The sequence below is a fragment of the Pseudomonas sp. MWU12-2319 genome (genome assembly GCF_023242525.1).
Classification (GTDB): Bacteria; Pseudomonadota; Gammaproteobacteria; order Pseudomonadales; family Pseudomonadaceae; genus Aquipseudomonas; species Aquipseudomonas gingeri_D.
Genome location: NZ_JALJES010000031.1, coordinates 1 through 57,671, shown reverse-complemented (window position 1 = coordinate 57,671; position 57,671 = coordinate 1). Strand labels below are relative to the sequence as shown.

47 protein-coding genes (2 of these 47 only partly in view) are annotated in these 57,671 nt (G+C 60.3%); 29 read left to right on the top strand and 18 right to left on the bottom strand.

The features are described from left to right. Positions 1–3, bottom strand: partial view of a HAMP domain-containing sensor histidine kinase gene (locus M5C01_RS31710; RefSeq protein ID WP_152742282.1) — the beginning only. Its footprint begins 1,332 nt before the window's first position; 3 of the gene's 1,335 nt are visible here — the first part of the coding sequence; it begins with the start codon at positions 1–3; its stop codon lies beyond the left edge, outside the window. Continuing rightward, on the bottom strand, positions 1–740 hold the 5' portion of the coding sequence (locus tag M5C01_RS31705) for a response regulator (protein WP_103499170.1). Its footprint begins 1 nt before the window's first position; 740 of the gene's 741 nt are visible here — the first part of the coding sequence; it begins with the start codon at positions 738–740; its stop codon straddles the left edge of the window (only 2 of its three bases are visible, at positions 1–2). The genes M5C01_RS31710 and M5C01_RS31705 overlap by 4 nt, the downstream gene beginning before the upstream one ends. A gap of 110 nt (positions 741–850) precedes the next feature. Between M5C01_RS31705 and M5C01_RS31700 the strand changes: the two genes are divergently transcribed. Next, a complete protein-coding gene (locus tag M5C01_RS31700) occupies positions 851–1,027 on the top strand; it encodes a hypothetical protein (protein WP_177098878.1) in 177 nt (58 codons plus the stop codon). A 307-nt stretch (positions 1,028–1,334) separates the two neighbouring features. Here M5C01_RS31700 and M5C01_RS31695 read toward each other — a convergent pair whose 3' ends face one another. Continuing rightward, complete coding sequence (locus M5C01_RS31695; RefSeq protein WP_103499169.1) at positions 1,335–2,279, bottom strand: sensor domain-containing diguanylate cyclase; 945 nt, start codon at positions 2,277–2,279, stop codon at positions 1,335–1,337. 217 nt (positions 2,280–2,496) lie between these two features. Here M5C01_RS31695 and fabV point away from each other — a divergent pair, with 217 nt between their 5' ends. After that, a complete protein-coding gene (gene fabV / locus M5C01_RS31690) occupies positions 2,497–3,693 on the top strand; it encodes an enoyl-ACP reductase FabV (RefSeq protein WP_152742281.1) in 1,197 nt (398 codons plus the stop codon). Positions 3,694–3,816: 123 nt separating this feature from the next. On the opposite strand, the gene M5C01_RS31685 is transcribed toward fabV, so the two are convergent. After that, positions 3,817–4,641: an aspartyl/asparaginyl beta-hydroxylase domain-containing protein gene (locus M5C01_RS31685; protein ID WP_152742280.1), complete on the bottom strand. Its 825-nt coding sequence runs from the start codon at positions 4,639–4,641 to the stop codon at positions 3,817–3,819. A gap of 193 nt (positions 4,642–4,834) precedes the next feature. On the opposite strand from M5C01_RS31685, the gene M5C01_RS31680 reads away from it, so the two are divergent. The 3 genes from M5C01_RS31680 (at position 4,835) to M5C01_RS31670 (ending at position 6,632) form a co-directional block, all read left to right on the top strand. Continuing rightward, positions 4,835–5,491: a ribonuclease T2 gene (locus tag M5C01_RS31680; protein WP_152742279.1), complete on the top strand. Its 657-nt coding sequence runs from the start codon at positions 4,835–4,837 to the stop codon at positions 5,489–5,491. A 128-nt stretch (positions 5,492–5,619) separates the two neighbouring features. Then, positions 5,620–6,318, top strand: a complete 699-nt coding sequence (locus M5C01_RS31675; protein ID WP_152742278.1) for an AzlC family ABC transporter permease — start codon at positions 5,620–5,622, stop codon at positions 6,316–6,318. After that, positions 6,318–6,632 (top strand): AzlD domain-containing protein, encoded by a 315-nt coding sequence (locus M5C01_RS31670; RefSeq protein ID WP_177097668.1) that lies wholly within the window; start codon positions 6,318–6,320, stop codon positions 6,630–6,632. The genes M5C01_RS31675 and M5C01_RS31670 overlap by 1 nt, the downstream gene beginning before the upstream one ends. A gap of 27 nt (positions 6,633–6,659) precedes the next feature. Here M5C01_RS31670 and M5C01_RS31665 read toward each other — a convergent pair whose 3' ends face one another. Further along, the gene (locus M5C01_RS31665) at positions 6,660–7,748 is read right to left on the bottom strand and encodes a GlxA family transcriptional regulator (protein WP_103499163.1); all 1,089 of its coding nucleotides are present in this window, start codon (positions 7,746–7,748) and stop codon (positions 6,660–6,662) included. Positions 7,749–7,847: 99 nt separating this feature from the next. Here M5C01_RS31665 and M5C01_RS31660 point away from each other — a divergent pair, with 99 nt between their 5' ends. The 10 genes from M5C01_RS31660 to M5C01_RS31615 all read left to right on the top strand — a co-directional run bounded on the left by M5C01_RS31660 (position 7,848) and on the right by M5C01_RS31615 (position 17,153). Beyond that, positions 7,848–8,717, top strand: coding sequence for an ABC transporter substrate-binding protein (locus tag M5C01_RS31660; protein WP_103499162.1), 870 nt, complete (start codon positions 7,848–7,850; stop codon positions 8,715–8,717). A gap of 66 nt (positions 8,718–8,783) precedes the next feature. Beyond that, a complete protein-coding gene (locus M5C01_RS31655; RefSeq protein ID WP_152742277.1) occupies positions 8,784–9,572 on the top strand; it encodes an amino acid ABC transporter ATP-binding protein in 789 nt (262 codons plus the stop codon). Continuing rightward, the gene (locus tag M5C01_RS31650) at positions 9,573–10,229 is read left to right on the top strand and encodes an amino acid ABC transporter permease (protein WP_103499161.1); all 657 of its coding nucleotides are present in this window, start codon (positions 9,573–9,575) and stop codon (positions 10,227–10,229) included. After that, entirely contained in the window at positions 10,226–10,909 is a 684-nt protein-coding gene (locus M5C01_RS31645; protein ID WP_152742276.1) for an amino acid ABC transporter permease, read from the top strand. The genes M5C01_RS31650 and M5C01_RS31645 overlap by 4 nt, the downstream gene beginning before the upstream one ends. A gap of 4 nt (positions 10,910–10,913) precedes the next feature. After that, complete coding sequence (locus M5C01_RS31640; protein WP_152742275.1) at positions 10,914–12,338, top strand: amidase; 1,425 nt, start codon at positions 10,914–10,916, stop codon at positions 12,336–12,338. After that, positions 12,338–13,567 carry a D-amino acid dehydrogenase gene (locus M5C01_RS31635; protein WP_152742274.1) on the top strand — a complete coding sequence of 410 codons (1,230 nt, stop codon included), beginning with the start codon at positions 12,338–12,340 and terminating at the stop codon, positions 13,565–13,567. Before M5C01_RS31640 ends, M5C01_RS31635 begins: the two co-directional genes overlap by 1 nt. 23 nt (positions 13,568–13,590) lie before the next feature. Next, the gene (locus tag M5C01_RS31630; RefSeq protein ID WP_152742273.1) at positions 13,591–13,944 is read left to right on the top strand and encodes a RidA family protein; all 354 of its coding nucleotides are present in this window, start codon (positions 13,591–13,593) and stop codon (positions 13,942–13,944) included. Positions 13,945–14,205: 261 nt separating this feature from the next. Next, the gene (locus tag M5C01_RS31625) at positions 14,206–16,530 is read left to right on the top strand and encodes an S-type pyocin domain-containing protein (RefSeq protein WP_248764457.1); all 2,325 of its coding nucleotides are present in this window, start codon (positions 14,206–14,208) and stop codon (positions 16,528–16,530) included. Continuing rightward, positions 16,527–16,817 carry a hypothetical protein gene (locus tag M5C01_RS31620; protein WP_152742272.1) on the top strand — a complete coding sequence of 97 codons (291 nt, stop codon included), beginning with the start codon at positions 16,527–16,529 and terminating at the stop codon, positions 16,815–16,817. The genes M5C01_RS31625 and M5C01_RS31620 overlap by 4 nt, the downstream gene beginning before the upstream one ends. Positions 16,818–16,886: 69 nt before the next feature. Then, complete coding sequence (locus M5C01_RS31615; RefSeq protein WP_152742271.1) at positions 16,887–17,153, top strand: colicin immunity domain-containing protein; 267 nt, start codon at positions 16,887–16,889, stop codon at positions 17,151–17,153. A 100-nt stretch (positions 17,154–17,253) separates the two neighbouring features. Here M5C01_RS31615 and M5C01_RS31610 read toward each other — a convergent pair whose 3' ends face one another. From M5C01_RS31610 to M5C01_RS31600, 3 genes are read right to left on the bottom strand one after another with little or no spacing between them, the layout of a single operon-like run. Further along, positions 17,254–18,555, bottom strand: a complete 1,302-nt coding sequence (locus tag M5C01_RS31610) for an FAD-binding oxidoreductase (RefSeq protein ID WP_152742270.1) — start codon at positions 18,553–18,555, stop codon at positions 17,254–17,256. Further along, entirely contained in the window at positions 18,552–19,640 is a 1,089-nt protein-coding gene (locus tag M5C01_RS31605) for a polyamine ABC transporter substrate-binding protein (protein ID WP_152742269.1), read from the bottom strand. The genes M5C01_RS31610 and M5C01_RS31605 overlap by 4 nt, the downstream gene beginning before the upstream one ends. Before the next feature lie 49 nt (positions 19,641–19,689). Further along, positions 19,690–21,048, bottom strand: a complete 1,359-nt coding sequence (locus M5C01_RS31600; RefSeq protein ID WP_103495212.1) for a glutamine synthetase family protein — start codon at positions 21,046–21,048, stop codon at positions 19,690–19,692. A gap of 174 nt (positions 21,049–21,222) precedes the next feature. On the opposite strand from M5C01_RS31600, the gene M5C01_RS31595 reads away from it, so the two are divergent. After that, positions 21,223–22,131, top strand: a complete 909-nt coding sequence (locus M5C01_RS31595) for a helix-turn-helix domain-containing protein (RefSeq protein WP_152742268.1) — start codon at positions 21,223–21,225, stop codon at positions 22,129–22,131. Between the two features lie 9 nt (positions 22,132–22,140). On the opposite strand, the gene M5C01_RS31590 is transcribed toward M5C01_RS31595, so the two are convergent. Beyond that, the gene (locus M5C01_RS31590; RefSeq protein ID WP_152742267.1) at positions 22,141–22,542 is read right to left on the bottom strand and encodes a hypothetical protein; all 402 of its coding nucleotides are present in this window, start codon (positions 22,540–22,542) and stop codon (positions 22,141–22,143) included. A 43-nt stretch (positions 22,543–22,585) separates the two neighbouring features. After that, a complete protein-coding gene (gene ampC, locus M5C01_RS31585; RefSeq protein ID WP_152742266.1) occupies positions 22,586–23,761 on the bottom strand; it encodes a class C beta-lactamase in 1,176 nt (391 codons plus the stop codon). Between the two features lie 246 nt (positions 23,762–24,007). Here ampC and M5C01_RS31580 point away from each other — a divergent pair, with 246 nt between their 5' ends. Continuing rightward, complete coding sequence (locus tag M5C01_RS31580; RefSeq protein WP_152742265.1) at positions 24,008–24,886, top strand: LysR family transcriptional regulator; 879 nt, start codon at positions 24,008–24,010, stop codon at positions 24,884–24,886. Positions 24,887–25,076: 190 nt separating this feature from the next. Here the strand turns inward: M5C01_RS31580 and M5C01_RS31575 are convergent, their stop codons facing one another. Next, the gene (locus tag M5C01_RS31575; protein ID WP_248764456.1) at positions 25,077–25,889 is read right to left on the bottom strand and encodes a glycosyltransferase; all 813 of its coding nucleotides are present in this window, start codon (positions 25,887–25,889) and stop codon (positions 25,077–25,079) included. Positions 25,890–26,125: 236 nt separating this feature from the next. Here M5C01_RS31575 and M5C01_RS31570 point away from each other — a divergent pair, with 236 nt between their 5' ends. Both M5C01_RS31570 and M5C01_RS31565 read left to right on the top strand, forming a co-directional pair. Continuing rightward, positions 26,126–27,160, top strand: a complete 1,035-nt coding sequence (locus M5C01_RS31570; protein ID WP_152742264.1) for a hypothetical protein — start codon at positions 26,126–26,128, stop codon at positions 27,158–27,160. A gap of 87 nt (positions 27,161–27,247) precedes the next feature. Next, positions 27,248–28,603 (top strand): MATE family efflux transporter, encoded by a 1,356-nt coding sequence (locus M5C01_RS31565; RefSeq protein WP_152742263.1) that lies wholly within the window; start codon positions 27,248–27,250, stop codon positions 28,601–28,603. Positions 28,604–28,624: 21 nt separating this feature from the next. Here M5C01_RS31565 and M5C01_RS31560 read toward each other — a convergent pair whose 3' ends face one another. Further along, positions 28,625–29,659 (bottom strand): D-cysteine desulfhydrase family protein, encoded by a 1,035-nt coding sequence (locus tag M5C01_RS31560; protein ID WP_152742262.1) that lies wholly within the window; start codon positions 29,657–29,659, stop codon positions 28,625–28,627. 179 nt (positions 29,660–29,838) lie between these two features. Between M5C01_RS31560 and M5C01_RS31555 the strand changes: the two genes are divergently transcribed. Next, positions 29,839–30,726, top strand: a complete 888-nt coding sequence (locus tag M5C01_RS31555) for a LysR family transcriptional regulator (RefSeq protein WP_152742261.1) — start codon at positions 29,839–29,841, stop codon at positions 30,724–30,726. A 171-nt stretch (positions 30,727–30,897) separates the two neighbouring features. Next, the gene (ggt, locus tag M5C01_RS31550) at positions 30,898–32,625 is read left to right on the top strand and encodes a gamma-glutamyltransferase (RefSeq protein WP_152742260.1); all 1,728 of its coding nucleotides are present in this window, start codon (positions 30,898–30,900) and stop codon (positions 32,623–32,625) included. Between the two features lie 44 nt (positions 32,626–32,669). On the opposite strand, the gene M5C01_RS31545 is transcribed toward ggt, so the two are convergent. From M5C01_RS31545 to rtcR, 5 genes are all read right to left on the bottom strand, one after another. Next, positions 32,670–34,211, bottom strand: a complete 1,542-nt coding sequence (locus M5C01_RS31545) for a glycosyltransferase family 39 protein (protein WP_103495199.1) — start codon at positions 34,209–34,211, stop codon at positions 32,670–32,672. Beyond that, positions 34,208–35,899 carry a lipid IV(A) 4-amino-4-deoxy-L-arabinosyltransferase gene (arnT, locus tag M5C01_RS31540; RefSeq protein ID WP_152742259.1) on the bottom strand — a complete coding sequence of 564 codons (1,692 nt, stop codon included), beginning with the start codon at positions 35,897–35,899 and terminating at the stop codon, positions 34,208–34,210. The genes M5C01_RS31545 and arnT overlap by 4 nt, the downstream gene beginning before the upstream one ends. Before the next feature lie 320 nt (positions 35,900–36,219). After that, entirely contained in the window at positions 36,220–36,660 is a 441-nt protein-coding gene (locus M5C01_RS31535) for a CBS domain-containing protein (RefSeq protein ID WP_103495197.1), read from the bottom strand. Between the two features lie 183 nt (positions 36,661–36,843). Beyond that, the gene (locus M5C01_RS31530) at positions 36,844–37,599 is read right to left on the bottom strand and encodes a YkgJ family cysteine cluster protein (protein ID WP_178130047.1); all 756 of its coding nucleotides are present in this window, start codon (positions 37,597–37,599) and stop codon (positions 36,844–36,846) included. A gap of 123 nt (positions 37,600–37,722) precedes the next feature. Continuing rightward, positions 37,723–39,324, bottom strand: a complete 1,602-nt coding sequence (gene rtcR / locus M5C01_RS31525) for an RNA repair transcriptional activator RtcR (RefSeq protein WP_178130046.1) — start codon at positions 39,322–39,324, stop codon at positions 37,723–37,725. A gap of 208 nt (positions 39,325–39,532) precedes the next feature. On the opposite strand from rtcR, the gene M5C01_RS31520 reads away from it, so the two are divergent. The 4 genes from M5C01_RS31520 (at position 39,533) to rtcA (ending at position 44,339) form a co-directional block, all read left to right on the top strand. Then, a complete protein-coding gene (locus M5C01_RS31520) occupies positions 39,533–41,080 on the top strand; it encodes a TROVE domain-containing protein (protein ID WP_103495195.1) in 1,548 nt (515 codons plus the stop codon). Positions 41,081–41,260: 180 nt separating this feature from the next. Further along, positions 41,261–42,496: an RtcB family protein gene (locus tag M5C01_RS31515; protein WP_178130043.1), complete on the top strand. Its 1,236-nt coding sequence runs from the start codon at positions 41,261–41,263 to the stop codon at positions 42,494–42,496. 22 nt (positions 42,497–42,518) lie between these two features. Beyond that, entirely contained in the window at positions 42,519–43,307 is a 789-nt protein-coding gene (locus M5C01_RS31510; protein ID WP_152742256.1) for a nucleotidyltransferase domain-containing protein, read from the top strand. A gap of 9 nt (positions 43,308–43,316) precedes the next feature. After that, positions 43,317–44,339 carry an RNA 3'-terminal phosphate cyclase gene (gene rtcA, locus M5C01_RS31505; protein WP_152742255.1) on the top strand — a complete coding sequence of 341 codons (1,023 nt, stop codon included), beginning with the start codon at positions 43,317–43,319 and terminating at the stop codon, positions 44,337–44,339. Position 44,340: 1 nt separating this feature from the next. Here rtcA and M5C01_RS31500 read toward each other — a convergent pair whose 3' ends face one another. Further along, complete coding sequence (locus M5C01_RS31500; protein WP_152742254.1) at positions 44,341–45,246, bottom strand: AraC family transcriptional regulator; 906 nt, start codon at positions 45,244–45,246, stop codon at positions 44,341–44,343. A gap of 306 nt (positions 45,247–45,552) precedes the next feature. On the opposite strand from M5C01_RS31500, the gene M5C01_RS31495 reads away from it, so the two are divergent. The 4 genes from M5C01_RS31495 (at position 45,553) to M5C01_RS31480 (ending at position 57,403) form a co-directional block, all read left to right on the top strand. Next, positions 45,553–47,253, top strand: a complete 1,701-nt coding sequence (locus M5C01_RS31495) for a ShlB/FhaC/HecB family hemolysin secretion/activation protein (protein ID WP_248764455.1) — start codon at positions 45,553–45,555, stop codon at positions 47,251–47,253. Between the two features lie 11 nt (positions 47,254–47,264). Continuing rightward, positions 47,265–47,774 (top strand): toxin-activating lysine-acyltransferase, encoded by a 510-nt coding sequence (locus tag M5C01_RS31490; RefSeq protein ID WP_152742253.1) that lies wholly within the window; start codon positions 47,265–47,267, stop codon positions 47,772–47,774. A 207-nt stretch (positions 47,775–47,981) separates the two neighbouring features. Then, positions 47,982–56,552, top strand: a complete 8,571-nt coding sequence (locus M5C01_RS31485) for a hemagglutinin repeat-containing protein (protein ID WP_248764454.1) — start codon at positions 47,982–47,984, stop codon at positions 56,550–56,552. Further along, positions 56,549–57,403, top strand: a complete 855-nt coding sequence (locus M5C01_RS31480) for a PoNe immunity protein domain-containing protein (protein ID WP_152742251.1) — start codon at positions 56,549–56,551, stop codon at positions 57,401–57,403. The genes M5C01_RS31485 and M5C01_RS31480 overlap by 4 nt, the downstream gene beginning before the upstream one ends. The last annotated feature ends 268 nt before the right edge of the window (positions 57,404–57,671 follow it).

Sequence of the window (57,671 nt, the reverse complement as noted above, 5' to 3'; positions counted from 1 at the left end):
CATTGGGTTGCACCGAGGATTTCCACCGGCAGTGAGAACACATAACCCTCACTGCGCACGGTCTTGATATAGGCCGGCTCGCGGGCATCGTCCAGCAACCGTTGGCGCAGGCGGCTCACCAGCAGGTCGATGGAGCGGTCGAACAGATCGGCGTCGCGGCCCTGGGTTAGGTTGAGCAACTGGTCGCGGTTCAGGACCCGTTGCGGATGGTCGAGAAACACCCGCAACAGGCGATATTCGGCGCCGCTGAGGGCCACCAGGGTGCCGTTTTCATCCAGCAGGTGGCGGGCGCTGGTGTCGAGCTTCCAGCGGCCGAACCCCAGCAGTCGACCACTTTCGGTGACGATCAGGTTGGGTGGCAGCATCCGTGTGCGGCGCAGCACCGAGTTGATCCGGGCCAGCAGCTCGCGGGCGGCGAAGGGTTTGACCAGGTAATCGTCGGCGCCCATTTCGAGGCCGATGATGCGGTCGGTTTCGTCGCTGCGGGCGGTCAGCATCAGCACCGGCGTGGCCTTGTGCTTGCCGGCGCGCAGTTCACGGCACAGCAGCAGGCCGTCGTCGCCGGGCATCATGATGTCCAGCACGATCAGGTCCACCGGCGTGGTTTCGAGGAAGGTACGCATCTGCCGGCCATCGGCGACCACCGTGGTACGCAGGCCGTTCTTCTTGAGGTAGTTGCCCACCAGCTCTCTGATCTCGCGGTCATCGTCCACGATCAGGATGTGATCGACATGATCCATGGGGCCGGGCTCCGTCAATGTTGGTTTAGGGCACAGTCTAGCGAGGGCTGTGGCGGCTGGCATCGGGCCTTTGTATTGCAGTGTATCTGGCGGGCTACGGATACACAGGCATGCAAAAACGCCTGGCGTCGGCGGGACAAGACTGGCCATTGGCCGAGGGATTTGTATTGATCTTTCCGACCACTGCAATGAAGGCAGCTGAGTTGCCGTGGTTTTTTTCGCCCCTTGCCAGGCACTGTTTACCGCGCCATGAAAAAGTAGCGCCCACGACAAGTGCCTTGGATTAATCAAGTTCGGATATTTGAATGACCTAAAAAAAGCCACCGCACAAAGTGCAGGGCACTCGGCGCAGTAGCTAAAACTTACCAAAGGGATGATGAAGTCGAGATGACTCAATAACTGTTCCGCGCAAGTGCCCGGAGAATAGTTGAGGCATAACGTTGCCATCGGCGCGAACTCTACCATCGTGGCTTGATGATCGCTTATCAGCTGCATCGATAGTCATTATTGATACAAATCCGCGCGATTGTATCGGCGGCGACGTCGGAGCGTCCGACGCCGAGCTTCGATCTCGATATCCAGTGAATCCATCGGTCAGTCGCTGAAGTTGGCGTACTCGGCCCCCATGCGGCCGTTGCGTTTGACCTTGTAGAGCAACTCATCGACTTTCTCGACAAAACCCAGTGCCGCTTCATCGACGGCGGGGCGTATGGTGCCGACTCCGAGGCTGAGACTCAGCAGCCCGGAAATCGCCGACTTCTCATGTTCGATCTGCTGCTGGCGAATCAGTTGCAGGCATTTATCCGCCACTTGCCGAGCCTTGTCCGCCGGTGTTTCGGGCAATAGCCAGATGAACTCTTCACCGCCGATCCGGGCAATAAAGTCCCGTGGCCGATTGGTCGCCTGGGACAGGGTCTGGGCCACTTGTCGCAGGGCCTCGTCACCCCTGATATGCCCGTAGTGGTCGTTGTACTGCTTGAAAAAGTCGATATCCAGGATAATCAGCGACAGCGGCAGTTGATTGCGCTGGGCATGTTCCCACTCCCGGGCGAGCACGGTGTCGAACATACGACGATTGGCAATACCGGTCAGGCCATCCTGGAACGAGTACTCCTCCAACTGCTTTTGCAGGCGGATCAGGTGTTCCTCGGTTTTCTTGCGTTCGCTGATATCGAACATAAAGCCGATCAGCGCCTCGACTTCGCCGTCCTTGCGCACCACATGCACCACATCGCGGATCCAGACGTATTCGCCGTCGCGGGTCAGTGCCCGGTAGTCGGCCTCGTGGTCGACGCCAGCCTTGGACTGCGACACACAGAAGTTCACCACATACTCCCGATCATCCGGGTGCATGCGTGACACCCAGTCATCGATCCCGACCCAACTGTCCGGTGTCCAGCCGAGCAGGGTCTCGATCTGTGGGCCGATGTAGCTGAAGGTCATGGTTTGCCAGTCGATTCGCCAGGGAATGGCCTTGGTCGATTCGAGCAGGGTCTTGTAGACGTCACTATCGGTTTCGGTAGAAGGCGTGGCGCTCATGATCGATCAGGCTTCGCTGGTGGAGGTGGGCGCTAGAATGTTGCGCGCACGAGGGCTAATCAAGGTCCAGGCGATACATGGCAAGGGAATTTGCTTTCCCCGCGCGGGCCTGTGTTGTAAAAGCAGTGACGCATCGGCTTTTTGAACGTCTATGACTAGAATCCGCGACGCTGCTTACCGTCAGTGTCGATATCGGCCTATGAAAAAAGGGAACCTTATGATCATCAAACCACGCGTTCGTGGCTTTATCTGTGTGACCACCCACCCAGTGGGTTGTGAAGCCAACGTCAAGCAACAGATTGACTACGTCACCCAGCAAGGCCCGGTCAGCGACGGACCGAAGAACGTCCTGGTGCTCGGTGCATCCACCGGTTACGGCCTGGCGGCGCGCATCACCGCGGCTTTCGGCTGCGGTGCCAACACCCTGGGGGTGTTCTTCGAGCGTGAAGGCGACGAAGGCAAGCTCGGCACCGCCGGTTGGTACAATAGCGCCGCGTTCCACAAGTTTGCCGAAGAGAAAGGCCTGTACGCCATGAGCATCAATGGCGACGCCTTCTCCGATGAAGTCAAGCGCCTGACCATCGAGACCATCAAGCGCGACATGGGCAAGATCGACCTGGTGGTCTACAGCCTGGCGGCCCCGCGTCGTACCGATCCGAAAACCGGTGAAGTCTACAGCTCGACGCTCAAGCCGATCGGCAAGTCGGTCACCCAGCGCGGACTGAACACCGACAAGGAAGAGGTCAACGTCACCACGCTGGCCGAGGCGACCCAGGAAGAGATCGACGGTACCGTCAAGGTCATGGGTGGCGAAGACTGGCAGCTGTGGATCGATGCCCTGGACGAGGCCGGTGTGCTGGCTGACGGCGCGAAAACCACCGCCTTCACCTACCTGGGCGAAAAACTGACCCACGACATCTACTGGAACGGTTCCATTGGCGCGGCCAAGAAGGACCTGGACCAGAAGGTCCTGAAGATTCGTGAGCGTCTGGCGGCCAAAGGCGGCGACGCGCGGGTTTCGGTGTTGAAAGCCGTGGTCACCCAGGCGAGCTCGGCGATCCCGATCATGCCGCTGTACCTGTCGCTGCTGTTCAAGGTGATGAAGGAGCAGGGCTCCCACGAAGGTTGCATCGAGCAGGTCTACGGCCTGTACAAGGACAGCCTGTACTCGCCGACCCCGATCCTCGACGAAGACGGCCGCCTGCGTGCCGACTACAAGGAGCTGCAGCCTGAGGTCCAGGCGCAGGTGGCGAAGCTGTGGGATGCGGTCACCACCGAAAACCTCAACGAACTGACGGATTTTGCCGGCTACAAGGCCGAGTTCCTGCGTCTGTTCGGTTTCGGGGTCGAAGGGGTGGATTACGAGGCCGACGTCAGCCCGGACGTGGCGATTGCCAAGCTGATCCAGGCCTGAATCAGCGCCCGCGTCCCGCGGGGTTGAGGCGGGCACTTGAGGGGCTGGTCAACCCAGCGCCTCAAGGCTATTGCCGGGTTTGGCCGCGCAGCTTCGAAGGCGCGGCGCAACCTCCAGCCGTTATTACTTGATGACCTTCCAGTTCTTGTAGAAGCCCTGGCGCAGGGTGAACGCCGCGCTGGCGAACGCAGCGATCGCACCGCTGATAATGCGCGGGGCGTAGGACGGGCGGACGATATCGATGAACAGGCAGTAACGTTTGGCGTCGTTCTTGTTGAACGAGGCGTGCAGCAGCGTGTCATCGAAAATGAACAGCGGGTCATCATGCCAGTAATGCTTTTGCTTGCGGCACTGGATGTAGACGCCGTCGTGGTGCGGCGCCGGGGCCATGTTGTAGAGCACGCGGAACATCATGCGCAACGGGCCGAAGTGGAAGGACGTCGAGCGGTTTTCATTGAAGACCGACACGCCAACGGTCTTGACGTAGGGGAACTTCTGCTGAAGTTCCGAGATATCCAGTTCGGTGTCGATCTTGCGTCCGTACCACTGGAAGAACAACATGCCGCGCTTGTTTTCCGCCATCCGTGAGTCGAGGTACTGGATGATCTCGTCCTTGTGGCTCATCGCCTTGTCGATGACTTGCTGCAGGTCGCGCTGGCAGTCTTCTGGCAGGTCCTGCATCTTGTAGATGCCGCGATTGGGCTTGCTGATCAGGTCGAACAGCGAGTTGAAGGGCGACAGTACCCAGGTGTTGCGGCCGTTGCCGATAAAATACTTCTTCGCCAGCTCGGCGGTGTAGATGCCGTTGCGCAGGAAGTCATAGACACCGCAAACCGCGACCAGGAGCAGAAAACCGAGAATGGTTTTCGGAAAGCAGTAGATCAGCAAGAGTACGGCCAGGGTCCAGAGGGCGGAGACGACTTTCTTGCGGATGTTGCGAATACTCATGAAACCTGCTCCTAGAGCGACTACGTCAAGTGCGGCGTGCGCCGGGACGGCGCGGCAAAGCCTGGAAAAAAGTGCTGAATGTTACTGTTTTGCAGTGACATTTAACAGTTATTGTTCAAGGCAGACCTTGATCTGACGCTATGGTTACGATGTTTTGAGCGCCATGATGGCGCCCGATGGGATAGGAAAACCAATGAAATTATCTTCTGTAGTCGTCTTGTTCATCGCCCTGACGATGGGCCATGCAAGTCTCAGCGAAGCCCGGCAATCGAGGCAGCAGACGGAGTCGGTGGCGGGGGTCTTCGATTACTACCTGCTGACCTTGTCCTGGTCGCCGACCTTCTGCCTGACTCATGCCAAGGATCAGCAGTGCAGCGGCAAGGGTTATGGTTTTGTGCTCCATGGCTTGTGGCCGCAGTATGCCAAGGGCGGCTGGCCACAATCCTGCCCGCCACTGACACCCTTGACGCAGCAGGAGCGGCAAAAGGGCCTCACCCTGTTTCCCTCGGGCAAACTGCTGGAGCATGAGTGGGACAAGCACGGTACCTGCAGTGGCCTGGGCGCCTCTGGCTACCTGAATGCGGCCGACAAGGCGCTGGGGACAGTGGTGGTTCCACCCGCCCTGCAACCTTCGACGACGCCGCGGGAATACTCCGCCGACCAGATCCTCCAACTGTTCCGCCAGAGCAATCCGGGGATGCCGGAGGGTGGGGTGACGGTGCGTTGCAGCGGACCGGAACTGGCCGAGGTGCGTGTGTGCCTGACCAGGGACCTGGGCTTCGGCGAGTGCGGCAAGGGCGTCAGGAATCAATGCCGACAAGGGCCGGTGCGCGTGCCGCCGATTCGCTGATTGCTCCGGGATACCTGGGCGGCGCTTGATTCGACGCGCGGCTCAAGTGCCCGTTTGTGCACAAATGTTCAAGACAGGCGTGCGGCGGGCTGGCAAAGTCGGCGTCTTTTTCTGTGTGCCCGAGTCTTATGTCCGATCATCTGTTACCTCGCACCGCTTTCCTGCGCGGTGCCGTGGCCATCATGCCGCTGTCCCTGGCGACCGCGCCCTGGGGATTGCTGGCCGGTTCCATGGCCATCGAGGCCAACCTGACGCCGCTGCAAGGCCAGGGCTTGTCCAGCATCGTATTTGCCGGTGCCGCGCAACTGGTGGCGATCGGCATGCTCAAGGGCGGCGCGGGGATTTTCTCGATCCTGCTCACCACCGCGCTGCTGACCTCGCAACACCTGTTGTATGGCATGAGCATGCGCTCGGTGATTTCCCCGTTGTCCGGCCGCTGGCGGGTCGGCCTGGGCTTCCTGCTGACCGACGAGCTCTTTGCCTTGACCAGCCAGCACGACAAGCAACAGTTCAACCGCTGGTATGCGCTGGGCGTGGGGTTGACGTTCTATATCGCCTGGAACCTGTTCACCCTGGCGGGGATCGTGCTGGGCCGCAGCATTCCCGGTCTTGAGCATCTGGGGCTGGATTTCTCCATCGCGGCGACCTTTATCGCCTTGATCACCCCGGTGGTACGCAATGTGCCGACCGTGGTCTGTGTGGCGGTGTCGTTGTTCTGTTCGGTGCTGTTCAGCTACTGGCAGTTGGGTTCGGCCCTGGTGTTGTCGGGGCTGGCGGGAATGACGGCAGGATTTCTCTGCAACAAGCTGTATCGGGGGCACGAATGATCGTCTGGGCAGTGATTTTCGGGATGGGGCTGCTGGTGTTCCTCAACCGTTACGTGTTTCTCGAACCCCGCTTGCCGGTGCGCCTGAGCAGCAATGCCCGGCAGTTCCTCGGTTTTGCCGTGCCGGGCATGCTCACGGCGATCTGCGGGCCGATCGTGTTCATGCCCGATCACCAGTTGAACCTGCAGTATGACAATCCGTACCTGCTCAGTTCGCTGGTGGCCATCGGCCTGGTGCTCTACACCCGCAATACCTTGCTCAGCATGTTGCTGAGCATGGCGTTCTTTTTTCTGCTGCGCTGGTGGTTGGCGTGATATTCAACTGAGCGGTCTTCACACCGATCACGGACCGGCGTGCTTCAGCAACTCCTTGCGCAATTTGCCCGGTGACAGGCCGAACAGGCTCTGGAAATGCCGGATGAAATGCGGCGCGTCGGCAAAGCCGCATTCAAAGGCGATTTCGCCGATCTGTCGATCCGAGCTGACCAGCAGCCAGCGCCCGAAGCGGAGCCGCACCTGGCGATAGAACTGCGCCGGGCTGGTATCGGTTTCCGCCATGAACAACCGTTCCAGCTGGCGCTTGCTGGTGCCGACCCAATGGGCGATGGCCTCGATTTCCAGCGGTTCGGCCATGTGTTTTTCCATCAGCATCACCGCCTCGTGCAAACGCCGGTTGGACGAGCTGGCATAACCCAGGGCCTTGCGTCGGTCGAGAAAGCTGCCGGTGCCGCTCTTGGCCACGGTCATCTGGTGCACCACCTTGCCGGCGCGGTCCGGGCCGCAGTGCATGCCGATCAGATGCACCGCCAGCTCGATCACCGACACACCGCCGGCACAGGTGATGCGGTCCTTGTCGATCAGGAAGTCGTTGTGGGTGATAAACCGCAGGGTCGGGAACAGGCGTTTCCAGTCATCGGCATGGTAGGCGTGCACGCAGGCGGTGTGGCCATCCATCAGCCCGTGACGGGCCAGGACGAAGCTGCCGGTGCACAAGCCGATCAAGGGCACGCCGGCCGCCGCCGCCTGGTGCAGGAACGCCGGGTAGCTTTTCGGCACATCGGCCAACGAGTCCAGCAGGCCGCCGATCACCACGATGTAGTCGAAGCGTTGCGGGTCGCCCATTTCGCTATCGATCGGCACGTCCAGTCCACCGCTTGAGGCCACGCGTTGCCCCGGTGTGCCCAGCACCTTCCATTCGCAACGGATCGGCCGGCTCTGGTCGCCGGTGTCGGCGGCGTGGCGCAGGGCATCGGTCAGCCCGGACAAGGACAGCAACGGAAAACGCGGCCAGAGCACGATGCCCACCGACAGTTCCGCCGTTCCGCGGCGCTTGTGTGGGGCGGGTGCCGGTTGCTGGTCGAGGCGCGCCACCAGGCTCGGCTCGCCGGCCTCGTTCGCGGTTTCATGCAGATGTCGCAAATATTCAATCATTCGTGCAAAGCATCCAACTGATTTATGTGCCCTCGGCCCTAGGATGGAGGCCTGCCCAACATCCTGTCGTTCAATAAGAAAACCAACGAGGTGCACACGATGAACAAGCCTGACATGCAACGTTTTGCCGGCCTTTGCGCCGGATTGATACTGTCCCTGCTGGCCGCGGGACCGGTGTTCGCGCTGGATACCGTGGAGCCGGGCAGCCTGACCATCGCCTTCAGCGGTGACATGCCGGGGACTGGTTATCAAGATAGCAAGATGGTCGGTTATGACGGTGAAATCCTTCAACAAATTTCCGAGAAACTCGGGATGAAGGTCAAGCCGGCGCTGATGGAGTGGTCGGGAACCATTGCCTCGGTGCAGGCCCGCCGCGTCGATGTTATGGCCGGGACCATGGGCTGGACCGAGCAACGCTCGAAAATCATGGCCCTGAGCGATCCGATCCACTATTTCAAGAACGGCATCACCCAGACCGACAAGACCGATTGGAAAACCCTCAAGGACCTGCAAGGCAAGAAGGTCGGGACCATCACCGGGTTCTCCTTCATTCCTGAAATGCGCAAGATCCCGGGGCTGCAAGTGACGCTCTACGATACCTCGGACGCCGCCGTGCGTGACCTGCTGGCCGGGCGTATCGACGCGGTGATCGGTGATCCGCCGGTCATGCAGTACGCCATTTCGCGCAATGCCCAGTGGCACCTGCATTTCAATGCCTTCACCGACAACGACCCGGATTTTCCCTTGCTGACCGGGCTGGGGCAGGTGGTGTTCGGGTTCAACAAGGACAATCCGCAGTTGCTGGCGGCGGTCAATGCGCAGATCGAGGCGCTCTGGAAAACCTGCGAGATGCGCAAGATCGGCGCTCGCTACGGCCTGACCCAGGATGTCTGGTTCATGCCCCAGGGCAAGGACCTGCGCCTGAGCGTCGACCGTCCGGCGGATTGGAAACTGCCTGGCTGCCAATAATAAAGCGTGGTGCGCAGGGTCAGGTAGTCGACCCTGCGCCGGACCGAGAAAAAGCGGGTGAGCAAGATGTCCAACCTGGTAGAACCTGCGCTGTTGCGCGTGTGTGATCTGTACAAGAGTTATGGCGACCTGGAGGTGCTCAAGGGCATCAGCCTGGAGCTCAAGGCCGGGGAAACCCTGTCGCTGATTGGCCCGAGCGGTTCCGGCAAGTCGACCTGCCTGCGCTGCATCAATTACCTGGAGAAGCCCAGTCGGGGCGAAATCTGGCTCGGCGATGAACTGATCGGGCAAGCCCGGGACGGTTCGCGCCTGCGTTTGCTGAGTGACCGGGAAATGGCCCCGCAGCGGCTGGAGATCGCCATGGTCTTCCAGCTGTTCTACCTCTGGCCGCACTTGAACGTACGCGACAATGTCGCGCTGGGCTCGATCAAGGCCCGAGGCATGCCGCGCAAGCAGGCTTACGAGCTGGCCGAAGCCATGCTGGAGAAGGTCCATCTGCGGCACAAGGCCGATGCCTATCCCGAGCAGTTGTCCGGCGGGCAGCAGCAGCGGGTAGCGATTGCCCGGGCCCTGGCGCAGCAACCCAAGGTGATCCTGTTCGATGAGCCGACCTCGGCCCTCGACCCCGAACTGGTGGGCGAAGTCCTGGCGGTGATCCGCGAACTGGCCGAAGAGGGCCGGACCATGATCATGGTCACCCACGAAGTCCGCTTTGCCCGCGATGTGGCCGACCGGGTGATCTTTATGGACGGCGGCCATATCGTCGAGCAGGGGCCTTCCGCCCAGGTGATCGACACGCCCAGCCACGAGCGCACCCGCAGCTTCCTCGGGCGCATGGCCATGGAGCAGGCTTGAATGAGCAGCCTCCAGACCTTTTTCGGCTTGTTGCCCCTGCTGTTGAGCGGTGCCCTGACGGCACTGGAAATCGCCCTCTGCACTCTGGTGCTGGCCAGTATCGGCGGCCTGGCGCTGGCGGTGTGGCTGACCTTCAGCCGTTCGCGACTGGTGCAGGCGGGCATTGCCTGTTTTATCGAATGGATGCGCAACGTGCCGGCCCTGGCGCATTTGTTCCTGATCTACTTCGGCCTGTCGTACCTGGGGATCAATCTGCCCGCGTGGCTGGCGGCCATCGTCGGCCTGAGCCTGGTGGGCAGTGCCGTGCTCTGCGATATCTTTCGCGCCGGCCTGCAGTCGTTGCATGTCGGGCAATACGAGGCCGGTCTGGCGGTCGGGCTGACCCGGATGCAGATACTGGCCAACATTCTTCTGCCGCAGTCGCTGCGCCGTTCGTTGCCGGCCTTCGCCAACTATGTCACGCAGTTGATCAAGGACACCTCCATCGCCTCGGCCATCGCCGTGCCGGAAATCATGTTCCTGGCACGCAACCTGGTGACTTCGACCTTCCAGACCTCGCTGATCTACTTCGCGGTGATGTGCATCTACGCCGCGATGATTCTGCCCATCGGCCTGGGTTTTATCCGTCTTGAACGGCATTGGGGGAGCGCACGATGATCAGTTTCCTTGCGCAATACCCCGAGTACTGGAGCGACTGGAGCGCGCGCCTGCTGCAAGGCGGGGTGGTCACCGCGAAGTTGTCCCTGGGCGGTTTTGCCCTGGCGGCGCTGCTCGGCAGCTTGCTGACCTGGGCCTTGCGCGGCCCGTTTGCCTGGCTGCGGCGTTCGGCGGTGTATTTCATCCAGGGCATGCGCGCACTGCCTTTATTGGCTTTGTTGCTGGCGCTGTATTTCTCCCTGCCGAGCCTGGGCCTGACCTTGTCCGGCTTCGAGGCCGGCATCCTCGGGCTGGGGTTGCAGGGCAGTGCCTATATCGCCGAGATCCTGCGCGGCGGCCTTGATGCCCTGCACCGGGGGCAGCGGGAGTCGGCGATTGCCGTCGGCCTGACGCCGTTCCAGGCGTTCACCGCGGTGATCCTGCCCCAGGCGATTCGCGGGATGTTGCCGCCATTGCTCAACGCCTATGTGTCGATCCTCAAGGACAGTTCGCTCTGTGCCCTGATCGCCACCGATGAGTTGATGCTGGCTGCCCGGGCGATTGCCTCGGAGAGCTTTCTGCCGATGCACATCTTCCTGTTGGTCGGCCTGTTCTATTTCGTGATCGCGTTCCCGCTTTCCCTGCTGTCGCGAGTGCTTGAGAAGCGCTTTTCCCGTGGCCGCAAAAGCCTGAGAGGTTGACTGGATGAATTCCCTGGATCACAGCACTTTCCACAGTATCGGCCAATTGCAGCAGGCGCTGCGCAGCGGCCGACTGACCAGCGAGGCCCTGGTGCGCGGCCAACTGGCCCGTATCGAACGCTTCAACGGCCAGCTCAATGCCTATGTCGAGGCGTACACCCAGCGTGCGCTGGGGGCGGCGATCGCTGCTGACCAGCAGCGTGCCGCCGGGGTCGATCTCGGGCCGTTGCACGGCATTCCGGTGGCGATCAAGGATCTGTTTGAAATCGCCGGGCAGGCCATCACCGGTGGCTCGTTGGCGCAGCGTCCGCGCATCTCCCGCTTCACGGCAACCGCCGTGCAGCGCCTGGAGCGGGCCGGCGCGATTATCCTGGGCAAGACCCACACGGTGGAGTTCGCCTTCGGCGGCTGGGGCACCAATGCGGTGATGGGCACGCCCTGGAATCCCTGGGACCGCGAAGTCCATCGGGCGCCGGGCGGTTCCAGCAGCGGCTCGGCGGTAGCGGTGGCCAGCGGCCTGGCCAGTGCGGCCCTGGGCACCGATACCGGCGGATCGGTGCGGATTCCCGCCGGTATGTGCGGCTTGGTGGGATTGAAGACTACCCGTGGGCTGATCAGTCGTCATGGGCTGATCGAACTGTGTCCGTCGCTGGACTCGGTAGGCCCGATCACCCACACCGTTGAGGATGCGGCCTGGATGCTCGATGCCTTGCTTGGCCCCGACCCACTGGACCCGGTCTCGGCGCGGGCGCCGATCTTCAGCGCTGCGGCGGGCCTCAATCAACCGGTGGCCGGTATGAGAATCTGGGTGTTGCCTCAAGCCGAACGCGCGGCCATTGCCCCCGATATCCTGGCGGCCTACGATCGTGGGCTGGAGCAACTGGTCGCCTTGGGCATGCATCTGGTGGAACAGCCGCTGCCACGCTCGCTGGAACTGTGCATGCGGGTGGCCGGCGGACTGATGAGCGCCGAAGGTTATGCCAGTCTCGGTGCGCTGTTCGAACAGAGCGACCTGCGCTTCGACCCCCACGTTCAGCGTCGCGTATTGAGCGGCAAGGCCATCGATTCGGCGGCCTATATCGATCTGCACAATCAGCGCCGCGCCGCGCGCAAGGCTATGCAGGAGGCGATGCTGAATATCGACGCCTGTGTGTTCCCGACCAATGCCGTCGGCAGCGTGCCGCTGGATCAAGTGGATGAGTACGGCACGCCGCTGGCCCTGCTGGGGCGTTTCGCCAACCTGCTCAATCTGTGTTCGGTGGCATTGCCGGTGGGTTTTGACGGCCAGGGCATGCCGGTGTCGATGCAGATCGTCGGCAAGGCGTTCGCCGAGCCGCTGATCCTGCGCATCGGTCATGCCTATCAGCAGCAGACCGACTGGCATCAACTGACGCCGAGCGGCTGGGCCCTGGACAAGGAGGCGGTGTAATGGAGATTTGCGTGGTGGGCGCGGGGATCGTCGGGCTGAGCAGTGCCTGGTGCCTGCACCGGGCCGGGCATCGCGTCACGGTGATCGACCAGGCGTCCGGCCCCGGTATGGGCGCCGTGGGCGGCAACGGCGCGCAGTTGAGCTACAGCTATGTGCAGCCGCTGGCCGATCCGTCGCTGTTGCCGGGGATCCCCAAGCTGTTGCTCGACCGTAGCGGGCCGTTGCGCTTCACCCCGCAGTGGAGCCCGGAACAATGGCGCTGGTGCATGGCGTTCCTGGCGGCCTGCCGGACTTCGGTCTCGCGCCAGACCACGGTGGAGTTGTTGGCGCTGGCGGCCGAGAGCCGTCAGGCCCTGGACGGGTTTATGCAAGAGCAGCGTCTGGACTGCGATTTCACCCGCACCGGGAAGCTGGTGCTGTACCCGGACGCCGAAGGGCTGGACAAGGCGCAGCGCCAGGTGCGGTTCCAGGCGGGGCTGGGCTCGCGACAACAGGTGGTCAGCGCCAGTGAGGCGGTGGCGATAGAGCCGGCGCTGGCCGGTTATCAGTCGGCGTTTCATGGCGCGATTCACACCGACAGCGAATGCGCGGTGGACGGTCTCAAGCTGTGTCGCGAAATGGCCCGGTTACTGGCAGGCGAGGGCGTACAACTGTTGTTCGACCGCAAGCTCGAAGGTTTCCAGCGCCGTGGTGAGCGAATCACCGCGCTGAACCTGAGACATGCCCATAAAGGAACCGAAGTGTTGCACAGCGAGGCGGTGGTCCTGGCGGCAGGCGCCTACAGCACCGGCTTGCTGGCGCAATTGGGCAGCCGTCTGCCGGTCTATCCGCTCAAGGGCTACAGCATTACCCTGCCGATTACCGAGCACACCCGGGCACCGACGGTCAGCATCACCGATATGCGCCGCAAGACCGTGTTCGCCCGGATCGGCGACCGCCTGCGGGTGGCGGGGATGGTGGAGTTGTGTGGTATGGATGCGTCGATTCCGGCGGCGCGGATCGAGCAGTTGCGGGCCTCGACCGAGGCGCTCTTTGGTGAAGGCTGGAACGTCGACGATTGTCAGCCCTGGAGCGGCTGGCGGCCGGCGACGCCCACCGGTAGGCCTGTGCTTGAACACCGTGCAGGCAGTAACCTGTATCTAAACACCGGGCATGGCGCACTGGGCATGACCCTGGCCTTTGGCAGCGCGCAGCGCCTGGTGCGGTTGGTCGAACACGCGGCCGGCTGAAGTTTATCCAAGGAGAAAGACCGATGACGATTCAACGCTTCCAGAGCAATGCGCGGATGTCCGGTGTGGTCAGCCATGGCGATGTGCTGTACCTCGCCGGTCAGGTACCGGGCGATCTGCAAGGCGATATCGAGTCCCAGACCCGCCAGGTGCTGGAGAAGATCGACGGGCTGCTGGCCCTGGCCGGCAGCGACAAGAACCGTTTGCTCAGCGCGCAGATCTGGCTCAAGCATATCGACCGCGACTTCGCGGCGATGAACGCGGTCTGGGATGCCTGGTTACCGGAGGGCGGTGCCCCGGCACGGGCCACGGTCGAAGCCAACCTGGCGCGGCCTGAAGTGTTGGTGGAAATCATGGTGATTGCGGCCAAGGCCTGAATCCAACCCCTGTAGGAGCCGGCTTGCTGGCGATGGGATCGACGCGGTGTCCTGTCAGACCGCGTCGCCTGGATCGCCAGCAAGCCGGCTCCTACAGGGGCTAACGACATCCGCTACTCGTCAGTCGGATGGTCAACCTGTAGCCCATGCCTTACGCGATAAAGAGTTATTCCCCTCAAAAGACAAGTTCTCTTCTTGCATCGCCTTCTGTCGGAGTAAACGACAGTAAACACTCTTGAGTGGATCAAGCGGAGACTTGATATGGCGGACGAGCGATATGTAGTCGGACAGGCTTTTGAAATCAGGCCCTTGCACATCGTTGCGGGAAGACCACAAACCTTCGGTTCCGGTGTGGGTGGGGCTTACAGTGGAAATGGCGATGGTTGGGGACTTCAGGAAGGGCCGAGACGGGGAGAGGGAGGGCCGGGTAGATTTCGTGACACGACCACGCCAAATGTCCTGTCTGACTTGATGGGGGGAGAAACGGACTTTCAATTTATTGCGGACGAATATGAGCCACGTCTCAAAGCGCTCCTGGTTAATATGGAACAGGAACTAGCGCAGAAAAAGCAGGCTGCCACAGGTGAAAGTGTCCTGTCTCCCGAAGAGGCGGCAAGGCTCGATCAAAGGGTTACGCTGGATCTGATTGATGTAAAGAAATCACAGTATATTTCCACGGCACCCGCCATTTATGGCCTTTATGGTCATAACCCGTTTTTCATGATGGAGGTTTTGCCGCGTCAGAAAATGCGTGAGCTTTGGCTCTCGGGAGCTGCTACTGCCGAATCCGTGAGCGGCTTGCATGCTCTTTTTGATACTGTCTACAGAGCGGCGCTGGAACTCAAGGTGCTGTCGCTTTCGATGGATGTCCTGGCTGCAAAGCTTGCGGAGCTGGACACCAAAAGGCGTCAGGCAGAGTCGGCTGTTTCCGTAAATGACGCTGCCTGGCAGGCGTTGTTGGAACAACGTCTTGGCGTCATCGGCGTGGAACGGGATATTCACGTCCAACGCCTGCCGGAGTTTCTTCAAACAGAACTTTCTATCGCCGCGGGCTCCGTGGCGGGGCTGGCACCGGCTCAGGCACTGATTCACTACAAAACCGTGCTGGACGATATGATCGCCGGCAAGCTTGCCGCGATCCGGCCCATCCAGGCGCCGCCGCCCTGGACAAGTGGTGGGGTCACCCTCACTTATCCCGCGACAAATCCCAAGATTGTTTCCCCCTTGAGCAAGCCGGAACTGGAAGCCCTGGCCAATCTGGTTCACTTGCAGGCGACCGGGCAGCTAGGTCAAAAATGGGCGAGCCATCACGATGCCCTGCTGAAATCAGAGTCCGCCAGATATCTGGGTATCGCCTCGAACGCCTTTGGTGCTTTGGCAGCTCGCGCAAGGGCGGTCGCCGACGAGCAAGCTCGATTGTTCGCAAAGACTGAAGCGAAACGCAAGGCGGCTGAAGCACATACTTTCAGGCTTGCTCCGACAGGCGCAACCCAACTCAGTGCGGCAGCGGGTTTCATCGCGATCACGACGGGCACCGGTTTGACGCTGGAAGCCGCCATTCAGTCGGGCATCCAGGCTCTGAAAACCCTTGGCAGCGCTGTGCTTGATCGCGCCACGGGTGTTGGAATTGGCCTGCTGCTGTATTCCCCCTCGTTAGGTAATAGCGATCTTTATCCGCCGACCACCTTGAGCCTGCCGGCCAGGGACTTGATCCCCGACCTGCCGGACAACCTGTCGGAGATAGCGGTGGCGGGTGGCACGGTGGATCTGCCGTATCGGGTGTACGGTGACCGTTCGAAGTACTCGTTGATTGCCACGCAAGCCAATGGTGGGTTATCGCCGAAGGTGCCGGTCAGGGCCTTGACGCTGGACCCGGCGGCGAATGCCTATACCTTCACCACGGCTGATACGCCGGCGATCACCCTGACCTTTCCGATTGCGGCCCCTGACGGCAGTTCGACGACATCGCCGGTACAGCCTGTAGAAATTCCGATCTACACGGGGATCACGCTGACACCCATCGAGGTAAAGGCCGAACCCTTGCCGGGGATGGATCAGTGGGATATTCGGGATGGTATCTATACTTTTCCTGCTGACTCAGGTTTGCCGCCCATTTATGTAGTGTTTAGCTCTCCGTATGAGGGGGCTACTACAAGGGGTGAACACAGCGGTCGGATGTACAATCCTGACAAGGCTGGAGGCGCAATCCAAAATCTCGACTGGACAACGGCGTCGGTTACTCAGGATGGTATTGATCTTGTTAAGTTGCATACAGGGCGATTTGCACCGTCAGATGCAAATGCAATAATGGTTGACCGATTAGAGAAAGTCTTGCGCGGTGAACTATCAATTGCTGACGTCGATAAACGATTTTATACACACGAAATCAGAGAACTTGAGCGTTACAGGGCACTAGGGATTGCGGATGGTGTCGTACCGAAGGGCAAAGACGCCGCCTCTGAGGTTTGGAACAATGCTCACACGGCAACCTTGGAGGATTACAAATTAAAAGATGAGGAAAATTTATTTTATACGTTCGATGCTATAAAGGCCGCTGATGAGCAGGTGTGGAGGGAGTTTAAATGATTGATTTTAAGTCGTTGGTGGAGGGCGAGTCTGTAAAAGATATTATTTCTTTTTTGGCTGGTAGTGAAAAAGGTATCGATTACCGCAGCCTAGATAGATTTTTTGTTCGCTATCGTTTTGATGTTGTCGAAAAAGGCGAACTTTTGTCTACTGTCAGAGAAATGGGGGCGTCAGGTGTTATACAACAAGGTGAGCATCCCATGACTTATATAAAGGGTCCTAACTGGAAAGAGCCCGCTTTTGTCGCGGAAAATAAATACTTTAAGGTCGTCAAGCTTGGTCGCTAGGTGATTTTCAGTAGGTGAGTTTTTAAGGTGGTGTGGCTATGTGGTCGAATTTACTTGGGGTGATGGCTTATGAATACTATGAAATTAATCGAGCTGGGCAGGGGCTTTTTAAATGGGAAAGTTAGCGCTCATAAATTCTCTGAAGATATATGTGTTGAAAGAAGGGGGCTGCGTGGTGTAAAAAATCGAAGCGAGGATGTTTTAAATTGTGGAGGGGAGTTATTTATGCTGGCCGAAATTTACAATCCTGATGAAGATAGGGCTGACTATGAGCTCGATGAAAATCAGCTCCGCGAGAAAGTCAAAGAGACCTTAGTAAAATTCCAGCTCCTCTGAGTATTTCCTTCAGCTCCGGGCCAACCAGGAAAGAACTCGGTTATCCTGTAAAAGCGGTAAAGAGTGTTCTTTCCTGGCCTTTGTTACTGTCAGTGCTGACTCAGCCCAGCGCTTCACGCAACCGATGCCACAGCATCCCCAGCGCCAGCAACGGCGAGCGCAAGGCCTTGCCCCCCGGGAAGGTCATATGCGGCACCGCGCTGAAGATATCCATGCCTTTGCTTTGCCCTGCATGGATAGCCTCGGCCAACAACCGCGCGGTCCAGTGGGTCACGTTGACGCCATGCCCCGAATAACCCTGGGCATAGAACACATTCGGATGCTGTTGCAGGCGCCCGACCTGGGGGAAACGATTGGCAGTGATGCCGATCATGCCGCCCCATTGATAGTCGATGCGCGCATCCGCCAGTTGCGGGAACACCTTGAGCATCTTCGGTCGCATATAGGCGGCGATATCCGCCGGGTCGCGTCCGGAGTAATGGCAGGCACCGCCGAACAACAGGCGCTTGTCGGCAGAAAGACGGTAGTAATCCAGCCCGACCTTCTGGTCGCACAGCGACAGGTTCTGCGGAATCAACTCGGCCGCCACCTCGGCGGCCAATGGTTCGGTGGCGATGATATAGCTGCCGGCGGGCAGCACCTTGCCGCTCAAACGTGGTTCCAGATCTTCCAGGTGCGCGTTGCAGGCCAGCACCAGGCTGTTGGCACGCACGCTACCGGCGGCACAACGCACCTCCACCGTACTGCCATGGATCAGCTCCAGCACCGGGCTATGTTCGAAGATCTGAACCCCCAGCGCCTTCGCCACCCGCGCTTCACCGAGCACCAGGTTGAGCGGGTGCAAATGCCCCGAACCCTTGTCGATCAGACCGCCCGCATACGCCGTGCTGGCCACCACCTGGGCCATGTCCTGGGGCCCGACAATCCGGGTTTCATGGGCATAACCCAGTTCCGCCAGATGCGCCTGCTCGGCCCGGAACGCCGCGAACTGCGCCGGGGTGTTGGCCAGTTCGCAGAAGCCCCAGCGCAGATCGCAGTCGATGGCGTGCTCGCGGATGCGATTGCTCACCACCTCGACCGACTCGATACCGGCACGCTCCAGATAACGCACGCCTTCCGTGCCGACATACTTGGCAAAACCGCTGACATCATGGCCGATGCCCCGAATCAACTGCCCGCCATTGCGCCCGCTGGCGCCCCAGCCGATCCGCCGGCCTTCCAGCAGCACCACCGACAGCCCACGCTGCGCCAGTTCGATGGCGGTGTTGACGCCGGTAAAACCGCCGCCGATCACGCACACATCGGCAGTCACCTGGGAGTCGAGCCGGGGATAATCCGGCATCGAACCGGCGGTTGCCGCGTAATAGGAGCGAGCGTGTTCCATTGGGCTGGCTTGACTCATTTGTTGGACTTCACTTTGCTCCAGGAGCGGGTCATCAGGCGCATGATCTCAGGTGTCGGTGTGGTGGAGATGTAGAGCTTATCGAGGACTTCCTGGGACGGATAGACCTCGGGGTTGTTCACCAGCGCTTCATCCATGTACTGCTTGGCCGCCGGGTTGGGGTTGGCGTAGCCGACGGTGGCGCTGACCTTGGCAATCACCTGCGGGTCCAGCAGGTAATTGATGAAGGCATGGGCCTCTTTCACATTGGCCGCATCGGCGGGAATCGCCAGCAGGTCGAACCACAGGTTGCTGCCCTCCTTGGGAATCGAATAGGCGATGTTGATGCCGTTCTTCGCTTCCTTGGCCCGGTTCGCGGCCTGGAACACATCACCCGAGTAACCGAAGGCAATGCAGATATCACCGTTGGCTAGGTCCGAGATGTACTTGGACGAGTGGAAATAGGTGATATAGGGCCGCAGGGTCAGCAGCTTGGCTTCAGCCTTCTTGTAGTCCTCGGGTTTCGAACTGCGTGGGTCCATGCCCATGTAGTTGAGCACCGCCGGGAACACTTCGTCGGCCGAGTCCATGAACGAGACGCCGCATTGGGTGAGCTTCTTCAGGTTCTCCGGTTCGAACAGCACCGCCCAGGAGTCGATATGGTCGATGCCCAGCACCTGCTTGATCTTGTCGACGTTGTAGCCGATGCCGTTGGTACCCCACAGGTACGGCACCGAGTGTTCATTGCCCGGGTCGTTTTTCTCCAGCAGCTTGAGCAGTTTGGGATCGAGGTTCTTCCAGTTCGGCAACTGCGAGCGATCCAGTCTCAGGAAGGCCCCGGCTTTCACCTGGCGGCCGAGAAAATGGTTGGAAGGCACCACCACGTCGTAGCCGGTGCGGCCGGCGAGCAACTTGCCTTCCAGGGTTTCGTTGGAGTCGAAGACGTCGTAGATCACCTTGATACCGGTCTTGCCCTGGAAGTCGGCGAGGGTGGTATCACCGATATAGTCGGTCCAGTTGTAGACGCTGACGGTCGGCTCGGCTTGTGCGGTGGCGCTGAACAGCAAGGCCAGTGCTAGCGGAACGACGGATTTCAATAGACGCATTCGACACCTCTTGTTGGGGTTGTTTTTCGGTCTGGGTAAAGGTTCTGGATCAGACGCTCAGCAGCAGGAACTCCCGCTCCCAGGAACTGATCACACGCTTGAAGTTTTCGTGTTCGGCACGTTTCACCGCCACATAGCCACGGACAAACTGGGTGCCCAGGTAGCGTTCGATGGTCGGGCAGTCTTCCATGTGCGCCAGCGCGTCCTCGATGGTGATCGGCAGGCGCAGGTTGCGGCGCTCATAGGCGCGGCCCTCGACCTTGGCGCTCGGTTCGATCTGCTCGACCATGCCCAGGTAGCCGCACAACAGGCTTGCGGCAATCGCCAGGTAAGGGTTGGCATCGGCGCCCGGCAGGCGGTTTTCCACGCGCATGGCGTCGGGACTGGAGGTCGGCACCCGCAGGCCGACGGTGCGGTTTTCCTCGCCCCACTCGACATTGACCGGCGCCGAAGTGTCCGGCAGGAAGCGGCGGAACGAGTTGACGTTGGGGGCGAACATCGGCAGCAGCTTGGGGATGTACTTCTGCAGACCGCCGATATGGTGCAGGAACAGCTGGCTCATCTGTCCGTCGGCATCGACGAAGATCGGTTTGCCGGTGACGCTGTCGACCACGCTCTGGTGCAGGTGCATGGCGCTGCCGGGCTCGTCGGCGATCGGCTTGGCCATAAAGGTCGCGGTGACGTTGTGCTTGAGCGCGGCTTCGCGCAGGGTGCGCTTGAACACGGTGATCTGGTCGGCCAGGTCGAGGGCATCGCCGTGACGGAAGTTGATTTCCATCTGCGCCGGGCCGTCTTCGTGAATCAGCGTATCGAGGTCCAGGCCCTGGGCTTCGCACCAGTCGTAGACGTCTTCGAACAGCGGGTCGAATTCGTTGGCGGCATCGATGGAGAACGACTGCCGACCGCTTTCCGCTCGACCCGAACGCCCCAATGGGGCCTTGAGCGGCAGGTCCGGGTCTTCACAGCGCTGGGTCAGGTAGAACTCCATCTCCGGGGCAACGATGGGCTGCCAACCTTTGTCGGCATACAGCTTGAGGACTTTCTTCAGGACATTGCGCGGCGACAACTCGATAGGGTTGCCCTGCTTGTCGAAGGTGTCGTGGATCACGATGGCGGTGGGCTCGATGGCCCATGGCACCACATACATGGCCGACGAATCCGGCCGGCAGATCATGTCGATATCGGCAGGGTCGAGCAGGTCGTAATAGACATCGTCGTCGACAAAGTCCCCTGTTACCGTTTGCAAAAGCACACTTTCCGGCAGGCGCATGCCTCGCTCATGCAGGAACTTGTTGGTGGGTGCGATCTTGCCGCGGGCGATACCGGTCAGGTCACTGACCACGCACTCTACTTCGGTAATCTTGTGTTCTTTCAGCCACGAAGACAGCTGATCGAAAGGGGCATTCATAAAGACCTCGTTGTTGGTTTTTTTCTGCGCCGGGTGATCTGTCTGCATCCCGGCCGAGCGGCGAGAGACTTCCCCTGCGGCGCATTGGCGACTATCTTGGGCGAGCGATGGGGGTCCCATCTATCCACTTTATGACGGCATAAGACGCACCAAATGAGTGCGAACGGTCATCCGATGACAGAGTCAAACGCCTTGCGGGTTCAAGCGTTCAATACCGCCGATGTGGCCGAACAGATACGCGCCACACCGGGTTGGGTGCAGCATTACCAGCAGATGTCGCCGGGGCATTTCGCCGGGCAGATTCGTTACCTGGACCTGCAAGGGGTGCAGATCTACGAGGAGTGCATGAACACCCGGGTCGAGCAGAACTTCAGTGCGCCGTCGGGGGCGTTGGCCTTCTGTTTCGATCGCAGTGACAACGCCTTGTATGTGCTCAACGGCGAGAGCCGCAATATCTGGATCACCCCCGAGAACTACCAGGAAGTGGCGGTGGTGTTCGGTCCGGAGTTCGTGCAGCAGCATGGCCTGGATGTGGCACGGTTGGAGGGGTTGTTCATGGCGCCGCTCAATTCGCAACAGAACGGCTTGTTCAGCCGCTGGCTGAGCGGGACCTTGACCCGTCTGGCGCAGACCTTCGATCCGCCGAGCCGGGAAAGCCTGACCCAGCAACTGCTGGATGACTGTCTCTACATTCTCGATAATGCTGTCTGCCTGGACCCAGGTTCCTTGCGGCGCCGCGCCGAGGAGCGTTCGATCATGAAGCGCATCGGCGAGTGGGCGGCCGATTCGCCTGATGAAACCGTCAACCTGCTGGAACTGTCCGGTTTCGCCGGGGTTTCATTGCGTCAGTTACAGCACACCTTCAAGGCCTACACAGGCATGACGCCGAGCCATTGGCTGCGCTTGCGCCGGCTCAACAGTGCCCGCCATGAACTGCTCGGGCGCAATGCCTTGGACAAGACGGTGGCCGAGGTGGCGATGAATTGGTCGTTCTGGCACCTGGGGCGGTTTTCGAACAGCTACCGGGCGCTGTTTGGCGAACTGCCCAGCGAGACCCTCAAGCGCGGTCAGCGGCTGCGCTGAGACCGCGTCTCAGGCATCACGCAACAGGTCGTTGGCGTTGAGCAGGGCGTAGGCGATCTCCGGGTTTTTCTCCAGGCCACGGCGGATCGCGGCCGGAATCGACTGGCGGGTCTTGCGGCACAGGCCGGGGTGTTCGGCGATCTGGATATCGATGCCACGCATGGTGCGTACTTCATTGAAGCCCGGGACGACGGACACCCGCAGACCCAACTGTTCGTATATCCGTTTTTGCAGGTGTTCGAGGTCGGCCAGGCTCTTGAGGTTTTCCAGACGCTCGAGCAGCACCTTTTCCTGCTGACGGGTCAGGCCCAGGATGCGCAGGTCGGCGCCGGCTATTTGCAGCAGTTGTTCCCGCTCGCAAATGCAGGCGCCGGGTGGGCAGGGCTGACGGATCGGAAGTGAGACTGTCATGGGTTCCGATCATAGCCAACCCGGCCGGCCTTTGCCTATCCGCTTACTTGACGCCCTCCAGTGCGTTCAGGATCTGGTAGGCGGCTTTTACCCTGACCGGGTTGGGATAGTTTTTGTTGGCCAGCATCACGATGCCGATTTTCTTCGCCGGCACGTAGACGACGTAAGCGCCGAAGCCACGGGTCGCCCCGGTTTTGTTGAACAGCGCATTCTTTTGCGGCGGCTGCGCGGGGTTGAATGGAGTGGTGATCTTGTGGGCCTCGTAGGCCATTTCCGAGGAGTTACCCGTCACTAACTGCTCAAGTTTGATCGGGTAGGGGTAGAACTCCCATCCCAGCCCCTGGGTGGTCCCATCGATCTGGTAGTAGCCGCTCTGCGTCAGATCTATGGCTTTGTGCAGCGGAGCTTCGAGGGTTTCCGGCTGGAGGTTGGCCTCGACAAAACGCAGCAGGTCGGTTGCGGTGGTCTTGATGCCGTAGGCTTCGGCATCCAGTGCGCCCGGGCCGACCCGTACGGATTGGCCATCCTGGGTGTAACCCTCGGCGTAATGGCCCATCTGCGCCGGCGGCACGTGGAGATAGGTGTGCTTCATGCCCAGCGCCGGCAGCAGGTTTTTTTCGATCAGTTCGTCGTAGGGTGCGCCGAGGCTTTTCGCGGCCACATAACCGAAGAGCCCCAGGCTCGGGTTCGAATACTGCCGATAGGTGCCGGCCGGATAGGTCGGTTTCCATTGCTTGAAGTAGTCGAGCATCTTGTCCTGGGCGTCGAACGCGTCCGGGAACTGCAGGGGCAGGCCACCTGCGGAGTAGGTGCCGAGTTGCAACACCGTGATGTTGTCGAAGGCGCTGCCTTGCAGCTCCGGCAGGTAGTGGCTGACCCGCTCCGACGGGACGAGCTTGCCCTGGGCCTGGGCATAGCCGGCGAGGGTGGCGGCGAAGGTCTTGCTGACCGAGCCGATCTCGAACAGGGTGTCATCGGTCACCGCTTGCCGGTTGCTCTTCGAGGCCATTCCGTAGTTGAAGTGATATGGCTTCCCGTTTACCAGCACGGCCACCGCCATGCCGGGAATATTCTGTTCCTGCATGATCGGGGCGATAGCGGCGTCGACGATGGACTTGACGTCGGCCTGGGGCGTGTCCGCCGCGAAGCTGTTGCTGGCGCCGATCAGCAGGAGGGAGGTCACCAGGACTTCCAGTTTGGCAAGGTTCTTCTTGAACATGGTTCAAAGGCTCCCAATATGTTTCATTATGTTAACCGCTCGCCCAGGAGCGGTTTTTTGTGTCGAAAATACGCCGGTGCGATTATCCGGCTGCACTGACGAGTGAGGAAAATCCCCGATTTACGCGGCTTTCCGTGAGTTTCAGCGGCCCATGCAAATGCCAGGACGCCGAATGTAGTCAGTGGGCGGGAAATCGACAAACAATGAAATTTCGGATTAGCTATTAGAAAAATTAGGGGCTTGATCATGGTTCGACCGCACTTGCCGTTGAATGCGCTGCGCGCTTTCGAGGCGTCCGCGCGGCACCTGAGTTTCACCCGGGCGGCGATTGAACTGTGCGTGACTCAGGCCGCGGTGAGTCATCAGGTCAAGAGCCTTGAGCGCCAGTTGAAGGTGACGCTGTTCAAGCGCGTTGCCCGCGGACTGATGCTGACAGCCGAAGGCGAAAGCCTGTTGCCGGTGCTCAACGAGTCCTTCGACCGGATTGCCCAGACCCTGGGGCGGTTCGAGGGCGGGCATTATCGGGAGGTGCTCACGGTGGGGGCGGTGGGGACTTTTGCGCTGGGCTGGCTGTTACCGCGCCTGGCGGACTTTCGCGCCCGGCATCCCTTTATCGATTTGCGGCTGTCGACCCACAACAACCGCGTCGATGTGGCCGCCGAGGGCCTGGATTTCGCCATCCGCTTCGGCGCCGGGGCCTGGCACGGGGTAGAGGCGATGCACCTGCTGGAAACGCCCCTTTCAGTGCTGTGCACCGCGCCGATTGCCCGGCAACTCAAAGCCCCCGCCGATGTGCTGAAGCAGACGCTGCTGCGCTCTTATCGGACGGACGAGTGGCCGCGATGGTTTCAGGCAGCGGGCTTGCCGGACGAAGGGCGGGTACCGGAGAGCATCGTCTTCGATTCCTCGCTGGCGATGATGGAGGCGGCGCTTCAGGGGGCGGGTGTGGCGTTGGTGCCGGTGATGATGTTCTCCCGGCAATTGGAGGCGGAGCTTGTTCTACAACCCTTCGATGTCGAGATTGCCACGGGCAGCTACTGGCTGACGCGTTTGCAGTCTCGTCCTGAAACCTCGGCGATGGCGGCGTTCAGGAGTTGGCTGGGTGAGGCCGTGGCCACGCTTTGAGTCGCGCTCAGGCGTGAAGCAGGGCAATGGCGAAGGACACGACAACGGCGCAGGCAATGGCAAAATTGAGATTCATGGGGGCTTCGTCCGGGACTGTGGAGGCGGGCCTATCCTGGACGGATCGCGGGCAAATAAAAAATTCTGTTTTGCGATTTGAATGATCAATCGAAATGATGATTCAAACGCCGGGTTATAGGTACGGCGAAGCGGGCAGGGCCGCAACGGGCTCCGGGCTCAGGCGGTTGTACATTTTGACCCGACGGTGGTTCTTGGCAAAACCGCCGGTGGCCGCCACTGTCCCGCTCTGGATATGGTCCAGATAGCGAAACAGCTGGCGCGGCGCAATGCACTCGACCCGGTAGCCGAGTTCGGTCATGCGGTCTTGCAGCTCGTAGCCGGGGTTGCCGCCGCTCATATGGAAGTGCAGCCCGTGATGTTTGATCAGCCGCGCGTTCCACAGCGTGCAAAAGCTTTTCAGATGCTTTTCCCGGAACGGCCTCGGCTCCCTGGCATTCATCCCCAGGGCGCGCAGGCCGCGTCGGGTGTAATGCTTGGCAAAGCGCGAGGTCAGGCGCCAGGCCGAGCGGATCACGCCCCGATTCAACTGCTCCAGGCAGCCGACCGCGACGACGTCCTCCGGGGTCGAGCACTGCCGGATCATCAGGCCGAACACGTCCGGATCATGGATAAAGGTGTCGGTGTGCAGCAGAAACAGGTATTCGGTTTCGACTTCCGCCAGGGCCAGGTCCAGAGCTCGGCCATGGGCGGCGCTCCCGCATTCAGGGGCGCCACTTTTGCGCTCGATCAGGTTGATCCAGTCCAGGCTGTGCAAATACTCGAGGCTTGCGTCGTTCGAATTGTTATCCACCACGAATACCGGGACATCGGTTCCATGCAAGGCGGTCTTCAGCAATTCCAGACAAGTCCGCGTCAGCTCATGGGTCTTATAGTTGACTAGCACAATGCTGTAATTCGCTTGCAGGGGACGCGTGCGCACCATCATGGAAAGCCTCGCTTATGGGCCGATGTAAGTGCCTGGGAGGTCAGGCGTGGGCGCATTCTGCAAGGGGCCAGGTTTCAGGCGTTTCTCCGTTGGGTAACTTTTTTGACACCTGCCCGTACCATTGATTGTCAGGTGAAAGTCGGCAGTACGGGGGCCATCAGGTTCGCGACCTATACTCAAGGCAGGTGATGCCGGCGGCACGCCCGTGCTTGAACCGGTTTTAGGGAGTTGCGACCTTGAGCCTGCGTGCGCTGATTGTTGCCTTGATGGTGCTGCTGGCCGGGTGTGCCGGCCATGAGCGCGCCTCTGAGGTCGCGGCAGCGGCTGCGGTTTCGCCGGGGATCTGGCAGCAAGTCGATGTCGATCTGATCCAGGCTTCCGAGCAAGCCACCGTGCAAGCGGATGCCTGGGCACGCAGTACCATGGAGTATTGGCGTACGCGGATCTATCAGCAGACTGACGAAAAATTCATCCCCTGGTTCGACGGTTACTGGACCCAGGAGTGGTTGTCGATCAAGGTCGGTTGGTACCGGCTCAATGACCAGGGCGAGCAGGATCCATCGGCCAAGCGTCTGGCGAGTTACCTGCAGGAGCAATATCGCGCGCGGGTGCTGGCCCCGGTGGCAGTGGAGATCGATCCCGACTCGATCATGGATCAGGCGGCGCAGTTCTATCTCGAACAGATGGGCAAACAACTGACGGTGATCGCCCAGCGGTATGGCGTACCGGCGGATCAGCTCGCCCAGCACATCAATCAGATTCCGGCGATCTCCCTGGCCCCGCCCGCCGACCACAATGCCTCACTCTATCAAGCGCTGCATGCCGCGCCGTTGAGTCAGTTGCCGGCCTATCTCGCCTTGAACGCGCGTACCCACCTGGGGGGAGGCGCAAATGACGGAACATCGAGTGCGGGGATCAATTCGGTCGCCCGGCAGACCAGCGAGAAGCTTCAGTCCGAGTTCACCAGCCGTGGGGTGGCCGGTGCGGTCGCGACGGCGGTCGGTCGGGTTGCCGGGGCGATGATTTCCCTCGGGGTCGCGGGTTTTCGCGCGATCGTCCACGAGCATGAGCAGCCGGATACCCGGGTGCGCATTCGCAAGACCCTGGGGGAGGCTTTCGACAAGGCGTGGCTCAAGCTGGTGTCGGACCCGAGTGGCGGGGTGACGGCCACGACCCACTATCTGGCGGCCCAGATCGAAGGCTATCTGACGACAGCGGTGGAACAGCGGGTGCTGGTCGAACCGCCAGCGAAAGTGACGCCGCATCCTTGATCAAGGCGAGGAAAATTCAACACGGTCGGCGCTATAAGGTAGAGTCGGCGAGCACGCAGATGCAATTATTTGGAACTCGACCCCTTCATGCAAAAAAATGCTCAGCGCCCGCTTTGGCAGCTCTATCTGGTTTTTCTGGCACCCATGGTGCTTTCCAATTTCCTCCAGTCGCTTTCCGGTACGCTCAACAGCATCTACATCGGCCAGATGCTCGGCACCCAGGCATTGGCCTCGGTGTCGGGGATGTTTCCGATCGTATTCTTCTTTATTGCCCTGATCATCGGGTTGGGAGCGGGAGCCTCGGTATTGATAGGGCAAGCCTGGGGCGCCCGCGAGCCAGACTCGGTCAAGGCGGTAGCCGGCACGACGCTGGCGCTGGGCGTCTTGATCGGCTTGGTCGCGGCAGTGCTGGGCAGCGTGTTTGCGCGCCCGGCGCTGATCGGCTTGGGTACGCCCGCTGATGTGCTCGACGAGGCAGTCGGTTATGCCCAGGTGATGATGCTGATCATGCCGCTGTTGCTGGTCTTCGTGCTTTTTACCCAGTTGTTGCGGGGCATCAGCGATACGCTGTCGCCGCTGCTGGCCTTGGCGGTCTCCACCGCCACCGGCCTGCTCCTGACCCCGGCGCTGATTCGTGGCTGGCTCGGTTTGCCGCAGATGGGTATCAAGAGCGCTGCCGTGGCGGGGTTGGTGGGCACGGCATTGGCGATGGTTTTCCTGGCCTTGCGCCTGCGGCATAAAGCCAGTGTCATGGCCCCGGACTGGACATTGCTGAGGGCGATGCGCCTGGATTGGAGCATCTTGAGCAAAGTCCTGAAGATCGGCCTGCCCACGGGTTTGCAGATGGTGGTGTTATCACTGTCCGAACTGGTGATCCTGTCCCTGGTCAACCATCACGGTTCCCAGGCGACGGCGGCGTATGGCGCGGTGACCCAGATCGTCAACTATGTGCAGTTTCCGGCGCTGTCGATTGCCATTACCGCTTCGATCCTGGGGGCCCAGGCCATTGGGGCCGGGCGTCTGGAGCGCCTGGGGCCGATTCTGCGCACGGGCTTGATGATCAACGCCTGCCTGACCGGTGCCCTGATTGTCCTGGGTTATATGTTGTCCCACTGGCTGCTGGGTTTGTTTATCACCGATTCGATCACCCGCGCCCAGGCCGAGCACCTGCTGCATATCATGCTCTGGAGCATTCTGGTGTTCGGTTTCCAGGCGGTGATCGGCGGCATCATGCGCGCCAGCGGCACGGTGCTGGCGCCGGTGTTTATCTCGATCTTCTGTATTGTCGGGGTGGAGTTGTCGGTGGCCTACCTGCTCGATGCGCGTTTCGGGCTGGAAGGGGTCTGGATGGCGTTTCCGGTGGCCTACATCTGCATGCTGGTTTTGCAGAGCGCGTATTACAAGGTGGTGTGGCGGCACAAGCGGATCGAACGGTTGATTTGACAGGGTGCTCCGGCGACCGCTTCAGGCTCGCTGCAGTGACTCGCGATAGGCGTAGAGCCCCGGCGAGCCGCCGGTCATCACGAACAGCAGGTTGTCGCCGCTTTGGTAACGGCCGTCACGCAGGTCGGCGAGCAATCCGGCCAGGGCCTTGCCGGAATACACCGGATCGACCAGCAACCCTTCGCTACGGGCCAGCAGGCGTACGGCTTCCAGCATGGCCTCGGTGGGCACGCCGTAAGCGCAACCCCGTTGGCTGCCGTTAACCTGTATCGATGCGCGTTCCAATGCGTGGGGATGTCCCAGCAAGTCGAGGGTGTCGCGAGTCAACTGCCAGGTTCGCTCGGCCGAGACGGTTTCTTCGGCCAGCACCGACCAGGACTTCACCAGCGCCGCGCCTCGGCCCAGCACCTCAAAGCCGGCTGCCAGCCCGGCATGGGTACCGGCACTGCCGTTAGCCACGAAGACTCGTTCGAAGTGCAGTCCCAATCGGGCCTCCTGCCGGGCGATTTCCTGGGCGCAACTCGCATACCCCAGGCTGCCGAGTGCCGTGGAGCCGCCGACAGGGATCACCAGGACCTTGCGTCCGGCCTCTTGCAACTGTGCTGCCCGTTGATTGGCAACGGCCAGTGAATCAGCTCCGGCGGGCAACAGATGCAATCTGGCGCCAAACAACTCGTCGAGCAGCCGATTGCCGTTGTATTCGTAATCGAGGCCGGAAACCGCTGTCGATTGTGTCAGCATCAGTTCGCAGTCCACTCCCAAACGTGCAGCGGCCGCGGCGGTGAGCCGGGCATGATTGGATTGCAATCCGCCGACGGTGATCAGCGTGTCGATGTGCTGGTGCAAGGCCGCACCGAGGTGAAATTCAAGCTTGCGCAACTTGTTGCCGCCACCGCCCAGGGCCATGAAATCATCGCGTTTGAGATACAGGCCGATGCCTTTGGCCGCGGCTCCCAGCTGCTGTTCAAGGCGATACGCGCGCTGGATCGGCGTCGGGCCCTCAAGCAGTCGGGCGCGGGGGAAGGTGGCGAGGGTGTTGTCCAGCGAGGCGGTCATGGTCGGTCTCCCGTGAGTATGCCGTTCAGGGTAGGGGCCGACCGGGTGAGGATAAAGGCACCCTGCGTTCGTTGATTGCCAACCTTGGATTAGTAATCGATAAGGCCTCCGCTTGATTGACTTGCCGTTGTGGCCAGGCATGATGGCGAGCGTATTTTGCCCGGCCGAAGGTGGCAGTGATGAGCAAGCTCAGGCAAATGGAAGTGTTCGTTGCCGTGGTGGAGGCGGGGAGTTTTACCGAGGCGGCCCCGTTGCTGGGAATGTCGGCGGTGATGGTGGGGCGGCATATCCAGCAGTTGGAGCAGGTGCTCAAGGTGCGTCTGATCCAGCGCACCACCCGGCGCCAGACGGTGACCGCCGAAGGCCGGCTGTTCTATGACGAGGCCCGATTGGCACTCGAGCAGGTCGATGCCGCCTTTGCCCGTCTTGAGTCTTCCGCCGACAAACCCGGCGGCCTGCTGCGGATAACGGCGCCGATGACGCTCGGCGTCTCCTTCGTAGCGCCGCTGGTGGCGGCGTTTATGCGCGCCTTCGAGGATATCCAGGTCGAGCTGATCCTCGGCAACGAGATCATCGACCTGCAGGAACGTGCTTTCGACCTGGCGTTTCGGGTTTCGGAGGGGGTCGATATCAACCTGATGTCGGTTGCGCTGAACCCCTATCAAATGCTGATCTGCGCAGCGCCCGAGTATCTGCAACAGCACGGCACCCCGCTTGAACCCGCCGACCTCCATCGCCATCGCATCCTCGCCCACACCTCCTGGAACAACCGCTTTGCCTGGCCTTTGAGCGATGGCACGGAAGAGGTGCCATGGCCGGAAAAAGCCGTGTTGAAAAGCAATGACGGGCAGGTGTTGTTGCAAGCCGCGCTGGCCGGTAACGGTATCCTGATGCAGCCGGATTTCCTGCTGGCTCCGGCGATTGCCGAGGGGCGCCTGGTCCGTTTGCTGGACGCCTGCATCCCGGCGCCCAAGCCGGTGCATATGGTCTATCCGCGCTCCAGGACGCCGGTGCCCAAGCTGGACGCGTTCATCGGTTTTGTTCGCCGATGGGCCCGCCAGGAGTGATTGTTCTTGGTGGCATCAAGTGTTTGTCATGTCCCCCTGGCTCAGCGTGGTACCCGTAAAAAGTTGCGCATTGGTACTAGGTAAATACCGCTGGAGCGCCTACCTTGGTAAAGGCCTGCGCAGGCAGGAGTCTGCGTTGTTCCCCGCAAATAAAAACAAGAGAGTCGGCTTATGAAGTTTGAACCCCTTGCGCGTTCGCTCCTGGCGACGGCACTGATTCTGGCTATTTCCCCTGTTCATGCCGCTTCCCAGGCCCCGGTCGCGGGCGAAAATGGCATGGTCGTCACGGCGCAGCACCTGGCTACCCATGTCGGGGTCGACGTGCTCAAGTCCGGCGGCAACGCGGTCGATGCGGCGGTCGCCGTCGCTTATGCGCTGGCGGTGGTCTACCCGGCCGCCGGCAACCTTGGCGGTGGCGGCTTCATGACCGTGCAACTGGCCGACGGTCGCAAGACCTTTCTCGATTTCCGCGAAAAAGCGCCCCTGGCCGCCACGGCCAACATGTACCTGGACAAGGACGGCAACGTCGTCCCCAACCTGAGTTCGAAAGGCCATCTGGCGGTCGGCGTACCGGGTACCGTCTCGGGCATGGAACTGGCGCTGGAAAAGTACGGTACGAAAAAACGCGCTCAGGTCATGGCCCCGGCCATCAAGCTGGCCGACGAAGGCTTTGTGCTGGAGCAGGGCGATATCGACCTGCTGCACACCGCCACTGACGAGTTCAAGAAAGACATTCACGATTCGGGCTTGATCTTCCTGAACAAGGGCGAACCGATGCAGGTCGGCCAGAAGCTGGTGCAGAAAGACCTGGCCAAGACCCTCAGGGAAATCTCCGCCAAGGGCACCGACGGCTTCTACAAGGGCTGGGTCGGCAAGGCCATCGTCGATTCGAGCAAGGCCGGCAAGGGCATCATCACCCAGGCCGACCTCGACAAATACAAGACCCGCGAGCTGGCCCCCATCGAGTGCGACTACCGTGGCTACCACGTCGTTTCGGCGCCGCCGCCGAGCTCGGGTGGTGTGGTGATCTGCGAGATCATGAACATCCTCGAAGGCTATCCGATGGCGGACCTGGGTTATCACTCGGCCCAGGGCGTGCACTATCAGATCGAAGCCATGCGGCACGCCTACGTCGACCGCAACAGCTACCTGGGTGATCCCGATTTCATCAAGAACCCTGTAGCGCACCTGTTGGACAAGGGTTACGCCGAGAAGCTGCGGGCGGCCATCGAACCGCAGAAGGCCGGGATCTCCAAGGACATCAACCCTGGCGTGGCACCTCATGAGGGCAACAACACCACCCATTACTCGATCGTCGACAAATGGGGCAATGCGGTATCGGTGACCTACACCCTCAACGACTGGTTCGGTGCTGGCGTCATGGCAAGCAAGACCGGGGTCATCCTCAATGACGAGATGGACGACTTCACCTCCAAGGTCGGTGTGCCGAACATGTACGGCCTGGTGCAGGGTGAGGCCAATGCCATTGCCCCGGGCAAGACACCGTTGTCATCGATGAGTCCGACCATTGTCACCAAGGACGGCAAGACGGTCATGGTGGTGGGGACGCCTGGCGGCAGTCGGATTATCACTGCAACCTTGCTGACCATCCTCAATGTCATCGACTACAAGATGAACATCCAGGAAGCGGTGGACGCGCCGCGTTTCCACCAGCAATGGCTGCCGGAGGAGACCAATATCGAGGCCTTTGCCCTGAGCCCGGACACGCAGAAGATTCTTGAAGGCTGGGGTCACAAGTTTGCCGGTCCTCAGCCGTCGAATCACCTGGCGGCGATCCTGGTCGGCGCTCCGTCCCTCGATGGCAAGCCGGTAGGCAACAACCGCTTCTACGGCGCGAACGATCCGCGTCGTAATACGGGGCTGTCGTTGGGTTATTGAGGCTGAAATAAACAAGGGCACCTTTCGGTGCCCTTGTTTATTGGCTAGAGGCCTTTGGCCTTGGGGATATAAGCCACGCTGCCACTCTCTTTCTTCTTGGCCAGTCGCGCACCATTGGTGAGCTCGGTGTTGACCACATCATGGTCAGCTGAGAGGTAGCTCAACGGCACCTCGTCGTGCTTGCTGTAGCTGGTGACGATCAGGGTACGTGACGGATCCCAGCGCTGACCGCTGGTTTTCTCCAGCCAGGCCATGAACGCAGCGCTGTCGCCGGTACGCGGGTAGTCCTGGGAATCCTTGATGTAGTAGAACGGTGCGCCCTGGTTGTTCATGTACATCGGCAGCTTGTTGTCCACCTCGATCATGACGATTTTCCATTCGTCCCAAGGCATTTGCTGGCTGGCCTTGGCGCGTACGTCGTCGGCGAACTTGGTCACGCCGCCGCCGCTGTTGGTCCACGGGTAGAGCACGCCGATCACCAGCAGCAGGAGCAGCGCCGCCGCCGCGAAGCCTTTAGACCAGCCGGGGCCCGCGACCTTGCCGGCCGCACGCTTCTCTTCCAGGCGTCGGGTCACCCACCAGGCCGCCAGCAACTGGGCGAATGGCACCAGGGGCAGCACGTAGTAGCTACGACGACTGCCGCTGAGGGTGAAGAACAGGAACAGCAGCCCCAGTCCCCAGACCAGCCAGCGGGTGTTGGGCTCGATCTTCTTCCATTGGCGGATGGCGACCCACAGGCCGAGGATCCAGAACGGTGCCCAGGGCAGGGTGTAGGCCGGCAGGTAGATCAGGTAGGTGTAGATCGGCCCCATATGGTCGAAGGGATTGAAGAAACGGACCACGTTTTCCTTGAACACCAGCGCCAGGCCGCTTTCGCCATAGGTCGGCGAGCCATAGAAATGCGACAGCACGAAAGGAATGGCGTACAGCGCGCCGGCAATCGCCAGGGCGACGAACAGCCGTGGGTTGAGGTGGCGTTTCCAGCGCCCGTCAGCCAGTACGTGGGGCAGCAGGATCAGGCCCGGCAGGATGAAACCGATCAGCCCCTTGAGCAGGGAAGTCAGGGCCAGGATCAGGAAAAACACCGTGTAGCGGCCCAGCCGGGTATCGTCCGGCCCGCGCCAGTACCACCAGATGGCCGCGACCACACCGAACACCGTGAGGATATCGGCGGTGGCCACCCGTGCCCAGAACACGAAATAGAAGGTGGTCGCCAGCATCCAGCCGGCGATCAGACCGGTGCCCTTGCGCCACAGGCGCTCGCCGATCAGGTAGACCAGCCAGACCGTCAGCCAGGCGGCAATCACCGACGACAGGCGCAGCGACCAATTGCCCAGGCCGCCCATCAGGCCGGCGCTGGCGGTGATCAGCCAGTAGGACGGCAGCGGTTTGTCGTAATAAGGCGAGCCCTTGAGGTAGGGGTCGAAGTAGTTGCCCGACTGCAGCATCTGCAGGGCGATGTTGGCCCAGCGCGTTTCCGCGCCCCACAACTCGCGTTGGCCCAGGCCCACCAGCAGCAGGACGGCCGATACGATAAGCAGAAGCGTCAGTGCGCCTTTGTCAGTTTTCCAGAAACTCTGATTCATGGTTGGGTCTGCGGGAAGATCATGATGATGGTATTACCCTTTTGATAACGCTTGCCGTCCAGTGGGAGCTGCTCGACTTCGCGCATTTCGTCTACGCTCTTGACGCGTAGCACTACACCGACCGAACCCTGTTTACGGGCTTCAGTCATCCATTGTTCGACGTTGGCGGAGTTGACCTGCCGCTCGGCGGCATCAGGATAGTCGAGACCGTACTTCAATTCACCCGCTGTGTTGAACAAATCCACCCGCGGGCGTTGCAGGCGCCAGGCCAGGGAGGAGGCGGCGCCCAGCTCATTGCTCAGCAGACGGTTGGTCTGGCGCAATTCATTGACATGTTCTGCAATAAATTGGTCCGGCATCTGGTTGTTGACGATGCTGGCCGGCATGCCCGCCGGCAGCAGCGCCACCAGCAAGCCGATCCCCAGCGCCGGCATGGCCCAAAGGGTGAGCGGACGTAGCGCTTGCAGGGCGTTGGCGATGATCCAGCCCATCAACATGATGAACACCAGCGAGAGATTGAAGACTTCCGCATGGCTGTTGGCGTAGATCGAACGGCTGGTTTGCAGGTAGATCAGGGCGACCATGGCCACCACGCCAAGGACCAGGTTGAGCCAGCCATTGAGCCGCAGCATCCGGCCTTCGGCGTGGGTCACCCGATCGATCAGCGCATTGCCCATCATCAGCGCCAGCGGCAACAGGCACGGCATGATGTAGGTCGGCAGTTTGCCTCGGCTCAGGCTGAAAAAGGCCAGGGGCAAGAGGAACCACAGCCACAGGAAGCCGGTACCGGGCTGGCGCTTTTGCTCCCAGGCCTGTTTGAACGTCGGTATCAGCAGCACCGACCACGGCAGGCAAGATGCCACCAGCAGCGGCAGGTAGAACCACCAGGGCCGGGCGTGCTGGGCGTTGTCGCCGGCGAAACGCTGGATATGTTCGTGCCAGAAGAAGAAATTCCAGTAGTCGGGCTCCTGGGCGTTGACCGCCAGCACCCAGGGCAGCGCGATGATCACCGCCACGATCACGGCCAGCGGGCCATAACGCAGCAGCTCACCGAGGCGGCGTTGCCAGATCATATAGGGCAGGGCGATCAGTACCGGCAGCAGCAGGGCGAGGAAACCCTTGGTCAGGAAACCCATGCCGCAGGCCAGGCCCAGGCCGGCCCAGGCGTACAGGCGCTGGCGTTGCTCCTTGCTGTCGACCGCGAACCAGAACGCGAACAGGCTCAGGTTCGACCACAGGGTGAATTGCGGGTCGAGGTTGGCGTAGCTGGCTTGCCCGGCGATCAGGCCGAAGCTCATGAACAGCAGGGCCGAAGCGAAGCTCTTGCGCGGGTCGTTCCACAGGCGCCGGGCGATCAGGTACGTCAAGAGTACGCTGAGGCCGGTGGCCACGGCTGATGCCACGCGAACGCCGAAAAAATTCTGGCCAAATATGGCCTGGCCGATGGCGATCATCCAGTAGCCGGCAATGGGTTTTTCGAAGTAGCGCAGGCCCATGAAATGCGGGGAGGTCCAGTTGCCGCTTAACAACATCTCCTGGCTGATCTGGGCGTAGCGTGGTTCGTCGGGGATCCACAGGCCGTGGCCCATCATGGGCAACAGGTAGAACACTGCGAAGGCCAGCAGCAGCACCGGCACGGACCAGCGCCTGAGCGTCGCGGCGGAAAGTGGAAACACGTGAGGGTTCATGGGTCGACCTTAGCGGTAAGCGCCGCAGCTAGGGTTTGAGCGGGGCAGGCACAATGCATGGACTTGATGGCCCGATCCAGGGTTTCGATGTTTAAAACTGTAAAGGATAGACAAGGCCGCGTGTGGGCAGGGGGGGAATGTAGAGAGGCGCAGGTGGGAGTGAAGTGAAAGCGTTGTGAAAAAATCGGAAATATCGCTGGAAGCCCCGTATTAGCGGGGTTTCATAAACATTTTGACATACTTTATTGGGCGATCATTGAGGTGGCAGGAGCGAGTGGCGTCGCTCCTGCCGTGAGCCATTCCAGGGGCCGGGGCTGGCCTTACTCGCCGCGAATATATTGTTCCAGTTGGCGGATCAGGTCGGCCTGTTCGGCAATGGCCTCTTTCACCAGGTCACCGATGGACAGCAGGCCGATCAGTTGCCCGTCCTCGACCACCGGAAGATGGCGCAGATGCTTGTCGGTCATGATGCTCATGCAGGTTTCCACGTTCTGGCGTGAATCCACGCTGATCACCGGGGCATTCATGATCTCGTGGACCTTGGTGGTGACCGAACTGAGCCCGTGCAGGATCACTTTGCGGGCGTAGTCACGTTCACTGATGATGCCCACGACCTGGCCGTTTTCGAGTACCGGAAGGGCGCCGACATTTTTCGAGGCCATCAGTATCAAGGCTTCGAACACAGTATGGTCGTGGGCGATGGTATGCACGCCCTGATGCTGGCTACCCTTGAGTTTCAACAGCTCTGCGACGGTTTTCATGGACGGCTCTCTCTTGCTGTTCTTAGTGTTCTTGTTTGGGAGGGCCACACTCCATCGTGGCGCTCTTACAGAATCGTAGACGGATACCGCGAAGACGATGCGGAAAGCGGCCTGTAGAGGCTGAAAAAACGTCATTGCCCGATTTTTTGCCGCAGATGACCGTCGTTCACTGAGTCAAGCGCCTTAATCGACCGATCGCAAGGGAATAAAGCGGTAGTGTCCTGTACCCGATTGAGTGACTGCCGCGCCATGGGCGAGCAGTGCCCGGGTGCTGTTTTCATCGGCCAGATGAAAAGCCCAGTGCTGTCCAGTGGAGCTGAGCGTCCGCTCCCCGCGAATCTCGTCGATGGCCGTCATGAACGCCTGCATGTCGGGCAGGTAGGTAGCGAAGCCGTTGCCCTTGAGGGCGGTCGTGCTGATACCGAGGCGGGCACAGATGGCTGCTTTGGCGCCGATATCCTCACGGTCGGCCTGGCGCGAGCGCTCGATCAGTTCGGCCAGTTCCTGGTCGACCAGTTGCCCGCCGACGATCAGGTCCGGGCCTTGCTCCCAGGATTCGGGCGGACAGTCCTTGCGGTCCGTGCGCAACGGAATATGCGGATTGATCTCCGCCGGATAGATGCGGCAGACCAGCGGGCGCCGCTCGTAGATACCGCAGCGGTTGTCGGCATCGAGATTGCGGCACGGCCCGTTGTTGTAGGCGGCGAACGTGACGGCCAGCCAGGCCTGGGTTGTTCCGCTGGGAACCAGGATCGAACGGCGTCGGGCGTGTTCGAATTGTGCTTCGGCCACCCCGTGGCCGTTTTCCAGGAACGCTTCTACCAGCACGATCACCGTGCCGCCGTCCGCCGCCCATTGGCGGGACTCCTCGAGCGTCAACGGGACGTAATGGTCATTGCAGCATTTGCCGCAGCCCACGCAGGAAAATCGTGTGTTGATCAACTCGCCACCTCACCCAGCTCTTTTTGAACCGACGCGCAAGCGCCGGCCCCCGTGGTTGCACGGAGTTTGATCTGTGGAGGGGGCGAGTAGCTTTTTTGTTACAGGGTTGGCGAAATAAACTCAGTGGTTGGGATTCAGTTGCTTCCAGTCCAGGCCAAATCGAGCCAGGTATTTGCGCAGTCGGTCGGCGTCGTTAGGATTGGCCTTGTTCTGGCGGGAGGCGTTGAATAGTTGACGGCCGGCATCCGACAGGCTGCTGGCTCTGCGACACACGTCAATCACGGCATTGAGCTGCAAGCGATCAAACAGATCGACTTCCGGGGTGTTTTCGCCAAATAGCTGATCCAGGGCGTCTTGCGGTTCAGCCAGACCCCAGGCCCGGCGCAGGCGTTCTATTTCCTCCTCGACCTGGATTTCATCAATGCGACCGCTGTCTGCCAGGGTGGCCATTCTGGTGATCGACGCCGATAACTCTCGGAAGTTGCCGAGCCAGCTCGCTTCGCTGGAACTGGCGAATGTCAGATAGCGACGCCGTGCTTCAGCGTTGAAGCGCGCCAGATGGCCCTGTTCCCGAGCGTGGCGCTCCAGTTCGAAGTCCAGATTCGGCTCGATGTCTTCGCGCCTGCCCGCGAGGCCTGGCAGGTCGAAGGTCCACAGGTTGATTCGGGCGTACAAGTCTTCGCGAAACAGGCCTTCGGCTACACGACTGCGCAGATCCCGGTGGGTGCCGGCGATGATCAGGAAGTCGCTTTCGACTTCCTTGTCGGAACCGAGGGGGAAGAAGCGCTTTTCCTCGACGGCCTTGAGCAGCATCGCCTGCTCGTCCAGGCCCAGCTCGCCGATCTCGTCCAGGAACAACAGGCCGGTGTCGGCCGCCCGTAATAGGCCTTCGCGACTGTTTTGCGCGCCGGTGAATGCGCCCTTGATATGGCCGAACAACGCCGACATGGCGCCGTCGCCGCGCAGGGTGGCGCAGTTGACCTCGACAAACCGCCCCTGAACCTGGTGCCGGCTGCGCTTGAGTTCATAGATGCGTCGGGCGAGAAAGGACTTGCCCGCGCCGGTCGGCCCGATCAGTAGCATCGGCGCCCGTGAGCGTACAGCTACGCGCTCGATCTGCTCGATAGTGCGATTGAAGTCGGCATTGCGTGTGGCAATCCCGGACTTCAGAAATGCCAGTCCCTCAAGACGCTTGTGGGTAAAGCGTGTGGCGATCCGGTCATAACGCGACAGGTCCAGGTCGATCAGTGCGTGAGTGCCGGTGACCCGTGCTTCTTCATCCAGGCGTCGGGCGGGGGAGGTCTGGATCAGCCGCGCCGGCAGATAGCGCGCTTCGGTGAGCAGGAACCAGCAGATCTGCGCCACGTGGGTACCGGTAGTGATATGCACGAGGTACTCCTCATGCTCGGTATCGAAATGGTAGTCGGTGGTGAAGTCATGCAGCGTTGCGTATACCTCTTCGAAATCCCAGGGATTGCGCAAGGTCATGGGGTGCAGGCGCACTTCGGTTTCCGGCGATACCTGGCGAATGTCGTGGCTGACCCGTTCAGCCAGGCTTACATCCCGGGCGTCGGTGCCGTGGATCAGTTCGAAGCGGTGCACCAGCAAGTCAGGCTGCTGGCACAAGCCCACACTTGGTCGCCAGTGACCCCAGCGGTTGGCGCCCTTGCCGACGCGATCGAGAGTGGAGCCGATAAAACCGATGGTGACCGTACGCTTGATGGGCATGTTTATCTTTCAGGATAAATGACGATATAAAATAATAAATAAAAAAGGATTTTTTGTCTGGTTCAAAAAACTGTTTTTGATAGAGGTATAAAAAATTACTTATAAATCATATGTTTATAATTATTTTTGGCGGAAATAAAAAACTGGCACAGCGTCTGCAATACCTCTGGCAACAAACAAGACAGCAGAGCGAGATGCCAAGATGGCCAATACCCAACTGTTTCATGCTCGTGCCATGCCGGCAGCGTGCGACACACTGAATGCTTCCCAGGCCCCGGCGTATGCCTACACCGCTCGCCATGCCCTGGCACAGTTGGCCGTCACCGGTTGCCTGAACTCAACCTTCTATGCCAGCGCGGAAAGCCAACTGGACGAAGTCCTGAAGCGGGTGACCGAACTTGATAGCGTCTTTGTCGCCAAGGCAGCGATTTATGCCCGCCAGAAAGGGCACATGAAAGACATGCCGGCGTTGCTCCTGGCGGCCCTGGCAGCTCAACACTCGACAATGCTGCCGGTGGTGTTCGCACAGGTGGTGGACAGCGGCAAAATGTTGCGCAATTTCGTACAGATCCTGCGCAGCGGTGTCACCGGGCGCAAGTCGCTGGGCTCGCAGCCCAAGCGATTGGTACAGGAGTGGCTGAACACGGCCAGCGAGCAGCAGTTACTGCAAGCATCAGTGGGTAATCAGCCCTCGCTGGCGGATGTGCTCAAGATGGTTCATCCCAAGCCAAGTGAAGCCTGGCGCGGAGCATTCTTTGCCTGGGTCCTCGGCAAGCCCGTGGCAATCGACACCTTGCCACCGTTGACTCGCTCGCTGCTGGAGTTTCGCGGCGGTGCGACCCGGCAACTGCCTCAGGTGCCGTTCCAGTTGCTTGGCAACGAGACGCTGGACAAGCACCAGTGGGCTGCGCTGGCCATGAGCATGGGCTGGCAGGCTTTGCGGATGAACCTGAACACATTGGCTCGCCACGGTGCCTTTGAGGTCCAGGGTTGTGCCACAGCTGTTGCGGCGCGACTGGCGGACCCGGAGGCCGTGGCCAAGGCGAGGGTTTATCCATACCAGTTGCTCGCGGCCTACCAGATGACCGGCGCCGAAGTGCCGCAGGTGATCCGTGAGGCATTGCAGGATGCGTTGGAGCTGTCCCTGGGCAATGTCCCGGTGTTGCGGGGCTCGGTGGTGATCTGCCCGGATGTCTCGGGTTCGATGCACAACCCGGTCACCGGCTATCGCCAGGGGGCGACCACGGCTGTGCGTTGCATCGATGTGGCGGCACTGATCGCGGCGGCCATATTGCGCAAGACACCGGAGGCGAGGGTGATGCCGTTCGAGAACGAGGTGGTGAAGGTGCGGCTCAATCCACGGGACAGTGTGATGAGCAATGCCCAGAAGCTCGCCGCCATCGGTGGCGGGGGCACCTGTTGCTCGGCACCGCTGGCGCAGTTGGCTGATGAAAGGGCCTGGGTGGACACCTTGATTCTGGTGTCGGATAACGAGTCCTGGATGGATGAACGACGTTATGGCGCTACGGAAACGATGCGGCAATGGGAGCGTATCCGCCAGGTAAATCCGAATGCGCAGTTGATCTGTATCGACATGCAGCCCGGTGTGACCACCCAGGCACCGGACCGGCCAGACATCTTGAATGTCGGCGGTTTCAGTGACGCGGTGTTCGATGTCATCAGCCAGTTCACCGAGGGCTCCTACGGGGCGCGGCACTGGGTGAAGGTGATTGACGCCATGTCGATATGACAAGCTTTGATTGATGGTTTTACTCCGGCGAATGCCGGTGGAACTACAGTACGCCGTGGTGGTGGGTTCGATTCCCGCTTGCCGCAAGGTAATAGCTCAGTGGTCAGAGCGCGGTGCCTGTTTCACCCCTTTGTTGTCGCCGTTAACCCAGGACAAGGCCAGTGTTTTGGCCATCAGGAAATGAAGAATATGCAAGACCAGACCTACACCTTGCTCGAAGTCGCCAACGGCAAGCCGATCAAACTCTGGACCCAGGGCGTCCCGGTCGAGCCAGAGGCCCGTGAGCAACTGATGAATACGGCAAAGATGCCGTTCATCTTCAAACATATGGCGGTGATGCCGGACGTGCACCTGGGCAAGGGCTCGACCATTGGCAGTGTGATCCCCACGATGGGTGCGATCATCCCGGCGGCGGTCGGCGTTGATATTGGCTGCGGCATGATTGCCGCCTGCACCTCGCTGACCGCCAGTGATCTGCCGGACAACCTGCACGGTTTGCGTACGGCCATCGAGCGGGCAGTGCCCCATGGGCGTAGCGGTACTCGCGGCGGTCGAGATAAGGGCGCCTGGGATCATGTTCCGAGCGCGGCTGATCTGGCGTGGTCGGCGCTGGAGTCGCGGTTCAAGGCGATCACCGACAAGTATCCCAAGCTTGCGAAGAGCAATAGCCGCAGCCACCTGGGGACGCTGGGTTCAGGCAATCACTTCATCGAAGTCTGTCTGGATGAGGCGAACCGCGTCTGGTTCATGTTGCACAGCGGTTCGCGTGGCGTCGGCAACGCCATCGGCAACTTGTTCATCGAGATGGCTCGGGCCGATATGCGCGAGCATATCGCCAACCTGCCGGATCGGGACCTGGCGTACTTTGAAGAGGGCAGCCAGCATTTCGACGATTATGTCGAAGCCGTCGGCTGGGCCCAGGATTTCGCCCGGCAGAACCGTGCACTGATGATGCAGGCAGTGATCGCGGCGACACGCCAGGTGATCAGCAAGCCCTTTGATGTAGCGCTGGAGGCGGTGAACTGCCATCACAACTATGTGCAGAAGGAGCGGCACTTCGGTGAAGAGGTTCTGGTGACCCGCAAGGGGGCGGTGTCGGCGAAGAAGGGCGAACTGGGGATCATTCCAGGTTCCATGGGGGCCAAGAGCTTCATTGTGCGCGGGCTGGGCAACGAAGAGTCGTTTTGCTCCTGCAGCCATGGCGCCGGACGGACGATGAGCCGCACCCGGGCCAAGCAACTGTTCACCGTCGAGGACCAGATCCGGGCAACGGCCCACGTGGAGTGCCGCAAGGACGCGGCGGTGATCGATGAGATTCCGATGGCCTACAAGGACATTGACCAGGTCATGCACGCCCAGCGCGAGTTGGTGGAAGTGCTGCACACCTTGCGGCAGGTGGTGTGTGTAAAGGGATAGAGCGGATTAAAAGGAAATAAAGATGGAACATGCAGAACGTCACCCGCTGGATAGCGCCATGCGCGCCCGGGTGCTGGAGGAGCTTGCGCGGATAGAGCGCGAGCGCAACGTCAAGGTGCTGTATGCCTGCGAGTCCGGTAGCCGTGCCTGGGGCTTTTCGTCGACGGACAGTGATTACGATGTGCGGTTTGTCTATGTGGAAAAACCGGACTGGTTCATCCAGGTCAGTGAGGCTCGGGATGTGATCGAGCGGCCCTTGGACGACGAGCTGGATGTCAGCGGCTGGGAGCTGCGCAAGACCCTCGGGTTGTTGCGCAAGTCCAACCCGACCTTGCTCGAATGGCTCGACTCGCCCTTGGTGTATCACAGCGAAGAGGTCGCGACCCGGTCGTTGCGTGAACTGGCTGAAGCGTTCTATAGCCCGCCAGCCGCGCGCAATCACTACCTGTCGATGGCCAGGAAAAACTTCCGCGGCTACTTGCAAGGCGAGACAGTGCGTTTCAAGAAATATTTCTACGTGCTGCGACCTTTGTTGGCGGTGCGCTGGATCGACATGGGATTGGGTCGCCCGCCCATGACGTTCGATGCCCTGCTCAAGACCGTCGACGATCCGCTGTTGCTGGAGGAGGTTGATGAGTTACTGCGGCTTAAGCGCAGTGCGGATGAATCCGCCTACGGCCCTCGGCGTCCGGCGCTGCACGGGTTTATCGAAACACAATTGGAGCGTCCGGTACCGGTATTGCCGCGTACCACTGAAGACAGTCAACGGCTGGATCGCTACCTGAGGGAAATGGTTTACAGCTATGCATGAAGGAAGGATATGGAAAGGGATGTGATTGGCCTGGATGGCGCCATGGGAGGCGGGCAGGTATTGCGTAGCGGGCTGAGTCTGTCGATGGTGACGGGGCGGGCGCTGCGGATCGGCAATATTCGGGCAAAGCGCAGCCGTCCCGGTTTGATGCGCCAACACCTGGCGGCGGTGCTGGCATCCGCCGAGGTGTGTGGGGCGAAGGTGGAGGGCGCGCAACTCGGTTCGCAAAGCCTGTATTTCGAGCCGGGTCCGATTCGTGGTGGGGATTTTCGCTTCGCTATCGGTACGGCAGGGAGCTGCACGTTGGTGCTGCAAACTTTGTTGCCTGCTTTATTGCAGGCACCCGCGCCGAGTCGTGTGGTTATTACGGGCGGCACCCATAATCCATTGGCACCGCCGTTCGAGTTTCTCGAGCGTGCCTGGTTGCCTCTGTTGCGGCGGATGGAGGCGAAGGTCGAGCTGCAGCTCTCGCGCCACGGTTTTGTGCCAGCTGGCGGCGGCGAACTGGAGGCCTTTATCCAGCCTTCGTCGTTGAAGGCTTTGCAGCTGAATGAGCGCGGGGTTGTGCTTGCACGCGAAGCCTGCGTATTACTCAGCGGGGTTGCCGAATCCGTGGCCGAGCGCGAGTTGGCCAGGGTTGGCAGTCGCCTGGACTTTCCGGGTGAATCGCGTCGTACAGTGCTGATCGATCCGGCTGAAGGTCCTGGCAACGCGCTGTTGCTGGAATACCGCTGTGAGCAGGTGACCGAGGTGTTCAGCGCATTCGGGCAAGCCCGCTTGCGGGCCGAGGCCGTGGCGGACGAAGCGGTTGAGTCTGCCAGACGCTGGTTGAACAGCAGCGCCGCGGTAGGCGAACACCTGGCCGATCAGTTGCTGTTGCCCATGGCCCTGGCCGGTGGCGGGCGTTTCACTACGCCCGGCATGACCGAGCATCTGCACAGCAATATTCGCGTGATCGAGAGTTTTCTGCCGCTGAGGATTACCTGTACGACAGCGGCGGACGGGGTGTTGCACGTCGAGTGTCGCGCCTGATTCAGGATTCTTGCCGCCGGCGCCGAAACTGCCCCGGTGGCAGGCCCTGGGTGGCCTTGAAACGGCGTGAAAAGTAGGCCTCGTCGGCAAAACCACACAGTTGCGCAATCTGGCTCACCGGCTTTTCGCTGTTGAGCAGGTGCGTGCGCGCCAGGCGCATGCGGCGTTCCAGGACCAGCTCCGAGAAGGTGCTGCCGGTTTCCTTGCGCAGCAAGTGGGTCAGGTAGTTGGGCGACAGAAAGGCCGCCTCGGCGGTGTCCTTGAGGTTCAGCGCCGGGTCGGCGATATGCTCGCGCAGATAACTCGAGACCCGCGCCAGTGCATCCCGTCGGCCGCGTCGTGCCGCCTTGTTCGCCGACAGGGCCTGCAACTCGTCTGCATACAGGCTGCAGATCTTGCCGGTCAGTTGCAGCAGGCAGCCCTTGAGCGCCTGGCGGGTGCCAAGATCGCGACCCTGATCCAGCTCGCGCATCTTTTCCAGCAGGAGCAGGACTTCGGCGAAGTCATGGTCGGCGAGGATAAAATCCAGGTGCTCCTGATGCTGGAACGGTGACAGCTGCGGCAGGTCATGGATGGAGAGGTCCTCCAGGTCCAGCGGGTCGCAATGCAGGTGCGGCAGGAAAAACGCCTGGGAAAAGTTGATCAGGACAAAATTGCCGTCTTCCGGGTGCGGGATCAGGTGCAGGCGATGGGGCAGGATAAACGCCAGGGCCTGGCGCGGATAAGGCCGGATAGCGCCGCCGATGTGCTGCACGGTGTCGCCGCCCAGGTTGATCTGGATCTGGAAGTAGTCATGTCGGTGCGGGGTGACGATGGCCGGGCGCGCCTGTTTGTCACGGATATAGAAGTCCGGGCGGTCGCTGCGTTGCTGCATGCCATAGGTGCGCACACGGGAGGAACTCGACATCGACACTGTCCTTGAACTGAACCGGATGCGGACATTCTAAGGGGCGAAGGAGGGCTTTGCGACGCCACGGGTGGATTTTGGCTTGTGCTGGTTTGTCGACGCCGGTTCTTTTGTTTCTCTGGGGCGCGGAACTTTTCTGAGTTGATGTATCTAATTGTTTCTGGTTTGTCGGTTTTTCATTACAGCTGTTCGACAAGGCGCTGATTAACGGCGCGTTGCAGGAAGTTTTATTCTCAGGGATGTGTTGTGTTTTTCAAGCCTCGTTTGTGTGCCCGGTTGCGTGCCTGCGTGACCGGTCGGTCAGTTTTGCAACATTCGTTCTACCCCTTCGCAATCATCAGCCTGTCCGCCAGCCTCACGGCCATGGCGGCCGAGCCGGTGGCACCGGAACAACCGTTGCTGCGCCAGCAAGAGCGCGAACGGGTCCTGCGTGAGCAGCTCGACTCCTCCCCTGACGTACGCCTCAAGGCTTCCGCCGATGATGGCCAGGGCCTGCTGCCGGCCCATGAAGCGCCCTGCTTCACCATTCGCCATATTGTGCTCGAAGGCGAGGATTCGGCGGCTTTCCAGTGGGCCCTGCGTGCCGCCAACCCGGCGTCTGATCCCGCACTAGGTCGTTGCCTGGGTGCCGCGGGCATCAACCTGACCATGAAGCGCATACAGAACCTGATCATTGCGCGGGGCTTCGTCACCACGCGGGTGCTGGCCGCGCCTCAGGACCTGAGCCAGGGGACGCTTTCCCTGGTACTGATTCCGGGACGCATCAAACATATCCGGTTTGCCGACGGCACCCCGTCGCGGGCGACACTGTGGAACGCCATGCCCGCCCAACCCGGTGAGCTGCTGAACCTGCGGGATATTGAACAGGCGCTGGAGAACTTCAAACGGGTGCCCACGGCCGAGGCCGACGTGCAGATCACGCCGGCAACCGACACCGACGCCAAACCGGGTGAAAGCGATGTGGTGATCCTCTGGAAGCAAGCTTCCATTGCGCGCGTGAGCCTGTCGATGGACGACTCGGGCAGCAAGGACACCGGCAGGTATCAGGGCAACGTCGCGTTGTCGCTGGACAATCCGCTGAGTCTCAATGACCTGTTCTATGCCAGTTTCAGCCACAACCTGGGCGGTGGCAAAAGTGGTGATCGCGGTTCCGAAGGGCACACCCTGTACTACTCGCTGCCGTACGACTACTGGCAACTGGGGCTGACCTCCAGCGAGTACGACTATCACCAGACCGTGGCCGGGAACAATCAGAGTTATGACTATCAGGGTCACAGTAACAACAACGAACTGAAACTTTCTCGACTGCTCTACCGTGACGCCGTGCGCAAGACGTCGGCCTGGGTCAGTGGCTGGACGCGGACTTCCAGCAATTACATCGATGACACCGAAATTGAAGTGCAGCGCCGGCGCATGGCCGGGTGGCAGATGGGGCTGGATCATCGCGAGTTCATTGGCAGCAACACCCTGGATCTGGGCTTGAGCTATCGACGCGGTACCGGGGCGTTCCATGCCTTGCGCGCACCGGAAGAAGACCTCGACGAGGGGACTTCACGGTCGAAGATCATCAGCGCCAGCGCTCAACTGCAAAGCCCATTCCGTATCGGGACACAGCAATTTCGCTATATCGGCGCCTGGCGTAGCCAATGGAACCGCTCGCCGCTGGTGGCCCAGGATCGCTTCTCCATCGGGGGGCGCTACAGCGTCCGCGGGTTCGATGGCGAACAGATCCTCTCCGCCGAACGGGGCTGGACCTTGCGCAATGACCTGGGCTGGTTTGTCTTCCAGAACAGCCAGGAACTCTATCTCGGCGTCGATTATGGCGAGGTCGGCGGACACTCCGCCCAGTACCTGTCCGGGAATCGACTCGCCGGTGCGGTGGTCGGTATGCGCGGTGGCTACAAGCAGGTGTCCTACGACCTGTTCCTTGGCCAACCACTTATGAAACCCAAGAACTTTGAGACGGCCGATGTGACTGCTGGCTTCAATCTCAGCTGGTCATTTTGACGGAGGCAGATATGCGTTTTGGCAGTCTTGAAATCCTTGCACCCCAACTGTTCGACGAACCCTGGAACGAAGCGAGCGTGCTCGGCTCCGCCGTCTGGCTGTGGATGCACTCGGCGGCCCATCGCGATGCGCCGTTGCATAGCTTGTCGGCGCTGCTGCTGCCGGCGATCAAGCAGCGCCAGTTCATGCTCGCCAGCGAGCAAGGCAGGCCGGTGTTCTATATGGCGTGGATGAACCTCAGTGCCGAGGCCGAACAGCGCTATCTGCACAACCCGCCGGTGTGCATGCCGGAGGCCGACTGGAACAGTGGCGAACGTCTTTGGATCAGCGACTGGGTCGCGCCTTTCGGGCATACCAGGCAGCTATCGAAATTGCTGCACAGCCGTCTCTGGGCGCAACGCTTCGGCCGTCACCTGGGGCATCGGGGCGATGAGCGTGGCTTGAGTATCAAGACTTGGCAGGGCATCGGTGTCCTGCCTGCCGAAGCGCGTGCCTGGTTCGCCACCCACCCGCTGCCTTAGGTCTCACAACCCGCAGCTTTTTATCTTGATATCTGGCGCCTCTACGGATTGGCGCAGCTCAAAAGGAATTGGAACATTAACAAGCATCTGTATCGGATCATTTTCAACAAGGCGCGCGGCCTGTTGATGGTGGTGGCCGAAAATGTGAGCAGTGGCTCGAAATCAGCTGGCGGTCATGTGGCAGGCGCAGCGCCTGGCGTCGGCTGCGTGGTACGACTGACACCCCTGCGTTTTGCCTTGATGGCGGCGCTCGGCCTGATCCTGCTGGACGCCTCGTCGGCCCAGGCGGCGGTGGTCGCCGACCCCGGCGCACCTGCCGCGCAGCAGCCGGGCATCGGGGTGACCGGGAACGGCGTCACCCAGGTCAATATCACCGCGCCCAGCGCGGGCGGTGTGTCGCGCAATACCTATCAACAGTTCGATGTCGATCGGCGTGGTGTGATCCTCAATAACTCGGCGACCAACAGTCAGACCCAGCTTGGCGGTTGGGTGGATGGCAACCCGGCGCTGGGCAGGGGCACGGCGCGGGTGATCCTCAACGAGGTCAACTCGAGCAATCCGAGCCAGCTCAACGGTTATGTCGAAGTGGCCGGCTCCCGGGCTCAGGTGGTGATCGCCAACCCATCCGGGATCAGTTGTGACGGCTGTGGATTCATCAACGCCAATCGCGCGACCCTCACCACCGGCAAGGCGCAGCTCGAGAACGGCGAGTTGCGCGGCTATCAGGTCACCGGCGGCAAGGTCTCCATCAACGGTGCCGGGATGGATACCCGCGACAGCGACTACACCGAAATCATCGCGCGCACCGTCGAGGTCAATGCCGGTATCTGGGCCAAGGACTTGAGTATCCAGGCCGGCAAGACCGCCGCCGACAACAGCACTGCGGCTGTACCCGTGGTCGGCATCGATGTCGCGCAACTGGGCGGCATGTATGCGGGCAAGATCGTCCTGGTGGGCAATGGCGCCGGTGTCGGGGTGCGCAATGCCGGGCAGATCGGCGCCAGTGCCGGCGAGGTGGTGATCCGTGCCGATGGACGTCTGGAAAACAGCGGACAGATCAGCAGCGCCGGTTCGACGCAGGTCGAGACAGGTAGCGGAGTCCAGAACAGTGGCACGCTGTACGCCAAGGGCGATCTGACGCTCAAGACCACGGCCGATATCGACAACAGCGGTATCGTCGCCGCCCAGGGCAATACCCGGGTGACGGCCGTGAACCTGCGCAGCACCAGTGGTTCGACCCTGGCTGCCGGGATCGACAGCAGTGGCAAGCTGGGCCAGACCGGCTCATTGACCCTGGAAGCTTCGGGCCAGCTCAGCGCCAAGGGGCAGAATATCGCCGCTGAAAGCCTGCAGGCTCAGGCGGCGGCCGTCGACCTGAGTGACAGCCAGACCTCCGCCGCCCAACTGACACTCACCAGCGGGCAGGGCGATATCGACGTCAGCCGGGCCCGCGTGTCCGCGAAGGGCACGCTGACCGCCACCGCAGCGAAGGTATTGCGCACCGATGGCGCCACAGTCAGTGCGGCTCAAGTAGGGATCAAGGCCGCTCAGTTGTCCAACGTGAAAGGCGAAATCCTGCAGAGCGGCCTGTCACTCGCGAGCATCGATTTGCAGGGGGCACTGGATAACAGCCAAGGTGTGATCGCCAGCCAGGGCGCACTGAAAATCACTGCCGCCTCGCTGAGCAACTACCAGGGCAGTATCGGTTCGGTGAAGTCGAACCTGACACTGACGGCCACGGACGGTTTGCTGGACAACAGTAACGGTCACCTTCAGGCGCTGCAATCGATCGCGCTGGTCTCGGGCCAGTTGCTCAACACCGCTGGTTTCGTCGGTGCCGGGCAGGCCCTGGACATCACGGCGGGGAGCATCGGCAATGGCGGCGCTGGGCAACTCCAGAGCGGTACCGATGCGACAATCGCGGCAACCAGCCTCGACAATCACGGCGGGCGCATCGAAGCACTGGGTAACCTCAAGTTCACTATCGATGGCAAGCTCGATAACAGCAGCGGCCTGATTCGCACCGGTGCCGATCTGTTGTTGACCGCGGGGCAGATCGACAACGCCGGCACCCAGGGCCTGGATCAAGGCATTGAAGGGCGCACCATCAGCCTCAACGCCGATCAGTTGGGCAACCAGGTCGGCTCGATCATTGCCGATCAGGCCTTGACCGTGACCGGCAGCGGCGTGCTGGACAACCAGTCCGGGAAGATCTCGGCCGGTACCCAGTTTCTGCTGACCGACCGTAACCTGGCGGCTAAAACCCAAAGCGTGAGCAACCAGGGCGGCACCTTGGTCGCGGGGCGCTCGTTGACGCTCAACAGCGCCAGCTATACCGGCAACGGTCGGGCCTTGAGCCTGGGTGATCTGTCCTTCACCCTCAATGGCGATTACCTCAATACCGGCCTGCTGCAGGCCAACGGCAATCTGACCCTGGCCACCACGGGGGGACTGAGTAACCAGGGCAGCTTGCAGGCGGGTAACCTGCTGACGCTGTCGGCCCGGCAAATCGATAACGCAGCCGCCGCTGAGATCAGCGCCTTGCAGGTACAACTGAGTGCCAGCGAGTCGCTGGTCAACCGCGGCCTGATCGACGGCCAGTACACTCGGCTGAGCGCGCCGACCTTGAGCAACCTGGGCACCGGACGAATCTACGGTGACCAGCTGGCGCTGGCGGCGGGCACATTGACCAATACCGTCGAAAACGGTACGGCGGCGGTGATCGCCGCTCGTGTGAGCCTGGATATCGGTGCGCAATACCTGAACAACAGCGAACATGGCCTGATCTTCAGCACCGGTGACATGGCCATCGGCGGGGCGCTGGATAGCGCCTACCATGCGACCGGTCAGGCCCTCGAACTCAATAACGCGAGTGCGACCATCGAGGCCCTCGGTGCCCTGACGTTGAACGCAGCCTCGGTGCGCAACACCAACGAACACTTCTCGACACGTGAAGTCGAGGTCTCGCGCCAGGCGCTGCAACAGTATCAACTGACGGGCTCGGTCAATCGCTACGATCCGAATCAGATTTCGACCTATAACAACGAAGTCGACATTCTGGTGACCCCCGAAGGCAGTAATGACGACTGGAACCGCTACGACCTGACCCGCGTCGTGACCCAAACCCAGATTGCCAGTTCCGATCCCGGGCAGATACTCGCCGGCGCCAATCTGACGATCAACGCCGGCCAGGTCCTCAACGACAAGAGCCGGATCATCGCCGGTGGCGTGTTGCAAACCAACGCCAACAGCCTGACCAACACCGAGGTCGCCGGACAGCAGGTCACCACGGACAGCGGCGCACTCGAACACTTCTATCGCATCCAGCGCAAAGGCCGCGACCGCCAGGGGATCGACTCTACCGCCTACAACCCGGCGCCCAGCGTGCAGGCTATTTCCTTGCAGCCGACGGTCTATGAACAGAACACCGCGCCTCAAGGCAGTGGCCCCCAGGTTGCAAGCCTGAACCTTGGGGCGCTGGGCGCTACCGAGGTGTCCAGCCGCACGATCCAAGCGCCAAGCCTCACGCCGATCAGCGAAGTATTGGCCAACGCCACCAACAATGTCGGTGGCGTAGCTGAGCGTATTCTCACCGGCGGGGTGAACAGCGCCTTGCCGGACAACGCGCTGTTTCGTTCGATGCCCGGCAGCACCTCTCGTTATCTGATCGAAACCGATCCGCGCTTCACCAACTATGGCCAGTGGCTGTCCTCGGACTACATGCTCGGCCGGCTGAACCTGGACCCGGCGGCGACCCAGCAACGCATGGGTGATGGTTTCTATGAGCAGAAATTGATTCGCGAGCAGGTGGCGCAACTGACCGGTCGCCGTTTTGTCGACGGTTATGCCAGTGACGAAGCGCAGTATCGCGGCCTGATCGACAACGCCGTCACCTACGCGAATAACTGGAAGCTGATTCCCGGTGTCGCCCTGACCGCGCAACAAATGGCCCAGTTGACCAGCGATATCGTCTGGCTGGTGGCCAAGGATGTCACCCTGGCCAATGGCGAAGTCCGCAGTGTGCTGGTGCCGCAGGTCTATGTGCGGGTCCGTGACGGCGACATCAACGGCGCGGGCGGCTTGATGGCCGGGCAGCAACTGAACCTGAACGTGACGGGCAATCTGGTCAACAGCGCGAGCTTGTCGGGACGGCAAGTGGTCTCGATCAAGGCGGACACGCTCAATAACCTGGAAGGGCGTATTCAAGGCAGCGCCGTCAGCCTTGACGCGACGCAGGACCTGAACAACCTCGGTGGCCGGATTGCCGCCGACAAGAGCCTGATGGTCAGCGCCGGGCGTGATCTGAATGTGCAGTCCAGCACGCTCACCACCCACAGCGCGCAGGGTAGCCAGACCAATCTTTCGCGGGTCGCCGGCCTGTTCGTTTCCGATCCGGCGGCCAACCTGATGGCCACCGCCGGACGTGATATCAACCTGCAGGGCGCGCAAGTGGTCAATAGCGGCAGCGCGGGCGTCACCAGTCTGTCCGCCGGTCGTGACCTGAACCTGACAACGGTCATCGAGAGCCGCGACCAGAGCAACCACTGGAACGCGGACAACTGGCGCACCGAAGCGAGCCGCAACGAGAGTGGCAGCAGCCTGCAGACCCAGGGTGACCTGGGTCTGCGCGCCGGCAACGACATCAATGCGCGTGCCGCCAGCCTCAGCAGCACCGCCGGTACCGTGATTGCCCAGGCTGTGCGGGACGTCAACCTGACGGCCGGCGAGAACATGCGCAGCGCCGACGAAGCGCACAAGGTCAAAGGCAGCAATGGCTTCCTTTCCAGCAAAACCACGACCACCCGCGACTCCGTCACTGAAACCACCGCCCAGGGCTCGCACCTCGATGCGCAGCAACTGGCGGTCCAGGCTGGACGCAACCTGGTGGTTCAGGGCAGCGAAGTGATCGCGGAGAAAGGTGCGGCTCAGCTTCTGGCGGGTAACGATCTTTCGATTGTCGCCGCTGTCGACAGCACGCAGACGCGCCACGACAAAGACAGCAACAGCCGCAGCCTGGGTGGATTCAAGGCCAGTAAAGTGACCGACAAGGTCAGCGAAAGCCGGACCACGGCGGTCGGCAGCCTGGTCTCCGGCAACAGTGTCGACGTCCGCGCCGGACAGGATGGCCTGGTGCGCGGCTCGTCGCTGGTGAGCACGGCGGACCTCTCGGTGAGCGCGGGGCGTGACCTGCAGATCGATGCGGCGCAAAACACCTTCACCCGCAACGAACTGCACAAGGAAAAGAACCACGACTTCACCGGCGTGCTGACGGGGAACAAGCTGGGCCTCGATGACATGACCGGCAATCAGCACCTGTCCATCAGCAGCCAGAACCATACCGGCCAGTCCTCGGAAACCACCTTGACCGGCAGCACCCTCGGTTCCAGTGCCGGCAATGTGTCGCTCAGCGCCGGTCGTGCGCTTGGCGTGACCGCCAGTGACCTGGTCAGTACCCAGAGCATGAGCCTGACCGGTGCCAACGTGACCATCGCCGCCGGTATGGAAAGCGCGAGTCAGAGCAGCACCGACGAGAGCCGCAGCCTGGCGGTGGGGCGCGTGCTGGGCGGCACGGTGGTTGATAGCTACAACACCATTCGCAGCGCGATACAAGCCGCGAACAGCGCGGACGATCCTCGACTCAAGGCGGTGAAGTGGGCGCAGGCGGCGTTGGCGGGTTACAACCTGGGAGGGGCATCGTCGGATGCCTACGATGGTCGATCGGGCTATTCCAACAAGACGGGCAGTGCTAACAGCAATGGTTCGTTGATCAAGATAGGCACCGAGCTGGCGAGCACCCACACCACCAGCACCAGCGAGTATGACAGCCAGACGGCCAAGCAAAGTTCGCTCACGGCCGGTAAAACCCTGACGATCATCGCCGATGGCAGCGTGCCGGGGACGGCAGGCGATATTCATATCATCGGCAGTGGCATGAAAGCGGCCGATACGCTGTTGCTGGCGAAGAACAACATCACCCTGGAAAGCGCGCAGGACACCGCGAACTGGGCCAACGACAGCAATAACGACAAAACCGCGATCGGTGCCAGTTTCAATATCGGTGAGCAGAATGGTTTCACCCTCGACCTGGGGGCGTCCATCGCCAAGAGCATGGGCACTGGCGGTTCGGTAACCCAGGTCAACAGTACCCTGGATACCGGCTCGCTGGTCCTGCGCAGTGGACAGGACACCACCCTGGCTGGCGCGCAGGTCCGGGCGCAGAGCATCAAGGCGGATATCGGCGGCAATCTCAGTATCACCTCGCGTCAGGACAGCGAGACCCAGAAGAGCGAGCAGGGCAGTGCCGGCTTCGGTGCGAGTATTTGTATTCCACCGTTCTGCTACGGCTCGATGGTGACGGCTTCCGCCAGCTTGGCGGCGGGCAACATGAACAGTAACTACAAGGCCGTGACGGATCAGAGCGGGCTGTTCGCGGGAGCGGGTGGTTACAACATTCATGTGGGTGACAAGACCACGCTGCAAGGCGCGGTGATTGCCAGTGAGGCGTCTGCGGACAAGAACCTGCTCGATACGAATCGGTTGATTGTCAGCGACATCAAGAACACCAGCGATATCAAGAGTCAGTCGGCTGGCATGTCGTTGTCCTACGGCGGCAACTCCGGGTCGACGGTGGGGGGCAGCGTTCCGCTGTCGCTCAGTGACTCGGATCACAGCAAAACTCGCAGTGCTGTCAGCGAAGGCACGATAGTCGTGCGTAGTGCTGAGGGTGCGAATGATCTGGTCGGGCTTAACCGTGATACCGCGAACGCCAATCAAAAGTTGGACAAGCCAGATCAGAAGGCGATGCAGGAGCGCATCGACCTTATTCAAAGCACTGTGCAATTGTCCACCGGCATCGTAAACGCGGTTGCCAAAGCCAAGTCGGATGCCGCGAATAAACTGGCAAAAGAGGCGGAAGAGTCGAAAGGGGTCATGTCGGATGCGCAGCTAGCGGCCACGAATGCAGCTGCGAAGGCGGCTGCGGCAGATGCGGCCAGTTGGAATATTGGTGGCGACAAGCGAATCATGGCCGATATCGCCACGGGCTTGCTCGCTGCGGGGTTGGGCGGTGCGGGCGGGGCGACGGCGGTGGGTATCGTGGCCAATACCACGGCGGCGGATACCTTCAATAAAATCGGCGATTTTGCGGATGCGCAGAAACGCACTGCAAAAGACGACGCGACTAGAGCCGCCTGGGCTGAAGGCGGTGCTGCTCGGGTGCTGTTGCATGCATTGGCAGGCGCAGCGATGGGGCTGTCGAGTGGCAGTGTCGCGAGTGGCGCTTTGGGGGCCGGCACCTCGGCGGCTTTGATGCCGGCTATTGCTGATGCCTTGGGTAAAAGTGGAATCAAAGACAAGGAGCAGAATACTTTGGCTACCTTGATCTCGACGGGATTGGGAGGGGTTGCAGGGAGCGGTGGGGGACTAAGCGGAATAGTTGTTGGTGGAAATAGTGGTTCACGAGTAGATACTAATAACCGACAACTACACCCGGATGAAATAAAATTTGCCTCTGACGATGATCGGGTAAAGCGTTATGCCGAACAGCAGGGCATTTCCGTTGATGAGGCTCGTACTCAGCTTTTACGAACCGCTGCGGCATTGGTAGACCGGGGTTGGAACAGCGTGTTGAGTGTGGGTGAAGGGAATACAGTAGAGGCTGCCAGCTTCCTGCGTTTGGAGCTTTCACAGACACAAAATACGGGGCTTTTCCAGGTGAGCCTGGCGGACTATAACAATGAAAAGCTTGGCCTTAAAGAGCTGTTCAAGGACCGGGATTCAGTAAAGGCACTGGTGGACCATATCGGGCTGGTGGATCCTTATAAGTATCAACATGATCCCCAGTATCAGGCTGAGGTGCTCAACGCGAAGGGCCAAGGCAGCGCGGAAGGATTTGCTGCGGCTATGGAGGGAATGGCTAGCTCTGGTTCCAAAGCTGCGCTTTGGGCGATGAGTGCAGCTAATTGTCCGAGTTGCGCAGGTCAGGACATTTTGGCAGCGTATGATGCCGTTCAGAGCTTGCCTGAGGAGCTTCGACTCAAAGGGTATCTAGATACCTTGCATATCATGCAGGGAGGTGGGGTAGATGTCTTCAGGGGAAATGAAGCTATTGCTACCTCGACCGGTATTGGCATTGGATTGAGCTTGAAAGGTGGTGAAGTTGCGATAGCCGGAACCAAGTTGACTGGTGAGGTGGCCGAGGCTGTTGGGGCGAGGCTGGGCGGGATACTCGACGATACGGCCGAACAAGCGCTAATCAGAAGTGGTGGTATGTATGGTTTAGATGGAAGGCCAATGCTGGATTTGAAGCAGCTGACGAACGAGCAAAAGGGGGTGATGGGGGATTTGTTTGGAGCTGATACGGTTCAGAAAGTGATTCCCGATGGTGAGAAACTGGCACGTATTCCAGGTGTCGGAGAAACTGGGATTGATGATCTGTATAAAGTCAATCGCTCGGGTGTGGATTATGTAATTGTAGAGTATAAATTTGTAGGTGATGACAAGAAATCTGGCAGCTCTGGTCTTGGCAGCACATTGGATGGAAAACAAGGCTCTGAAAACTGGATCACTGGTGGCGATCGTCTCGAACGCTCTGTCGGTCTTGATCAAAGTCGAGACATTTTTGCATCTATCAGTACAAATAGGACTGAAACCTGGGTTGTGAGAACGCGTCCCGATGGCGCCACGGAAATTGAAGTGCTTGATTCGCTTGGTAAAGCGAAGGCAGTGGATACATCTAAGATACTACCATCAATGGTTTTTTCGGGAGGTAAGCCATGATTCGTGCTCCGATAGGGGATTCACAATACTGGAGCGTTCGACACAACAAGGACCTAGAATGGATTGCTAGGGTGAATAAAATAATGAGTGAACCGTCTGCAAATCCGGTTTACGCACCTCAGTTTGCTTTTCAATATGCCAAAGATAATTTACGTTTTATGATCAGTGGTTACTCTCGGGGGGCTGGGGTCGATAGTCTGGCTCAGTATTTTCCAAATTTGCTTGACGCTTGGGAGTTGTCCAATCAGTTATCGGAAAAGATTTGCGCTGAGCAAAATTTAGAGAGTTGCCGAGACTGGATTTTTGACCTGTCTGACCTTAATCATTACAACTGGTGTTTCTGGTTGGTGGGGTTGGCTTTGGTGCTGGAGATTTCGGACGAGCTGTGGCTGCGTTTGGTGAGCTTGGTCGGTGAGGGAGGGCAGGACCAGTTACTTGATCGTATAATTTCTAGCCGTCAGTCAGGGCGAGCTATTGGGTCTGGTCTTTTACATGCTAAACCTTATGCTCGACTACTAAAAGCTATTGACGCTCCGAAGATGGAGCAGGCCGGTTTGCTGTTAGAGTTTGTCGAGCACTGGTATCCGGAATTGAATCGCCGAGGTGAAAATCAACTTTGGTGGTATGTATTTGGTGATTCAAAAAAAAATCCGTTAGAAATGGGGAGTTACTTCGGGCGTTGGTGTTTTGAGGCGGTAGCTGCGGTTAAGGCATTCGGTTTAGATGACACTCAATGCCTAGGCCATGAACAATACCCAGGCGACCTGATGCATCCAAGTGACTCTAGCTCTTGCATATCTCAGGTAGAACCAAAAAAAGGATGGCTATCAAGATTGTTGGGTAAAGTGTAAATGAAAAAAGGAGTGGCTTCTCACTGCTGCTGGTTAGGTGCAAAAGGAAACGGGTGATTTGGTCTGCTCCTGAGATACCCTTGTCTGGCGGCAAGTATTTTTTAATAGTGTACATGGAGTGTTCATGAAAAAAACGTCACTGCTAATGTTGAGCCTGATTCTGATATTGCCTGGGTGTAAATCCAATCTCAGAGACTCTTCCCCCAGTTTGCTCAAGGACGGTATCCAACTGCGCCAGAACAAAGTGACTGTCGATGCGCAGCACGCA

What these genes read in the sequence shown, in the direction of transcription:
- M5C01_RS31700 (WP_177098878.1), top strand. Translation starts at nt 851, where the DNA reads ATGCAAAAACGCCTGGCGTCGGCGGGACAAGACTGGCCATTGGCCGAG.
- M5C01_RS31695 (WP_103499169.1), bottom strand. Translation starts at nt 2,279, where the DNA reads ATGAGCGCCACGCCTTCTACCGAAACCGATAGTGACGTCTACAAGACC.
- fabV (WP_152742281.1), top strand. Translation starts at nt 2,497, where the DNA reads ATGATCATCAAACCACGCGTTCGTGGCTTTATCTGTGTGACCACCCAC.
- M5C01_RS31685 (WP_152742280.1), bottom strand. Translation starts at nt 4,641, where the DNA reads ATGAGTATTCGCAACATCCGCAAGAAAGTCGTCTCCGCCCTCTGGACC.
- M5C01_RS31680 (WP_152742279.1), top strand. Translation starts at nt 4,835, where the DNA reads ATGAAATTATCTTCTGTAGTCGTCTTGTTCATCGCCCTGACGATGGGC.
- M5C01_RS31675 (WP_152742278.1), top strand. Translation starts at nt 5,620, where the DNA reads ATGTCCGATCATCTGTTACCTCGCACCGCTTTCCTGCGCGGTGCCGTG.
- M5C01_RS31665 (WP_103499163.1), bottom strand. Translation starts at nt 7,748, where the DNA reads ATGATTGAATATTTGCGACATCTGCATGAAACCGCGAACGAGGCCGGC.
- M5C01_RS31660 (WP_103499162.1), top strand. Translation starts at nt 7,848, where the DNA reads ATGAACAAGCCTGACATGCAACGTTTTGCCGGCCTTTGCGCCGGATTG.
- M5C01_RS31655 (WP_152742277.1), top strand. Translation starts at nt 8,784, where the DNA reads ATGTCCAACCTGGTAGAACCTGCGCTGTTGCGCGTGTGTGATCTGTAC.
- M5C01_RS31650 (WP_103499161.1), top strand. Translation starts at nt 9,573, where the DNA reads ATGAGCAGCCTCCAGACCTTTTTCGGCTTGTTGCCCCTGCTGTTGAGC.
- M5C01_RS31645 (WP_152742276.1), top strand. Translation starts at nt 10,226, where the DNA reads ATGATCAGTTTCCTTGCGCAATACCCCGAGTACTGGAGCGACTGGAGC.
- M5C01_RS31640 (WP_152742275.1), top strand. Translation starts at nt 10,914, where the DNA reads ATGAATTCCCTGGATCACAGCACTTTCCACAGTATCGGCCAATTGCAG.
- M5C01_RS31635 (WP_152742274.1), top strand. Translation starts at nt 12,338, where the DNA reads ATGGAGATTTGCGTGGTGGGCGCGGGGATCGTCGGGCTGAGCAGTGCC.
- M5C01_RS31630 (WP_152742273.1), top strand. Translation starts at nt 13,591, where the DNA reads ATGACGATTCAACGCTTCCAGAGCAATGCGCGGATGTCCGGTGTGGTC.
- M5C01_RS31625 (WP_248764457.1), top strand. Translation starts at nt 14,206, where the DNA reads ATGGCGGACGAGCGATATGTAGTCGGACAGGCTTTTGAAATCAGGCCC.
- M5C01_RS31620 (WP_152742272.1), top strand. Translation starts at nt 16,527, where the DNA reads ATGATTGATTTTAAGTCGTTGGTGGAGGGCGAGTCTGTAAAAGATATT.
- M5C01_RS31615 (WP_152742271.1), top strand. Translation starts at nt 16,887, where the DNA reads ATGAATACTATGAAATTAATCGAGCTGGGCAGGGGCTTTTTAAATGGG.
- M5C01_RS31610 (WP_152742270.1), bottom strand. Translation starts at nt 18,555, where the DNA reads ATGAGTCAAGCCAGCCCAATGGAACACGCTCGCTCCTATTACGCGGCA.
- M5C01_RS31605 (WP_152742269.1), bottom strand. Translation starts at nt 19,640, where the DNA reads ATGCGTCTATTGAAATCCGTCGTTCCGCTAGCACTGGCCTTGCTGTTC.
- M5C01_RS31600 (WP_103495212.1), bottom strand. Translation starts at nt 21,048, where the DNA reads ATGAATGCCCCTTTCGATCAGCTGTCTTCGTGGCTGAAAGAACACAAG.
- M5C01_RS31595 (WP_152742268.1), top strand. Translation starts at nt 21,223, where the DNA reads ATGACAGAGTCAAACGCCTTGCGGGTTCAAGCGTTCAATACCGCCGAT.
- M5C01_RS31590 (WP_152742267.1), bottom strand. Translation starts at nt 22,542, where the DNA reads ATGACAGTCTCACTTCCGATCCGTCAGCCCTGCCCACCCGGCGCCTGC.
- ampC (WP_152742266.1), bottom strand. Translation starts at nt 23,761, where the DNA reads ATGTTCAAGAAGAACCTTGCCAAACTGGAAGTCCTGGTGACCTCCCTC.
- M5C01_RS31580 (WP_152742265.1), top strand. Translation starts at nt 24,008, where the DNA reads ATGGTTCGACCGCACTTGCCGTTGAATGCGCTGCGCGCTTTCGAGGCG.
- M5C01_RS31575 (WP_248764456.1), bottom strand. Translation starts at nt 25,889, where the DNA reads ATGATGGTGCGCACGCGTCCCCTGCAAGCGAATTACAGCATTGTGCTA.
- M5C01_RS31565 (WP_152742263.1), top strand. Translation starts at nt 27,248, where the DNA reads ATGCAAAAAAATGCTCAGCGCCCGCTTTGGCAGCTCTATCTGGTTTTT.
- M5C01_RS31560 (WP_152742262.1), bottom strand. Translation starts at nt 29,659, where the DNA reads ATGACCGCCTCGCTGGACAACACCCTCGCCACCTTCCCCCGCGCCCGA.
- M5C01_RS31555 (WP_152742261.1), top strand. Translation starts at nt 29,839, where the DNA reads ATGAGCAAGCTCAGGCAAATGGAAGTGTTCGTTGCCGTGGTGGAGGCG.
- ggt (WP_152742260.1), top strand. Translation starts at nt 30,898, where the DNA reads ATGAAGTTTGAACCCCTTGCGCGTTCGCTCCTGGCGACGGCACTGATT.
- M5C01_RS31545 (WP_103495199.1), bottom strand. Translation starts at nt 34,211, where the DNA reads ATGAATCAGAGTTTCTGGAAAACTGACAAAGGCGCACTGACGCTTCTG.
- arnT (WP_152742259.1), bottom strand. Translation starts at nt 35,899, where the DNA reads ATGAACCCTCACGTGTTTCCACTTTCCGCCGCGACGCTCAGGCGCTGG.
- M5C01_RS31535 (WP_103495197.1), bottom strand. Translation starts at nt 36,660, where the DNA reads ATGAAAACCGTCGCAGAGCTGTTGAAACTCAAGGGTAGCCAGCATCAG.
- M5C01_RS31520 (WP_103495195.1), top strand. Translation starts at nt 39,533, where the DNA reads ATGGCCAATACCCAACTGTTTCATGCTCGTGCCATGCCGGCAGCGTGC.
- M5C01_RS31515 (WP_178130043.1), top strand. Translation starts at nt 41,261, where the DNA reads ATGAAGAATATGCAAGACCAGACCTACACCTTGCTCGAAGTCGCCAAC.
- M5C01_RS31510 (WP_152742256.1), top strand. Translation starts at nt 42,519, where the DNA reads ATGGAACATGCAGAACGTCACCCGCTGGATAGCGCCATGCGCGCCCGG.
- rtcA (WP_152742255.1), top strand. Translation starts at nt 43,317, where the DNA reads ATGGAAAGGGATGTGATTGGCCTGGATGGCGCCATGGGAGGCGGGCAG.
- M5C01_RS31500 (WP_152742254.1), bottom strand. Translation starts at nt 45,246, where the DNA reads ATGTCGAGTTCCTCCCGTGTGCGCACCTATGGCATGCAGCAACGCAGC.
- M5C01_RS31490 (WP_152742253.1), top strand. Translation starts at nt 47,265, where the DNA reads ATGCGTTTTGGCAGTCTTGAAATCCTTGCACCCCAACTGTTCGACGAA.
- M5C01_RS31480 (WP_152742251.1), top strand. Translation starts at nt 56,549, where the DNA reads ATGATTCGTGCTCCGATAGGGGATTCACAATACTGGAGCGTTCGACAC.